Annotated in this window: 52 protein-coding genes (2 of these 52 only partly in view); 18 read left to right on the top strand and 34 right to left on the bottom strand. The window is 66.4% G+C overall.

Going from position 1 to position 56788, the window contains the following annotated elements:
• Both UCD39_RS07740 and UCD39_RS07735 read left to right on the top strand, forming a co-directional pair.
• Nucleotides 1-1267, top strand: the 3' portion of a protein-coding gene (locus tag UCD39_RS07740) for a tryptophan halogenase family protein (protein WP_330495448.1). Its footprint begins 275 nt before the window's first position; the window shows 1267 of its 1542 coding nt (coding positions 276-1542); the start codon falls outside the window, past its left edge; its stop codon occupies nt 1265-1267.
• A 63-nt stretch (nt 1268-1330) separates the two neighbouring features.
• Nucleotides 1331-2563 (top strand): DUF418 domain-containing protein, encoded by a 1233-nt coding sequence (locus UCD39_RS07735; protein WP_330495447.1) that lies wholly within the window; start codon nt 1331-1333, stop codon nt 2561-2563.
• 62 nt (nt 2564-2625) lie between these two features.
• On the opposite strand, the gene UCD39_RS07730 is transcribed toward UCD39_RS07735, so the two are convergent.
• The 9 genes from UCD39_RS07730 to UCD39_RS07690 all read right to left on the bottom strand — a co-directional run bounded on the left by UCD39_RS07730 (nt 2626) and on the right by UCD39_RS07690 (nt 14785).
• Nucleotides 2626-3378 (bottom strand): SGNH/GDSL hydrolase family protein, encoded by a 753-nt coding sequence (locus UCD39_RS07730; protein WP_330495446.1) that lies wholly within the window; start codon nt 3376-3378, stop codon nt 2626-2628.
• 70 nt (nt 3379-3448) lie between these two features.
• Nucleotides 3449-6052: a glycoside hydrolase family 3 protein gene (locus UCD39_RS07725; protein WP_330495445.1), complete on the bottom strand. Its 2604-nt coding sequence runs from the start codon at nt 6050-6052 to the stop codon at nt 3449-3451.
• A 248-nt stretch (nt 6053-6300) separates the two neighbouring features.
• Nucleotides 6301-7968, bottom strand: a complete 1668-nt coding sequence (locus tag UCD39_RS07720) for a methyl-accepting chemotaxis protein (protein WP_330495444.1) — start codon at nt 7966-7968, stop codon at nt 6301-6303.
• A 58-nt stretch (nt 7969-8026) separates the two neighbouring features.
• On the bottom strand, nt 8027-8491 hold the full coding sequence (locus tag UCD39_RS07715) for a transporter (RefSeq protein ID WP_330495443.1): 465 nt from the start codon (nt 8489-8491) through the stop codon (nt 8027-8029).
• On the bottom strand, nt 8488-8820 hold the full coding sequence (locus UCD39_RS07710; protein ID WP_330495442.1) for a hypothetical protein: 333 nt from the start codon (nt 8818-8820) through the stop codon (nt 8488-8490). The genes UCD39_RS07715 and UCD39_RS07710 overlap by 4 nt, the downstream gene beginning before the upstream one ends.
• Before the next feature lie 143 nt (nt 8821-8963).
• Entirely contained in the window at nt 8964-10433 is a 1470-nt protein-coding gene (locus tag UCD39_RS07705) for an efflux transporter outer membrane subunit (protein WP_330495441.1), read from the bottom strand.
• Entirely contained in the window at nt 10430-12004 is a 1575-nt protein-coding gene (locus UCD39_RS07700; protein WP_330495440.1) for an efflux RND transporter permease subunit, read from the bottom strand. Before UCD39_RS07700 ends, UCD39_RS07705 begins: the two co-directional genes overlap by 4 nt.
• Nucleotides 11956-13602 (bottom strand): efflux RND transporter permease subunit, encoded by a 1647-nt coding sequence (locus tag UCD39_RS07695; RefSeq protein ID WP_330495439.1) that lies wholly within the window; start codon nt 13600-13602, stop codon nt 11956-11958. The genes UCD39_RS07700 and UCD39_RS07695 overlap by 49 nt, the downstream gene beginning before the upstream one ends.
• 4 nt (nt 13603-13606) lie before the next feature.
• Nucleotides 13607-14785 carry an efflux RND transporter periplasmic adaptor subunit gene (locus UCD39_RS07690; RefSeq protein WP_330495438.1) on the bottom strand — a complete coding sequence of 393 codons (1179 nt, stop codon included), beginning with the start codon at nt 14783-14785 and terminating at the stop codon, nt 13607-13609.
• Nucleotides 14786-15479: 694 nt separating this feature from the next.
• On the opposite strand from UCD39_RS07690, the gene UCD39_RS07685 reads away from it, so the two are divergent.
• The 4 genes from UCD39_RS07685 (at nt 15480) to UCD39_RS07670 (ending at nt 19133) form a co-directional block, all read left to right on the top strand.
• Nucleotides 15480-15734, top strand: coding sequence for a hypothetical protein (locus UCD39_RS07685; RefSeq protein WP_330495437.1), 255 nt, complete (start codon nt 15480-15482; stop codon nt 15732-15734).
• Complete coding sequence (locus tag UCD39_RS07680) at nt 15731-15913, top strand: hypothetical protein (protein WP_330495436.1); 183 nt, start codon at nt 15731-15733, stop codon at nt 15911-15913. Before UCD39_RS07685 ends, UCD39_RS07680 begins: the two co-directional genes overlap by 4 nt.
• Nucleotides 15914-16064: 151 nt before the next feature.
• Complete coding sequence (locus tag UCD39_RS07675; RefSeq protein WP_330495435.1) at nt 16065-16844, top strand: ribonuclease T2 family protein; 780 nt, start codon at nt 16065-16067, stop codon at nt 16842-16844.
• Nucleotides 16845-17273: 429 nt separating this feature from the next.
• Nucleotides 17274-19133 carry a DUF3857 domain-containing transglutaminase family protein gene (locus UCD39_RS07670; RefSeq protein WP_330495434.1) on the top strand — a complete coding sequence of 620 codons (1860 nt, stop codon included), beginning with the start codon at nt 17274-17276 and terminating at the stop codon, nt 19131-19133.
• 79 nt (nt 19134-19212) lie between these two features.
• On the opposite strand, the gene gatA is transcribed toward UCD39_RS07670, so the two are convergent.
• On the bottom strand, nt 19213-20697 hold the full coding sequence (gatA, locus tag UCD39_RS07665) for an Asp-tRNA(Asn)/Glu-tRNA(Gln) amidotransferase subunit GatA (RefSeq protein WP_330495433.1): 1485 nt from the start codon (nt 20695-20697) through the stop codon (nt 19213-19215).
• The gene (gene gatC / locus UCD39_RS07660) at nt 20697-20984 is read right to left on the bottom strand and encodes an Asp-tRNA(Asn)/Glu-tRNA(Gln) amidotransferase subunit GatC (RefSeq protein WP_040845375.1); all 288 of its coding nucleotides are present in this window, start codon (nt 20982-20984) and stop codon (nt 20697-20699) included. The genes gatA and gatC overlap by 1 nt, the downstream gene beginning before the upstream one ends.
• A gap of 101 nt (nt 20985-21085) precedes the next feature.
• Between gatC and ruvX the strand changes: the two genes are divergently transcribed.
• Together ruvX and UCD39_RS07650 are read left to right on the top strand one after the other, a co-directional pair.
• Nucleotides 21086-21649, top strand: coding sequence for a Holliday junction resolvase RuvX (ruvX, locus tag UCD39_RS07655; RefSeq protein WP_330495432.1), 564 nt, complete (start codon nt 21086-21088; stop codon nt 21647-21649).
• Between the two features lie 6 nt (nt 21650-21655).
• On the top strand, nt 21656-22582 hold the full coding sequence (locus UCD39_RS07650; RefSeq protein ID WP_330495431.1) for an AEC family transporter: 927 nt from the start codon (nt 21656-21658) through the stop codon (nt 22580-22582).
• A gap of 64 nt (nt 22583-22646) precedes the next feature.
• Here the strand turns inward: UCD39_RS07650 and UCD39_RS07645 are convergent, their stop codons facing one another.
• The 8 genes from UCD39_RS07645 to UCD39_RS07610 form a co-directional block, all read right to left on the bottom strand.
• Complete coding sequence (locus UCD39_RS07645) at nt 22647-23969, bottom strand: sugar MFS transporter (protein WP_330495430.1); 1323 nt, start codon at nt 23967-23969, stop codon at nt 22647-22649.
• Between the two features lie 135 nt (nt 23970-24104).
• A complete protein-coding gene (locus tag UCD39_RS07640) occupies nt 24105-25694 on the bottom strand; it encodes a carboxylesterase/lipase family protein (protein WP_330495429.1) in 1590 nt (529 codons plus the stop codon).
• Between the two features lie 92 nt (nt 25695-25786).
• The gene (locus UCD39_RS07635; RefSeq protein ID WP_330495428.1) at nt 25787-28006 is read right to left on the bottom strand and encodes a beta-glucosidase; all 2220 of its coding nucleotides are present in this window, start codon (nt 28004-28006) and stop codon (nt 25787-25789) included.
• 47 nt (nt 28007-28053) lie between these two features.
• Nucleotides 28054-29448 carry a DUF1593 domain-containing protein gene (locus UCD39_RS07630; protein WP_330495427.1) on the bottom strand — a complete coding sequence of 465 codons (1395 nt, stop codon included), beginning with the start codon at nt 29446-29448 and terminating at the stop codon, nt 28054-28056.
• Entirely contained in the window at nt 29445-30374 is a 930-nt protein-coding gene (locus UCD39_RS07625; RefSeq protein ID WP_330495426.1) for a glycoside hydrolase family 30 protein, read from the bottom strand. Before UCD39_RS07625 ends, UCD39_RS07630 begins: the two co-directional genes overlap by 4 nt.
• Nucleotides 30371-30931, bottom strand: coding sequence for a glycoside hydrolase (locus UCD39_RS07620; protein WP_330495506.1), 561 nt, complete (start codon nt 30929-30931; stop codon nt 30371-30373). Before UCD39_RS07620 ends, UCD39_RS07625 begins: the two co-directional genes overlap by 4 nt.
• Nucleotides 30931-32931, bottom strand: a complete 2001-nt coding sequence (locus UCD39_RS07615; RefSeq protein WP_330495425.1) for a glycoside hydrolase family 3 protein — start codon at nt 32929-32931, stop codon at nt 30931-30933. The genes UCD39_RS07620 and UCD39_RS07615 overlap by 1 nt, the downstream gene beginning before the upstream one ends.
• A 119-nt stretch (nt 32932-33050) precedes the next feature.
• Nucleotides 33051-35249, bottom strand: coding sequence for a TonB-dependent receptor (locus tag UCD39_RS07610; RefSeq protein ID WP_330495424.1), 2199 nt, complete (start codon nt 35247-35249; stop codon nt 33051-33053).
• A 664-nt stretch (nt 35250-35913) separates the two neighbouring features.
• On the opposite strand from UCD39_RS07610, the gene UCD39_RS07605 reads away from it, so the two are divergent.
• Both UCD39_RS07605 and UCD39_RS07600 read left to right on the top strand, forming a co-directional pair.
• Nucleotides 35914-36948 (top strand): LacI family DNA-binding transcriptional regulator, encoded by a 1035-nt coding sequence (locus UCD39_RS07605; RefSeq protein WP_330495423.1) that lies wholly within the window; start codon nt 35914-35916, stop codon nt 36946-36948.
• A gap of 95 nt (nt 36949-37043) precedes the next feature.
• Complete coding sequence (locus UCD39_RS07600) at nt 37044-38333, top strand: Hsp70 family protein (RefSeq protein WP_330495422.1); 1290 nt, start codon at nt 37044-37046, stop codon at nt 38331-38333.
• 70 nt (nt 38334-38403) lie between these two features.
• On the opposite strand, the gene UCD39_RS07595 is transcribed toward UCD39_RS07600, so the two are convergent.
• From UCD39_RS07595 to UCD39_RS07570, 6 genes are all read right to left on the bottom strand, one after another.
• Nucleotides 38404-38553 carry an entericidin A/B family lipoprotein gene (locus UCD39_RS07595; RefSeq protein WP_211101951.1) on the bottom strand — a complete coding sequence of 50 codons (150 nt, stop codon included), beginning with the start codon at nt 38551-38553 and terminating at the stop codon, nt 38404-38406.
• A 37-nt stretch (nt 38554-38590) separates the two neighbouring features.
• Nucleotides 38591-39052 carry a hypothetical protein gene (locus tag UCD39_RS07590; RefSeq protein WP_330495421.1) on the bottom strand — a complete coding sequence of 154 codons (462 nt, stop codon included), beginning with the start codon at nt 39050-39052 and terminating at the stop codon, nt 38591-38593.
• A gap of 51 nt (nt 39053-39103) precedes the next feature.
• On the bottom strand, nt 39104-39352 hold the full coding sequence (locus tag UCD39_RS07585) for a hypothetical protein (protein ID WP_330495420.1): 249 nt from the start codon (nt 39350-39352) through the stop codon (nt 39104-39106).
• Between the two features lie 68 nt (nt 39353-39420).
• Nucleotides 39421-39903, bottom strand: a complete 483-nt coding sequence (locus UCD39_RS07580) for a ferritin-like domain-containing protein (RefSeq protein ID WP_330495419.1) — start codon at nt 39901-39903, stop codon at nt 39421-39423.
• 277 nt (nt 39904-40180) lie between these two features.
• Complete coding sequence (locus UCD39_RS07575) at nt 40181-40921, bottom strand: lipid-binding SYLF domain-containing protein (protein ID WP_330495418.1); 741 nt, start codon at nt 40919-40921, stop codon at nt 40181-40183.
• Nucleotides 40922-41159: 238 nt separating this feature from the next.
• Complete coding sequence (locus UCD39_RS07570) at nt 41160-41363, bottom strand: CsbD family protein (protein ID WP_145731008.1); 204 nt, start codon at nt 41361-41363, stop codon at nt 41160-41162.
• Nucleotides 41364-41733: 370 nt separating this feature from the next.
• Between UCD39_RS07570 and UCD39_RS07565 the strand changes: the two genes are divergently transcribed.
• Nucleotides 41734-42015, top strand: a complete 282-nt coding sequence (locus UCD39_RS07565) for a DUF3309 family protein (RefSeq protein WP_330495417.1) — start codon at nt 41734-41736, stop codon at nt 42013-42015.
• A gap of 310 nt (nt 42016-42325) precedes the next feature.
• Complete coding sequence (locus UCD39_RS07560; RefSeq protein ID WP_330495416.1) at nt 42326-42988, top strand: TetR/AcrR family transcriptional regulator; 663 nt, start codon at nt 42326-42328, stop codon at nt 42986-42988.
• Between the two features lie 29 nt (nt 42989-43017).
• Here the strand turns inward: UCD39_RS07560 and UCD39_RS07555 are convergent, their stop codons facing one another.
• The 3 genes from UCD39_RS07555 to UCD39_RS07545 all read right to left on the bottom strand — a co-directional run bounded on the left by UCD39_RS07555 (nt 43018) and on the right by UCD39_RS07545 (nt 45189).
• Nucleotides 43018-44106: a GGDEF domain-containing protein gene (locus UCD39_RS07555; RefSeq protein ID WP_330495415.1), complete on the bottom strand. Its 1089-nt coding sequence runs from the start codon at nt 44104-44106 to the stop codon at nt 43018-43020.
• A gap of 249 nt (nt 44107-44355) precedes the next feature.
• On the bottom strand, nt 44356-44688 hold the full coding sequence (locus tag UCD39_RS07550) for a hypothetical protein (RefSeq protein WP_330495414.1): 333 nt from the start codon (nt 44686-44688) through the stop codon (nt 44356-44358).
• Nucleotides 44689-44790: 102 nt separating this feature from the next.
• Nucleotides 44791-45189 carry an acyl-CoA thioesterase gene (locus UCD39_RS07545; protein ID WP_145731019.1) on the bottom strand — a complete coding sequence of 133 codons (399 nt, stop codon included), beginning with the start codon at nt 45187-45189 and terminating at the stop codon, nt 44791-44793.
• A 210-nt stretch (nt 45190-45399) separates the two neighbouring features.
• Between UCD39_RS07545 and UCD39_RS07540 the strand changes: the two genes are divergently transcribed.
• Nucleotides 45400-46662, top strand: a complete 1263-nt coding sequence (locus UCD39_RS07540; RefSeq protein ID WP_330495413.1) for a CaiB/BaiF CoA transferase family protein — start codon at nt 45400-45402, stop codon at nt 46660-46662.
• Nucleotides 46663-46735: 73 nt separating this feature from the next.
• Nucleotides 46736-47611 carry a dienelactone hydrolase family protein gene (locus UCD39_RS07535; protein WP_330495412.1) on the top strand — a complete coding sequence of 292 codons (876 nt, stop codon included), beginning with the start codon at nt 46736-46738 and terminating at the stop codon, nt 47609-47611.
• 387 nt (nt 47612-47998) lie between these two features.
• Here UCD39_RS07535 and UCD39_RS07530 read toward each other — a convergent pair whose 3' ends face one another.
• Together UCD39_RS07530 and UCD39_RS07525 are read right to left on the bottom strand one after the other, a co-directional pair.
• Nucleotides 47999-48733: an SDR family NAD(P)-dependent oxidoreductase gene (locus UCD39_RS07530; RefSeq protein ID WP_330495411.1), complete on the bottom strand. Its 735-nt coding sequence runs from the start codon at nt 48731-48733 to the stop codon at nt 47999-48001.
• Between the two features lie 110 nt (nt 48734-48843).
• Complete coding sequence (locus UCD39_RS07525) at nt 48844-49350, bottom strand: Lrp/AsnC family transcriptional regulator (protein ID WP_330495410.1); 507 nt, start codon at nt 49348-49350, stop codon at nt 48844-48846.
• Between the two features lie 160 nt (nt 49351-49510).
• Here UCD39_RS07525 and ald point away from each other — a divergent pair, with 160 nt between their 5' ends.
• From ald to UCD39_RS07505, 4 genes are all read left to right on the top strand, one after another.
• The gene (gene ald / locus UCD39_RS07520) at nt 49511-50626 is read left to right on the top strand and encodes an alanine dehydrogenase (RefSeq protein WP_330495409.1); all 1116 of its coding nucleotides are present in this window, start codon (nt 49511-49513) and stop codon (nt 50624-50626) included.
• 175 nt (nt 50627-50801) lie between these two features.
• A complete protein-coding gene (locus tag UCD39_RS07515; RefSeq protein WP_330495408.1) occupies nt 50802-51005 on the top strand; it encodes a hypothetical protein in 204 nt (67 codons plus the stop codon).
• Nucleotides 51006-51024: 19 nt separating this feature from the next.
• Nucleotides 51025-51366: a cupin domain-containing protein gene (locus UCD39_RS07510; protein ID WP_330495407.1), complete on the top strand. Its 342-nt coding sequence runs from the start codon at nt 51025-51027 to the stop codon at nt 51364-51366.
• Nucleotides 51367-51666: 300 nt separating this feature from the next.
• Nucleotides 51667-52398, top strand: a complete 732-nt coding sequence (locus UCD39_RS07505; protein ID WP_330495406.1) for a hypothetical protein — start codon at nt 51667-51669, stop codon at nt 52396-52398.
• Between the two features lie 48 nt (nt 52399-52446).
• Here the strand turns inward: UCD39_RS07505 and UCD39_RS07500 are convergent, their stop codons facing one another.
• From UCD39_RS07500 to UCD39_RS07485, 4 genes are all read right to left on the bottom strand, one after another.
• Nucleotides 52447-54591 carry a putative bifunctional diguanylate cyclase/phosphodiesterase gene (locus tag UCD39_RS07500; RefSeq protein ID WP_330495405.1) on the bottom strand — a complete coding sequence of 715 codons (2145 nt, stop codon included), beginning with the start codon at nt 54589-54591 and terminating at the stop codon, nt 52447-52449.
• 280 nt (nt 54592-54871) lie between these two features.
• Complete coding sequence (locus UCD39_RS07495) at nt 54872-55270, bottom strand: response regulator (protein ID WP_322485206.1); 399 nt, start codon at nt 55268-55270, stop codon at nt 54872-54874.
• Between the two features lie 139 nt (nt 55271-55409).
• The gene (locus UCD39_RS07490) at nt 55410-55742 is read right to left on the bottom strand and encodes an Hpt domain-containing protein (protein ID WP_330495404.1); all 333 of its coding nucleotides are present in this window, start codon (nt 55740-55742) and stop codon (nt 55410-55412) included.
• A protein-coding gene (locus UCD39_RS07485) for a response regulator (RefSeq protein ID WP_330495403.1) crosses the window boundary here: on the bottom strand, nt 55721-56788 show its 3' portion. It continues 1014 nt past the right edge of the window; the window shows 1068 of its 2082 coding nt (coding positions 1015-2082); its start codon lies beyond the right edge, outside the window; it ends in the stop codon at nt 55721-55723. The genes UCD39_RS07490 and UCD39_RS07485 overlap by 22 nt, the downstream gene beginning before the upstream one ends.

Below are 56788 nucleotides of genomic sequence, written 5' to 3'. Positions count from 1 at the left end.
CGTGAACTGGACTCGGCTGAACCACCGCTATTTCCACCCCTTCGGCCCCCACGGCCACACCATCGACGCCGTGTCCTTCCATCATTATTGGCTGCGCCAGCGGGCCCAGGGCGACACCAGCGACATCGGCGACTATTCCCCTTCCACCGTCGCCGCGCGCCTGGGCAAATTCCAGCCCCCGGCGCCGGACGCGCGGCCCGGTGGGCCGATCATCGCCTACGCCTATCATTTCGACGCCGGTCTCTATGCCCAGTACCTGCGCGGCATCGCCGAGCGCAACGGCGTGAAGCGGACCGAGGGCCGCATCGTCCAGGTGGCGCAGCGCGAGCCCGATGGCTTCATCGACAGCCTGCTGCTGGACAATGGCACGCGGGTGATGGGCGACCTGTTCATCGACTGTTCCGGCTTCCGCGGCCTGCTGATCGGGGAGACGCTGAAGGCCCCCTACGAGGACTGGTCGCAGTGGCTACCGTGCGACCGGGCCGTGGCCGTGCCCTGCGAAGGGGGGACGGAGATCACGCCCTACACCCGTTCCACCGCGCGCGCGGCCGGCTGGCAATGGCGCATCCCGCTGCAGCACCGCATCGGCAACGGCCATGTCTACAGCAGCCGCTTCATCAGCGACGATGAGGCGACGGCCACCCTGCTGGCCAACCTGGATGGCAAGCCCCTGGCCGATCCCCGCCCGCTGCGCTTCACCACCGGCCGGCGCAAAAATTCCTGGACCAAGAACTGCATCTCGCTGGGCCTGGCCTCCGGCTTCATGGAGCCCCTGGAGTCCACCAGCATCCACCTGGTGCAGAGCGGCCTGTTCCGCATGGTCTCGCTGCTGCCCCGGGACGGGTTCGAGCAAGCGACGGTGGATGAGTACAACCGCCTGACCAATATTGAATACGAGCAGATCCGCGACTTCCTGATCCTGCATTACCATGCGGTGGAGCGGGACGATTCCCCACTGTGGAACTACTGCCGCACCATGGAAATCCCCGACAGCCTGCGCCACAAGATCGACCTGTTCCGCGCCCGGGGCCGCATCGCACGCTTTGATGAGCAACTGTTCGTGGAGCCCAGCTGGGTCGCGGTGTTCCTGGGCCAAGGGATCTGGCCCCAGTCCTACGACCCCGTGGCCGACGTCATGCCGGAGGCGGAGGTGGCCGCGCGCCTGGCCCGCATCCGCGAGGCCATCCGGCGCATGGCCGACGCCCTTCCCACCCACCGCGACTTCATCAACCGGCATTGCCGAGCCGACCGACCGGTGGCAGCATGACAACGCTGGCATTTCCCGGGAGGTGGCCGGCCAGGGGATAAAAGAACACCAGGATGGCCGGATATGAGCGCACCGGGATCGGCTGCAACCAGGTCGAACGACCGCATCACCGTCATCGACGCCTTGCGGGGAACGGCCCTGGTGGGCTTGTTCCTGCTGCACACCATCGAGCATTTCGACTTCCTCAGCGACGCGGCCATACCACCGGCCTGGCTGAAGCCGTTCGACACGGCGGCCCACGACGCGGCCTTTTTCCTGTTCGCCGGCAAGGCCTACGGCATCTTCGCCCTGATGTTCGGCATCAGTTTCTCCCTGATCCTGGGCAGCTGGTCGCGGCGGGAGGGCAGCGCGTCGGTCCGCTTCCTGTGGCGGCTGGCCGTGCTGTTCGCCATCGGCTATCTGCACGGCCTGATCTACTGCGGCGACATCCTGACGATCCTGGCGGTGATGGGCGCGCCGCTGGTGCTGCTGCACCGCCTGGGCGACCGGGTCCTGCTGGCCCTGGCGGCCGTGCTGCTGATCCAGCCGCCCACCCTGTGGCAGGTGGCTGGCCTGCTGGGCGGCACCGCCCACTCGCCGGCCGTCCCCTTCCACTGGACGGTGTATGAGGGCCTGATGCCCATCTATGCCAACGGCAGCTTCTGGGACGTGGTGAAGGCCAACCTGTGGCAGGGCGTGCTGGCCCGCACCTTCTGGACCATCGAGACCGGCCGTTACCTGCAGATGATGGGCCTGTTCCTGGTGGGCCTGGTGGTGGGGCGCAACCATATTCTGGAGCGGGCCGCCCAGCACCGCCGCCTGCTGCAGGGCATCCTGGCCAGCGGCGCGCTGGCCTTCGCCGTGCTCTATCCCCTGAAGCGCCTGGCCGAGGGGGCCGGCCTGCCAACCATGACCGCCTATGAGGTGACGAACCTGGCCAACGCCTATTGCGGCTTGGCGCAGATGGCCATTTGGGCCAGCGGCTTCGTCCTGCTGTATCCCCGCATCCAGGCCCTGGCGCCAGTGCGGGCGCTCGCCTCCTTCGGGCGCATGAGCCTGACCTGCTACGTCACCCAGGCCCTGGTCTTCGTGCCGCTGTTCTACGGCTACGGCCTGGGCCTCTATCGCTTCATGGGCCCGTTCTTCAGTGTGGCCAGCGGCATCGCCTTCGTCATCCTGCAATGCGCCCTCGCCCATTGGTGGCTGCGCCACTACCGCTACGGCCCCCTGGAATGGGTCTGGCGCGCCGCCACCTTCCGCACCCTGTCCCTGCCCCTGCGCCACGCCCCCAAGGTGGCGCTGGCGGATGCGGCGTGAGACGCAAACGCCCGGGACCAGCCAGTCCCGGGCGCTTATCTTTCCAGCAAAGTTCGGCAGGCTTACTTGGCCTTGGCCAGCGCCTCCTTCACCACCTTGTCGGCCAGGGGCGCCATGGCGACGTAGCCGGCCTCGGTCGGATGCACGCCGTCGGACGCCAGGCCGGGCTTGAAGTCGCCCTTGCCGTCGCCCACCACGTCCTTGTAATCGACAAACAAGGCGCCCACCTGGGCTGCGTAGTCCTTCAGCCAGGCATTGTGCGCGGCGATCTTGGGCGCCGGGTCCAGGCCATGGCGCCACTTGAAGTCCAGCGCCGGGGGAATACCGGCCAGGATCACGGTGATGCCGTGCTTCTGCGCCAGCTCCACCATGCTCATGATGTTGTTCTTCAGCTGTTGTGGCGACACCGGCCCCCAATTCTGGGCCAGGTCATTGGTGCCGGCCATGATGTGCACGACCTTGGGGTGCAGGTCGATGACGTCCTGGCGGAAGCGCAGCAGCATCTGGGCCGTGGTCTGACCGCTGATGCCGCGGCCCACGCGGCCCGGAGTGAAAAAGCCGGGCGTCTTGTCCACCCACAGCTGGGTGATGCTGTCGCCCATGAACACCACCTGGACCGAACCTGGCTTCAGCTTCTCATTATCCGCGGCATAGCGGTTCAGGTAGGCGAAGTCATTGTGCAGCCTATCCTCTTCCTCCTGATGCCACTTAGCCAACTGCTCGGCACTCGGGGGCTTGTTGTCCTCGGCCAGGGCCGGCAGGGCGGCGGCCAAACCCGTCAGCATCACGGCGGCGGCCAGGGTCAGTTTCTTCATTGCAAGGTTCCTCCCACATGAGCCCCAAGGCTGGGCTCGATTTCATAAATCATCTTAATTTATTCAGGAATCAATGGCCGGGACAGATGGCACCCGCCGGATCGGCGGACAGCCGCACAGTGGCCAGCGACAGGCGCAAGGTGCCGCCAGTGCTAAGCGCGAAGGGCGTGGTGACCTTGGACAGGTCGGCCCCCGCCAGCTTGAAGCAGGACAGCTTGACCTTCAGGGTCTGCCACTGCCCCACCGGCGCCGACTTCAGGACCGATGTCAGATCAAGGGCTCCCGGGGTGCCCGGACCAGTGCCCGAGGCCAGCCACACGGTATCCGCCGGCGCCTCATCCACGCGGTAATCCACCTGCAGCGACAGGGCGCCATTGGCCTGACGCGTCAGATCCAGCGTGCTGCCGGTCACGGCGATGGCGGCCTCGCCCTTGCCGCTCCAGCTCACCTGCCGACCGGCGCCCTGGATGCCGCCCGCGTCCACCGGCTTCACCGCCAGGGCCCCCGCGACCTCCGTCGCCGTGCCATCCCCCAGCACGGGCACCGTGGAGGCGCCCTGGCGCAGGACGAAGCCCCAGGGCGCGGGGTTGCGGCCCTTCACGAAATAGATGTCGATGTTGGCCGCCGCCGCATCCACGCCGGACACCTCCGGCAACGACGGCACAAGGGTGGCCTTGGCATCGGCGTAGCGCAGGCCGTAGCCGAAGGGGAACAACGGGTCGTAGGGCTGGCGCAGATGGTTCAGCGTCGCCTGGGCCGCCGTCTTGGGCCAGGAATAGGAGAGCTTGCCCGTGAAGTCGTACCGCGGCCGGCCTTGGGCATCACCCACCAGCACGTCGGCCACGCCGCCCCCCTCCGAGCCGGGGAACCAGGCGGCGACGAAGGCGTCCGACGCGTTGATCTCGGGATTGACCCACAACGGTCGGCCGGACAGAAAGACGGCGACGACAGGGATGCCCTGGGCCTTCAGTTTTTTCAGCAGCGCCAGATCCTGCTTGTCACCCGGCTGGAATTCCAGGCTGGGAATGTCGCCCTGGAACTCGGCATAGGGCAATTCGCCGAACACCACCACGGCCACGTCCGGCTTGGTGGTGAAACTGCCGTCGGCGCTGAGGTCCGCTGTGCCGCCACCGGCGGCCACCGCTTGGCGGATGCCCTCATAGAGCGAGGTGGCGCCGGGGAAGTCGCTGTTCTTGTTGCCGGTCCCCTGCCAGGACAGGGTCCAGCCGCCAGCCTGGCGGCCGATGTCGTTGGCGGCGTCGCCCACCACCAGCACGCGGGACTTCGCCTTGAGCGGCAACACATTGCCGTTGTTCTTCAGCAGCACCAGCGACTTGCGCACCGCCTCCCGCGCCAGGGCGCGATGCTCCGCATTGCCGATCACACCGTCCTTCAGCTCGAACGGGCGGGTGGCATCGAACAGGCCCAGCTTGGCCTTCACCCGCAGGATGCGACGCACGGCATCGTCGATGCGCGCCATGGGGATGGTGCCCGCCTTCACCTGGGCCACGGTGTTGGTGAACAGGGCCTTCCAATCGTTGGGGGCCATGATCATGTCGATACCGGCCTGGATGGCGGCCGGGCAGGAGTCCGCCGTGCAGCCTGGCACCTGGCCATGGCCGTTCCAATCGCCAACGACGAAGCCGTCAAAGCCCATGCGGCCCTTCAGCACATCGGTGAGCAGCGATTTGTTGCCGTGCATCTTGACGCCCTGCCAGCTGGAGAAGCTGGCCATGACCGTCATGACCCCGGCATTGATCGCCGCCGGATAGCCCGCCGCGTGGATGCGGATCAGGTCGGCCTCGGTGACCTCCGTATCGCCTTGATCGATGCCGTTGGTGGTGCCGCCATCGCCCAGGAAATGTTTGGCCGAGGCGGCGACATGGCCATGCTGCAGCGCTTGTCCGGCCCCCGCCTGCCCTTGCAGGCCCAGGACCACCTCGCTGGCGTACTGACGGACGATCTCCGGGTCCTCGGAATAGCCCTCGTAGGTGCGACCCCAACGGTGGTCCTGCGGCACGGCCAGGGTGGGGCCGAAGGCCCAGTCGATGCCCGCCGCCGCCGTCTCCTGCGCCGTGGCCACGCCGATACGCCGGATCAGGGCGGGCTCATGGGTGGCGCCCAGGCCGGAATTGTGCGGGAACAGCGTGGCGCCGACCACGTTGTTGTTGCCGTGGACAGCGTCGATCCCGAACAGGATGGGAATGGCCACATGCCCCGGCCGCTCGGCCAGCGACGCCGCGCGGAAGGCGCGCGCCGTCTCCGCCCAGCGCTCCGGTCCAGCCCGGTCGTCGCCACCAGCGGGCGCGCTATCGCCGCCCGCCAGGATGGAGCCCAGCGGATAGTCCTTGAGGTCCGCCGGCGTGACGGTGGAGATGTCCGCCTGGATCATCTGGCCGACCTTGTCCTCCAGGCTCATCTTCGCCATCAGGCCGGTCACGAAGGCTTCTATCTTGGCGTCCACCAGCCCCTTGCTCTTGGCGGCCGGCCACAGCTCGGGGTGGGCGACGCCGCGGGCGCTGTCTGTCACGGTGGAGGATGCCTTTTGCGGGGACGTCGGTGGGGGTGCGGCCTGCTGCGCGGACGCGGATATCGGGGCCGCCAACATCGGGGCCAGGGCGGCGAAAAGAATGGCCGGCGCCACGGACGCCAGAAGGGCCAGACGATGCTTCATGGATTCCCTTGTTCTTATCATTGAGTCTTCTTGGACACGGGCGCCTATCCCACCCGGGCCTCCCTAAAGCCGGACAGGAAACCCGCCGCCCGTTGCCTATCCTGTCGGGCAAATTATCCGGGCTGTGAATTAGTAGGATGATAACGCTATCATCAAGGCTGGGCAAGCAAGGCGCGGCTCGCTTGATGTTACCGCTCACATTCCACCACAAGGGCGGGCAGGTTCGCCCGTCCCGGCGGCTGCCCCCTCTACGCCGCCCGCAACCGGGCCAGAAAAGCATCCACCTGGGCGCGCAGCACCTCAGCCTCGGCTGACAGCTCGGCGGAGGAGTCCTCCACCTGCGCCGACGCGTTGGCGGTCTTCTGCGCCCGTTCGTTGACGCCAAAGATGTTCTCGGTGATCTCCTCCGTCGCCCGCGCCGTCTCGCCCACATTGGTGACGATGGCCTGGGTGGCGGCCCCTTGCTCCTGCACGGCGGCGGCGATGACGGACGCGATCTCGTCAATGCGGCGGATGGTGCCGCCGATGTCGCCGATGGCCGCGACCGCCTCGCCGCTGGCCCCCTGGATGGCGGCGACGTGGGCCGCGATCTCTTCCGTGGCCTTGGATGTCTGGCTGGCCAGGGCCTTGACCTCCGACGCCACGACGGCGAAGCCCTTGCCGGCCTCGCCCGCCCGTGCCGCCTCGATGGTGGCGTTCAGTGCCAACAGGTTGGTCTGGCCGGCGATATCGCTGATCAGTTGCACGACGGCACCGATACGCTTGGCCACCTCCGACAGGCCATCGACCGTGCCTCGGGTCGCATCCACCTGGGTTACGGCCTCGCGGGCGATGATGGCGGAATTCTCCACCTGGCGGCTGATCTCACCGATGGAGGACGACAGTTCCTCGCTGGCCGTCGCCACGCTGCGCACATTACCGGCGGACTGGCTGGCGGCGGCCGACACGGTGGTGGTCTGCCGCAGGCTTTCCTTCGCCGCTACGCCCAATTCGCGCGCGGTAACCTGAATGCCGCCGGCGGCGATGGCGACCTTGTCCACCACGCCCCGCACCGTCGCTTCGAAGGTGTCGGCGGCACTGGCCATGGCCGCCTTGCGGTGGGCCTCCGCCTGCGCCTTCAGCGTTTCCTGCTCGGCCGCCAAGGCATCACCCTGGATCAGGCTTTCCTTGAACACCTCGACCGCGCGCGCCATGGCGCCGATCTCATCGCCCCGGGTCGTGCCCGGCACCTCCAACCGCCGCGCCCCGCCGGCCATGCTTTCCATCACCCCCCGCAGCAGGTCCACCGGCCGGGTGATGGAACGGCCCATGGCCCAGGATAGGGCCAAGGCCAGAAACATGGCGATGCCGGCGAAAGCCAGACCCGTGGCGTGGCCCCGGGCGGAAACAGCGTCGAACGCCTTTTCCGCATCCTCCGACTGCTTGAGGTTCAGGGCCGCCATCTTCTCCAGGTTCTCGGTCATCTGCTCACGTGCGGCGTCCACCTTCCCGTCCAGTTCCCGCATGGCCGTCGTCAGCACGTCGCTTTTTTCCAGCGCCGGCAGCATCTCCCGTTCAAAGATGGCGATATAGTCCCGCAAGCCCGCCTCGGCGCCGTCCAACGCGGTCTTTTCCTCCGGTAGGTCGGCCTCGGCGCGCAGGTCCCTGAACATGTCCAGGATGGCCTGCTTCCTGGCTGCCCAATCGACGCGGGTTTCATCCAGGTTGTGGTTGATCTCCGCATCCGCGACGATAGCGTACAGGTCGTTGCCGGCGGAGACGGCACGCACCGACTTGGCGGCCACGGCGGCGGTGCCGGTCAGCGTCGCCTTGCTTTCGGCCAACCGGCCCAGCGTCAGCGTGAAGACCGCCGCGATCACCAGGATCAGCAGCACGCTCAAGGCGGACGCCAAGATCAGTTTGTGCGCGAGTTTCATGGGACAGGGCCTCCGCCGGCTTGGCAAGGGGTAACGAGGTCGAAAAGGGAAACGCGCGTCAGAAGCGGATCGTGAAGCCAACAAAGGGGTTCAAGTCGTCAGCGGCCTTGGTCAGGCCGATATTCACGCCGCAGTCCAGGGAAAAGGTTGCCGTCACCTGATAGGTGAGGCCGAAATCCAGCGTGGCGACCGTGGCGGCGTCGGGGCCCGTCTGCCGCTCACCGAACAGTTCGACATAGCCGTCCAAAGCCGCCCCCAGGGGATGGCTGAGGGTGGCGGAGAAGGCCAGGTCCGGATCATAGCCGTTGCCGATGGCGTTGCGGTTCAGGGCCAAGGTGGCCTGCGCCCCCATCTCCCATTCACCGCCCAGCTTCAGGGTAAGGGGCATGCCGACGCCCCCCTCCAGGGCGCCGTTGCCAAGGGCCTGGGCGGCGACCGGCAATTTGACGAAGGGGATGAGGCCAAACGCGGTGGCGCCCTCGCCATCGTTCCCCCAGAGATTGACCTTGGCGCGGACGGTCATGTCCGACCAGCCGTGGATCCGGGTGTGGCCGCCCCCCGCTCCGACAGCGCCATGACGGTGTAGGCCGGCGGGATGATGCTGAGTTCGGTATCGTCCCAAACGCCAATGCGGATGTTGGGCGCCATGTAGACGGTTTCGCGCCGGCGCGTGCCGTCGTCGTTATAGAAATCGCGGTTGTGGCTGACGATGTCCGCCTCGATCTGGATGTAACCGGGATCGATGGTATAGGGGACCTCGGTCTTGTCCGGCCGGTCGGCCGTCATTTCCCGCGCGCCGCCCTCACCAGCGCGCGCCGGCGCGCTGGCGGACACGGCAAGCACCGCCGTCATCAGCGGCGGCCCAATCATCTGGATGGAAGTACGCACAGCCAGCCCCGCCCTGTCGTCCGTGACAAATCGTCACTGCGTCAAGACGGTGCCGGAAATAGGTTTCCCGTTGGTTAATAGATTTTTGCAGGATGATCAACGAAAGGTTAGGTCCCGCCCGCGGCCCCCGCATGTCCCGCCTCACCCCCGGCTTCCGACGGCGGCACGTTCCACCAGCCGCCGCCCAGGGCCTGGAACAAGGCGGCCGTGTCCATCAGGCGCGCGGCCTCCGCCTGCGCCAGGGCCACGCGTGCCTGCGCCGCCGCCTGCTGGGCCGCCAGGACGACCGAGGGCGCCACCGCGCCCAGGTCCAGTTGGCGTCGGGCCAGAGCCAGGCTACGCTCGGCCGCGGCGTCGGCCCGCTGGGCGGCGGCCAGGGCGTCGCCATCGCTTTTCAGCGCCGACAGGGTGTCGGCCACGTTCTGGAAGGCGAGGACGACGGTGGAACGATACTGCGCCGCCGCCTGGTCCAGGGCCGCCCGCGCCACCCGTTCCTTATGCATCAGGCTGAAGCCGTCAAAGATCGGCTGCGTCAGGGTGGCGCCGAAATTCCAGAAACCGTTCCCGGGAGAAAACAGGCTGTCGAGGGCCGACGCGCTGGAGCCGGTCGCCCCGCTGAGGGTCAGGTTGGGCAGCCGGTCGGCGATGGCCACGCCGACAGTGGCGCTGGCGGCATGCAGGTTGGCGGCCGCCAGACGGATATCCGGCCGCTGCTCCACCAGCCGTACCGGCAGGCTGTACGGCAGCTCCGCCGGCAGGGTCAGGTCGGACAGCTGGAACGTCTCCGGCGTCGGGTCAGCCGGCATGCGGCCCAGCAGGGCGTTCAACTGGTGCCGCTGCTGTTCCAGTTGCTTTTCCAGGGCTGGAAGGCCCTGCTGGGCCTGCGCCAGGGCGGTTTCGCCGGCCGCGACGTCGGCGGCCGAGACTTGGCCCAATTCCCGCTGGCGGCGCAGGATGGTCAGCGCCTTGTCCGCGTCGGCGATGATGGATTGCGTGGCGGCCACCTGGCCGCGCAAGCTGGCCTCCGTCACCGCGGCCACCACCACGTTGGCCGTCAGCGTCAGATAGGTCGCCTCCACCTGGAAGCGTTGCCCTTCCGCCGTCGCGTCCAACGCCTCCTGCGCCCGCCGGGTGCCGCCCCAGAGATCGGGGCTGTAGGAGATGGACAGTTGCGGCGTGAACAGGTTCAGCTGCGGCGCATTGTTGGCGGCCGTGGGGGCCACGGTGCCGGTGGGGTCCTTCTGCCGCGTCGCCTGGAAGCTGCCGGTGACGGACGGGAAGAAAGACCCGACATTGGCCAGCGCGTTCTCCCGCGCCACCCGCAGCGCCGCCTGGGCGGCGGCCACGTCCGCATTGTGGGCCATGGCCTCGCGCACCAGGCCGTCCAGGGCCGGCGACTTGAACAGCGCCCACCAGTCGGCCGGGATGTCACGACCGGCCAGCAGGGCCTGTCCCGCCACCTTGGGCGGGGCGGCCAACGCCTGCGGCGGCGGGGCGGCGGGCGTCTGGTAGTCGGGGCCGACGGCGCAGGCGGCCAGGCACAAGGCGGGGATGAGGGTCAGGGTGCGGCGCATCATTCAGCCTCCACCACCGGGGCCGGCCCATCTTGCACAGGCAGCGCGGTGCGGCTGGAGAACAGGCTGATCAGCACGGGTAGCACCACCAGGATGAGGATAGGGGCCAGGAGGATGCCGCCGACCACCACCATGGCCAGGGGGCGCTGCACCTGGGACCCGATGCCGTGCGACAGGGCCGCCGGCAACAGGCCGACGCAGGCGGCGATACAGGTCATCATCACCGGGCGCAGCCGCGTCTCCGCCGCCTTCACCAGGGCCGCCGACCGTTCGATGCCGGCATGGACCAATTGGTTGAAGTAGGAGATGACAATGATCCCCTCCATCACCGAGATGCCGAACAGCCCGATGAAGCCGATGGCGGCGGAGATGGAGAAGGGTGTGCCGGTGACGGCCAGGATGAAGATACCGCCGATCAGCGCCATGGGCATGACGCTGGCCGCCAGCAGCGTGTCGGTCATGGAAGAGAAGTTGAGGTAGAGCAGCACGCAGATCAGAACCAGGCTGACCGGCACGGCCACCGCCAGGCGGCGCACCGCGTCCTGCAGATTGCCGAACTCGCCCACCCATTCCAGGCGGTAGCCGCCGGGCAGTTGCACCTGGTCCGCCACCTTCTGCTGCGCCTCCAGCACGGCGCCGCCCAGGTCGCGGCCGCGCACGCTGAACTTGATGGGGATGTAGCGCCCCTGCCCTTCGCGGTAGATGAAGGACGCGCCGGACACCATGCGGATGTCGGCCACGTCGGCCAGAGGGATGGGGGCCGTCCCCGTGCCCAGCGCCGTCGTCCCCACGGTGATGTGGCGGATGGCGTCCAGGCTGCCGCGATCCTCAGGTGACAGCCGCACCACGATGGGGAAGTTGCGGTCGCTGCCATCCTCATACAGGTTGCCGGCCGCCTGTCCGCCGATGGCGGCCTGGACGACGGCGTTGACATCACCGGTCGCCAGGCCATAGCGGGCGGCCTTGGCCCGGTCCACCGTGATCTTGATTGTGGGCTGGCCCAGCGACTTGAACACGCCCAGGTCGGTCACGCCCGGCACGGTGGACATCACCTGCTTGATGTGGTTAGCGGTCTTTTCCAGCGTTTCCAGGTCGTTGCCGAACAGCTTGACCGAGTTCTCGCCCTTAACGCCGCTGGCCGCCTCCTCGACATTGTCCTCGATGTACTGGGAGAAGTTGAACTCGATGCCGGGGAAGCGGTCGCTCAGCTTGGCCTCAATATCGCGGGTCAGGCGTTCCTTGTCCCAGCCTTTGGGCCAACTATCGAAGGGCTTCAGCGGCACGAAAAATTCGGCGTTGAAGAAGCCTGTGGCGTCGGTGCCGTCATCGGGCCGCCCGTGCTGGGAAATGACGGTCTCCACCTCCGGGTAGGACTTGATGACCCGACGGATGCCATCCACCGCCTCGGTCCCCGCCTCCAGCGAGATGGACAGGGGCAGGTTGGCGCGGATCCACAGATTGCCCTCCTCCAGGTGGGGCAGGAATTCCATGCCCATGAAGCGGGTGCAGACGATGGCCAGCAGCATCAGCGCACTGGCCACAGCCAGCACCAGGCGCCGGTTGGCGAGCGCCATGCGCAACAGGGGGGATAGAGGCGATGCAGCACCCGCACCACCACCGTGTCATGCTCCCGCACCTGTTCGGGCAACAGGATGGCGCTCAAGGCGGGGGAAATGGTGAAGGTGGCGATCAGGCCGCCGGCGATGGCGTAGGCGTAGGTCTTGGCCATGGGCCCGAAGATGTGGCCCTCCACCCCTGACAGGGTGAACAGCGGCACGAAGCCGGCGATGATGATGGCGGCGGAGAAGAAGATGGCCCGGTTGACCTCGACGGCCGAATTGGCGATGACGCCGAACCGGCCCTTCAGGATCACGTCCTGCCGCACGCTGTGCAGGATGGACGACTTGGCGAAGCGCTCCTTGGGCGACTGCGCCAGGTGGCGGAAGATGTTCTCCACCATGATGACGGTGGCATCCACGATCAGGCCGAAGTCGATGGCGCCTACCGACAGCAGGTTCGCGGACTCCCCACGCAGGGTCATGATCAGGATGGCGAAGAACAGGGCGAAGGGCACCGTGGCCGCCACGATGACGGCACTGCGCAAATCGCCCAGGAACAGCCACTGCACGAAGAAGATCAGGACGATGCCCATGACCATGTTGTGCATCACGGTATGGGTGGTCAGGTCGATCAGGTCCGACCGGTCATAGATGGTCTTCAGGTACACGCCCGGCGGCAGGATGCCGGAGTTGTTGATCTTCTCCATCTCCGCCTTGGCGGCCAGGATGGTCGGCTTGCTCTCCGCCCCGCGCCGCATCAGCACGATGCCCTGGACGATGTCGTCCTGGTCGTCACGTCCGGCGATGCCCAGGCGCGGCTGGTTGCCCACGGTGACGGTGGCGACGTCGCCCACCAGCACCGGCGAGCCGCCGTTGGCCGCCAGCATGGTGCCACGGATGTCGTCGGCGGAATGGATCAGTCCAACGCCCCGCACCACCATGGCCTGGTCGCCGATGTTCACCGTCTGCCCGCCGACATTGATGTTGGCGTTGTTCAAGGCCTGCAGCACGCCCGGGATGGTCAGGCCATAGGCGGTCAGCTTGCGCTGGTCCACCGTCACCTCGTAGGCCTTGGTCTTGCCGCCCCAGCCCGACACGTCGATGACGCCCGGCACCGCCTTGAACCGCCGCTGCAGCACCCAGTCCTGCAGGGTCTTGAGATCGGTGACGGAATAGCCCGGCGGGCCCACCACCTGATAGCGCAGGATTTCGCCGATGGGGCTTTCGGGCGAAATGGCCGGCTGCACGCCCGACGGCAAGTTGGACAGCTGCGACAGCTGGTTGGTCACCCGCTGCACCGCCTCGTCATAGGTGAAATCGTAGGTGAACTGGATCTTGATGTCCGACAGCCCGAACAGCGAGACGGAGCGGATGGCCGTGACATGGGGGATGCCGGCCATCTGCACCTCGATGGGCACGGTGATGTACCGCTCGATCTCCTCCGCCGACTGGCCGCTGTTCTGCGTCACGATCTCCACCATGGGCGGGACCGGGTCGGGATAAGCTTCGATGTTCAGGTGCAGGAAGGCGCCCACACCCACCACCAGCAGGGCGGCCAGCGCCGCCAGCATCAGGACGCGCTGGCGCAGCGCGAAAATGACGACCTTGTTCATGATGTCAGTCGCCCTGCGCCGCGCGATCGATGAACAGGGCGCCCTTGGTCACCACGCTGTCCCCCGCCTTCAGGCCGTTCAGCACCTCCACCAAACCGTCCTGCTGCCGCCCCAGCGTGACGGTGCGCAGGGCCAGGGTGTGGTGGGCGGCATCGGCCACCCAGACGCGGGCGTCGTCCCCCTCATGGATCACCGCCCGTTCGGGCACGGCCAGGACGGGCGCGGCCGGCGAGGACAGCAGACGGACCACGGCCATCATCTCCGGCTTCAGGGCGCCATCGGCATTGTCCAGGGTGACCCGCGCCGCCAGGCGCCGGGTCGCGGGATCCAGGGCCGGCGCCACCGCCGTCACATGCCCGCGAAACACCCGCGCTGGATAGGCGGGCACCCGCGCCTCGACCTCCTGCCCCACCACCACGGCCGGCGCGTCGGCCTCGCGCACATTGGCCAGCAACCAGACAGTGGACAGGTCGGCGATGGTGAAGGCCACGGCGCCACCACTGGCGGCGCCATTGACATACTGGCCCGGGGCCACCTGGCGCTGAAGCACGGTGCCGGCGATGGGTGCCCGCACGGGCGTGGGCGCGAGGGCGGCGCCGTCGTTCGCCAGCGCCGCGATCTCTTGCGGCGTACGGCCCAGCACCCGCAGGCGGTCCCGCACCGCGGCCAGGGCGGCATGCGCCGTGCGCGCCGCCGTTTCCGCCGTCACCAGATCTGCCTGCGACTGCTGCCAATCCTTCAGGGCGCCGCCATCGGCCTGGTAGAGGTCATGCTGGCGCTGCTCCGTCGCGCGGGCCTGGCGAAGCTGGGCATCGGCCGCCGCGACCGCCGAGGCGGCGCTGGCCAGATCGCTGCGGCCCTGGGCGATGTCGGCGGCCTCCACGGTCATCAGGACCGCGTCCTTGGCCACATGATCGCCCACCCGCGCCATGACGGTACCCACCTGGCCGGTGACCGGGGAATAGACCGGGGTGGTCGCCTCGTCATTGGCCGCCACCCGGCCATCGGTGTCGATATGGGTCTGGAAGGGGTGCGGGGTCACGGCCTCCGTCCCCAGCGTCGCCCACTGGCCCGGTGTCACCTGGAAGGTGCCGGGGGCGGGATCGGCCTGTGGGGGCGCCGCCGCCACGGCAGGCGTCACGTCACTCTCGCGGATCACGATCATGGCGACCACGGCGACCATAAGAAGGGTAGCCCCCAACCACTGCAGCCCATGGCCCGAACCGGAAAGAAAGCGGCGAAAACGCACCCTCTACACTCCACACGCCGTTTGGCGCCGCACGGGTCAAGGTTAAGAAACCGTGGCGCGATGACGCACCCGTGCATTGCACCGCAAAAACAAGGAAGCGCGAAATCGCACCTTTGGCGGAAAGTGGCAATGGGCTATTTCAGCGCAGGCGGGCGGCGAATTATTGGCTTGCTGAGGAATTTTCCCAGCAGGGCAACCATTGCCGGAAAAATTTGACTGTAATGTTACGGCTTTCGCGCCGCGATGATGCCGTTTTCCCTTGCGATAAGGTCCCCAGCGCCGACGGAACGCCGACCAGCGTTCAGTCGCAGACGCACCAAGGGTCGCGGGCCGCGCCATTTGCCGCATGGACCTATCACCAACGGCGGAGGGGGGCCCACCTCCGCTGTGCCCCCCCTCTTTGGTCATCCACCCTGCCGATACGCCGATTGCCCGGCGGAGGTGGATCGGATGTCGCGGATAGGCATTCCGGCGCCCTTCCTAGCGCTTTGGCCGGCCTTCCGGTTGACGGTGAAACCGACCCCGCTATTTCCCGATTTCGTTACCCGGGAACGGATTTTGAAACCGTCCGAACGGATCACGGGGTGGGCCGCCAAGGCCCGTCACAGAACGTCTGAGGTCGTCGGTGTTGAACGCCCTGCATAAGCTGCTGTCGGTCACCGTCGTTCTGCTGTTGCTGGTTCCCCTGACGGACCTGGCGATGCAGGTTCTGCCGCCGGTGGTCGGCGCCCTGCCACCACTGCTGGCGGGCTTGGTCTTCGTCGCGTTTCTCGGCCAAGCGGCCGCGGCCGTGATCCGACGCGCCGGCCCAACAGGTGGCCGAGCAGAAACCGGCCCTGGCTCAACCCGTCCTGGTTCACTGCCGAAAGAGATCGCGCCATGAACGCCCCCCTTCGTTCCATCCTTTACGCCATTCTCAGCCTGCTGCTGATCATCATGCTGGTGGACCTGGCCATGACCATCCTGCCCCCGATCCTGGCAGAGGCGTTGCGCATCATCGTCGGCATCGGCGTGTTCCTATTCCTGCTGCAGTTCCTGGCCAGCCTATTCAGACGGACCTAGCAAGCCCGGAGTGATCGCTGGGCTGGCCGTGGGGATCGCTGTGGCCAGGGCCCCTATCGCTTCCGTGTTCCCCATTTGGACCATTTCGCTCTTGACGGCGGCGGCTTTGTCCCACACTCCATGGGGGCGAACCGAATGGGGGATACACGCGATGCGCAAGGGTGTTCAGCAAACCGCCATGGCTGCCCTGGTGGCCACCCTTATGGCCACCCTCCTGACCGGCGGCCCCGCCCTGGCGGCGGACTCGCCTTCCATTCCGGCGGACAAGCAGACACCCGGCCATCACACCTACATGCTGGTGCTGAGTTGGGAGCCGGAGTTCTGCTACCTGCATGGCGATGGTCATCCGGAGTGCGCGGCGGGCGACCGCGCCACCAGCTTCGGCGCCACCCACCTGACCCTGCACGGCCTGTGGCCGCAATGGAGCAGCGCCTGCTCCCTCTCCGCGAAGGACAACGACCCGACGTGGAAGGACCGCGTGTTGCCGCCCCTGTCGCCCACGGTGCAGAGCACCTTGGCGGAGGTCATGCCGGGCATCGCCTCCGGCCTGACGCTGCATGAGTGGCAGAAGCACGGCTATTGCAGCGGCCTCAGCGCCGATCAGTATTACGCCCAGGCTGGCACGATGGTGAAGACCCTGGGCAGCAGCAAGGCCGGCACCCTGCTGGCCAATGCCACGGGCAAGAGCGTCACGCGCAAGGCCCTGTGCGACGCGCTGGCGGCCGACTTCGGCGAGGCCGCGCGCCAGTCCGCCGTGCTGGGCACGGGCAAGGCCGCCTTCCTGACCCAGATCACCTTCACCCTCAAGGCGGCCGACGACGGCACCACCGCCCTGGACGCCGCCCACCTGACCGACAGCCCCGCCGACCAGGCCGGCCGCTGCGACAAGGGCAACCCGGATGAGGCGCTGAAAGTGGCGGGATTCAAGTGAGCCGGCCGACGTTGGCATAGCTTGGATGGTCAGTATTCTCGGGCCTGACCATGGCCGCTCTATGCGCCGGCATCGACAGTTTTGAGAATGTCCACGGCAATGCCCTCGCTCGGCACGTTGTCGAGATCTTCATCGTCGCGTTCAGCGTTGACCTGGGCATGAGCCTACGGCGTCGTCCTTGACGCGCGCCGGGGGTCCGAAGGCCTTTTTTCTTTGCAGGAAATCATCGCCCAGCCATCTGGGCCCAGCAGTCCGGCGCGGTTCCCCTGGGCTGCGACATTCTGGCCGTTCAAATTTATAAAACCAATTTGCCTTCATGTCAGAAGGTATATTTAATTTCGTATTAGCGTAATAAATAGTCTGTTAATTTCACATCTACAATTCCAACCAGAAAGAACAGGCATGGGCACTTCTAGAAGGGTGATATGGGTGCTGCTGGCGGGCACCATGGGGACGCCGCTGTCGGCCCATGCGGCGGACAAACCCATCGAGTGGAAAGAATCCAGCGCCGAAATCGTGGTCGACCGTGACGGCACTTATACCAAGACCGGTCATCTGGAACTGTTGGCGAAGACCACCGCCGCCGCCCATAACATTGGGCAAATGAATGAAGTCTATAGTGAAAATCTTGAAGATCTGGATATCGTCGACGCCTACACCCTGAAGGCCGACGGCCGTAAGTTGCCCGTCGATTTGAGCGCCATCCTGACGCAGGCGCCCCAGGGCGCCGCCAATGTGCCGCTCTTCAGCGATATGAAAATGAAGACCATCATCTTCCCCGACGTCGCGGCCGGGGATACGGTCGCCTATACGGCGCGACACCATATCAAGGTGCCCTTCTTCAAGGGCCAGTTCATGGACAATGTAACCTTCCCGCGCACCTGGCTGGTGCGGGATGAGCGGGCCACGATCTCCCTGCCCCGGGACATGCCCCTGACCATAGAGGCGCATGGCATCTCCATCACCCAGGAGACGGCGGGCGACCGCATTCTCTATCGCTGGCAATACAGCAACCCCGATCCGCTGACGGAGGATGTGGCGGCGGTTTCCCAGAAGGATAGGGGGACACGCTTCTTCGTGTCCACGTTCAAGGACTATGACAGCCTGGCCAAGGCTTACGCGGCGGAAACGGCAGCGGCCGAAATCGTCACGCCGAAGATACAGGCCAAGGCCGATGAGATCACCGCCGGCGTTACCGATAAGCGGCAGCAAGCCGAGAAGCTGTACACCTGGGTCAGCACTCACATACGGTACGTGGGGTTGGAATTCGGCAGAAGCGGGATCATTCCCCACGCGGCGGAAACCGTCTTGACTAATGGCTATGGTGACTGCAAGGACCACGCCGCCCTGTTCGGCGCCCTGCTGAAGGCCAAGGGTGTCGCCAGTGAATTGGTGCTGATCAACAGCGGCAGTGGCTACAGCCTGCCAACAGCCCCCACCTTCGCCCAATTCGACCATGTGATCAGTTGGTTGCCGGACTTCCATCTCTACGTCGACACCACCGCCATGGTCGCCCCCTTCGGCGTCCTGCCGTTCCCCGAATACGGCAAACCGGTCCTGCATGTCGTCTCAAATGGCGGCGCGGTTCGTCAGGTACCGGTCTTGCCGGCGGGCTCTTCTCTGATAGCCGTCGCATCTGCGAAGATGGATGCCAGTGGCGCCATTACGGGGACAATGACCGCTGAGGGAAACGGCGCCTTCGGCCTAAACCTTCGCGGCACCGCCCAGGAGATACAGGCCGAAGGCCCAGACCGATTGGCGGCAACATACCTTCAAGCGTGGGGGTTCCCGGGAAGTGGAACATTCACCACCGATCAATCACCACTGGATTTGACGCCGAGCTATCGTATTAGCGGCACTTACACCGCTGACCCCAAGCCGGAAATGCTGACGGGCGCCGGCTTCACGCCACCCAACGGCTTGCAGGTCGTTCTGCCGGCTGGGGACTTTCTGATGGGCTACCTCAATGTCCCCCGAATGAAGGATACCGAACCCACCCCCTGCTACACCGGCCATATGGAGGAAACCCGGTCGCTGGAGTTGCCGGCCGGATACACGGTGACCAAGCTGCCCGGCAACGCCACCATCGCCGACGACCATCTGAAATATGTCAGCCAGTGGTCGCAGAAGGGGCAGGTGGTGACGGTCCGCCGCACCTTTGACACCCATGTCGATCAGGCCCTATGCACCGGTGACGTGCGCAAGTCCGCAGCCAAGGCCCTGCTGGCCATCGCCGCCGATCAGCGGGCGACGATTTCGCTCATGCCGGTCAACACCACCGGTCATTGAGTCGGGGCAGAGCATCCCATTGAAAAAGGCGGCGCCCGCGAGGACGCCGCCTTTTATCATTCCGGGACCGGAACAGCCTTTACGACACCAGCGGCGGGAGCGGCTGCGGGCCGGCGGCCTGTTCGATGACGTGGCCCACCTTCAGCACGGTGGCCTCATCGAACGGACGGCCCAGCACCTGCAGGCCCAGGGGCAGACCCTCGCCGCTCAGGCCCGCCGGCACGGAAAGGCCGGGCAGGCCCGCCAGGTTGGCCGGCACCGTGAAGACGTCGTTCAGGTACATGGCGATGGGGTCGTCCATCTTCTCGCCGATGCCGAAGGCGGCCGACGGGGCGGTGGGCGTCAGGATGACGTCGCACTGCTCATAGGCCTTGGTGAAGTCTTCGGCGATGCGGGCCCGCACCTTCTGCGCCTTCAGGTAATAGGCGTCGTAGTAGCCGGCCGACAGCACATAGGTGCCGATCATGATGCGGCGCTTCACCTCGGCGCCGAAGCCCTCGGCGCGGGTGTTCTCGTACATCTCCTTCAGGTCCTTACCCTCGACGCGCAGACCGAAGCGCACGCCGTCATACCGGGCCAGGTTGGAGGAGGCCTCGGCCGGGGCCACGATGTAGTAGGCCGGCAGGGCGTACTTGGTGTGCGGCAGGCTGATCTCCACCGGCGTGGCGCCGGCGGCCTTAAGCCATTCGATGCCCTGCTGCCACAGCTTCTCGATCTCGGCCGGCATGCCGTCGACGCGGTATTCCTTGGGAATGCCCACGCGCAGGCCGCGGATGTCACCGGTCAGCGCGGCGGCATAGTCCGGCACGGGCAGGTCAATGGAGGTGCTGTCCTTGGGGTCGTAGCCGGCCATGGAGCGCAGCATCAGGGCCGCGTCCTTCACCGTGCGGGTCATGGGGCCCGCCTGATCCAGGGACGAGGCGAAGGCGACGATGCCCCAGCGCGAGCAGCGGCCATAGGTCGGCTTGATACCGACGATGCCGACGAAGCTGGCGGGCTGGCGGATGGAACCGCCGGTATCGGTGCCGGTGGCGCCCAGCGCCAGGCGCGCCGCCACGGCGGCGGCCGAGCCGCCTGAGGAACCGCCGGGCACCAGCTTGCGGGTGAAGTTGCCGGCTTCGTCCTTGGGCGACCACGGGCTGATCACCGGGCCGTAGTGGCTGGTGATGTTGGCCGAGCCCATGGCGAATTCGTCCAGGTTCAGCTTGCCCAGCATGACGGCGCCGTCACGGAAAAGCTGGCTGGTGACCGTGCTTTCATACGGGGGGACGAAGCCGTCCAGGATGTGGCTGGCTGCCGTGGTCTGCACGCCCTCGGTGCAGAACAGGTCCTTGATGCCCAGGGGGAGGCCGTCCAGGGCGCGCTGTTCGCCCTTGGCGTAGCGGGCGTCGGCGTCCGCCGCCTGCTTCAGCGCCACGTCCGGCGTCTCGACGATGTAGGCGTTCAGCTCCTTGGTCGCCGCCATGGCGTCCAGGTGGGCCTGGGTCAGTTCGACGGCGGTGAACTCCTTGGCGGCCAGGCCGGCCAAGGCGTCGGCCATGGTCAGGTGGGTCAGCTTCGTCATCACTCGACAACCTTGGGCACGGAAAAGAAATTCTCGGTGGCGTCGGTGGCGTTGGCGACCACCTTTTCCGGATAACCGCCGTCGGTCACGGCGTCGGGGCGGCGGCGCAGGTTGGCCGCGACCACGCTGGTCATCGGTTCCACGTTTTGGGTGTCCACCTCGCCCAACATTTCCACCCAGTGCATGATGGTGTTGAGTTCGCCGGCCAGTTGCTCCAGATCGGAGTCCGGGACCTTGATGCGGGCGAGATGCGCGATCTTCGCCACGGTGGCCTTGTCGAGGGACATGGTGCTAAGTCTCTCCTTCGAAATAAGGAGCCTCGGGGGCGATGGCAGGCGGCGTGTCGTATGCCGCCGGCCCCCGGGCGGCGCGGAAGGTAACACCCGGTATGGCGATCCGCAACCTCAGGGAACTCAAGGCCCACTTGCCCCCCGGCGGGCGGCTGATGGGCCTGGATTTGGGCTCCAAAACCATCGGCATGGCGATCTCCGATCCCGGCCTGACGGTGGCTTCGCCCGTGGGCACGATCACGCGGCGCAAGTTCACGACGGACGTGCAAGACCTGGCCAAGGAACTGCGCGGCCGCAACGTCGCCGGCTTCGTCATCGGCCTGCCCCGCAACATGGACGGCAGCGACGGCCCGGCGGCCCAGTCCGCCCGCAGCTTCGCCCAGAACCTGATCGAGCAGCCCCACCTGCTGGGCGGCACGGTGCCGGACATCGCCTTCTGGGACGAGCGCCTGTCCACCTCGGCCGTCAGCCGCATGATGATCGAATGGGACATGACCCGCAAACGCCGGGACGAGGTGGTCGACCGCATGGCCGCGGCCTACATCCTTCAGGGTGCGCTGGACTATCTGGTGGCCCAGGCCGCGCGCGCCGCGCTGGCGGCGGAGGATGAGGCCGGAGGCGACCATGATGATGACCTTGAAGATATCGGCCGGGATGACTGACCAGGCATGCTGCAGGTTCTGACGGCACTGGCGCCCACCTTCCTGCTGATTGCGATCGGTTTCGCCCTCCGGCGGTTCAAGCTGATCGACGCCGCCTTCTGGGGCGCGGCGGAACGGCTGATCTATTACCTGCTGTTCCCGGCCCTGCTGATCGACAGCACAGCCAAGACCGACCTGTCGGGCATGGACATCTGGGCCATGGGAGGCGCCTTGGTCGGGGGCATCCTGCTGGTCAGCCTGGCCCTGCAGCTGACCTGCCGGCGGCTGTCGGGCAGCGACCCGGCTTACACCTCGGTGTTCCAGGGGGCCGTGCGGGTCAACACCTATGTGGCCATGGCCCTGGGCGCCGCCCTGCTGGGTCCCCACGGCACGGCCCTGATGGCCATCGGTGTGCTGTTCTGCATGCCGATGGTGAACGTGCTCAGCATCCTGGTGATGCAGCGCCACGGCGACGTGCCCGCCGGCATGAGGGGACGCCCCCTGCGCATCCTGTGGCAGATCCTGAGCAACCCGCTGGTCTGTTCCGTCATCGCCGGCGCCGCGCTGAACTTGGCGGGTATCCGCCAGGTCCCGGTGGTGTCACCCGTCATGGCCGTGCTGGGCCAGGCCAGCCTGCCCTTGGGCCTGCTGGCCGTGGGGGCTGGCCTGGGCTTTTCCGCCATCCGGGGCGCCAAGGTGGCGGTGGCGATCAGCAGCGTCGCGCGGCTGGCGATCCTGCCGCTGGTCACCGCCCTGCTGGCCAGGGCGTTGGGGGTGGAGGGCAGCGCCTTCACCGCCGTGGTGCTGTACAACGCGCTGCCCACCTCCGTCAGCGCCTACGTCCTGGCCCGCCAGATGGGCGGCGACGCGCCGCTGATGGCGGGCATCATCACCGTGCAGACCCTGGCGGCGGCCGTAACCCTGCCCGTCGTGCTGGCACTGGCGGCCGGTTGAAAAAACAACGGCGGCGCGAGATCACCCCCGCGCCGCCGAACTCTTTCACCGATGCTTTCGTGCCTTAGTGCATAGACACTGCGCGGGGCGCACTGCCCTTGGCGGCGGGCTTGCCCGACAGCAGGTGCAGGCCCGTCAGCAGGCCATAGCCGCCGATGATGAGGTAGCAGGCCACGGGCACGATGAAGGCCAGCACCAAGCTGGTCATGTCCGCGACCTTGCCGGTGATCATGGGCACCACGGCGCCGCCGAAGATGGCCAGGCACAGCATGCCCGCCCCCTGCGGCGTCTCCTCCTCCAGGCCGTCGATGGCGATGGTGAAGATGGTGGGGAACATGATGGAGTTGCACAGGCCCACCGACAGGATGGTGACCATCGCCATCGTCCCGCTGCTGGCCATGGACAGGCTGACCAGCAGGGCGGCGGCCAGCGAGCAGGCCATGAGCACGATGCCGGGACGGGCGAAACGCAGGACGACGGAACCGATGAAGCGGCCGACCATGGCACCGCCCCAATACAGGCTGACCAGCACGGCCGCCTTGGATTCCGGCGTGTTCAACACATCATGCAGGTGCATCAGGCCAGCGAACCAGGTGCCCAATTCGGATGCCGCGTCCCGCGTGCGATCCAGGATCAGGTAGTTGACCATGGCGCTGCCGATGGACACCTCGGCCCCGACATAGACGAAGATGGACACGACACCCAGGGCGAGTTGGCTGTGGCGCAGCACTTTCAGGCTGAGGCCGCTGCTGCCCGACTGCTGGTCGGTGGCGGCCCCTTCACGCCCGCGCAAGAACCAGAACAGCACGGCCAGGACGATCAGCAGGCCCGCGATCATCAGGAAAGGCACATGCACGCCGCGCGCGCTGGCGTCCCCATCCGCCGCCTTGGACAGGATGAAGACGGAACCGAGGATGGGGCCGATGGTGGTGCCGAAGGAGTTGAAGGCCTGGGCCAGGTTCAGGCGGCTGGACGCCGTCTCCGGCCGGCCCAGCAGGGACATCAGCGGGTTGGCGGCCACCTGCAGGACGGTGATGCCGCCCGCCATGACGAACAGCGCCAGCAGGAAGGCGCCGAACAGGCCCATGCTGGAAGCCGGCACGAACAGCAGGCAGCCCAGGGTCATGATGCTGAGGCCGGCCACGATGCCGCGCAGATAGCCCAGGCGCGCCAGCAGGGCGCCCGCCGGAACCGACACGACGAAGTACGCCAGGAAGAAGGCGAACTGCACCAGCATCGCCTCGGTGTAGTTCAGCGAGAACTGTTCCTTCAGCTTGGGGATCACGGCGTCCACGATGGACGTGGCGAAGCCCCAGGCGAAAAACAGCATGACGACGATCGGGGCCAGCGACGTCATGGATTTATTGTGGGCGGATGCGGTCGACATCGATCGTTCGTCCAGTCGGTATAGTAAGTCCGGGCCCGAGGGGTTTGACATCCACCGGGCCCGGGTTCAATGCCTATTACGACACATTCCTATTTTATTGCGTTGCGAAAAGAAATTTTTCGCAACGCACAATAATCATTTGCTCTTTTGTTCCGCGACTTTTTCCACCAAATCCAGCCGCGCCTTGAGCGGGTCCTCCTCCAGCACCGGGCCCTTGGCGCCGAACTCCATCAGGCGCTCGTCCTTGCCCGCCTTGAAGGGGGCCCAAGCGGGCAGGCCGGCCGGATCGGGCTTGCCGGTCTTGGCGAAGGCCACCCAATAGGCGTGCGCGGCCTTGGCGGCGGCGGCGTCCGCAACCGTCAGGGCGTCACCATAGCGCGCCTTGACGGTATCGAAGACAAAGGGGATTTCCGTCGCGTGCGGGGTGCCCCACCATTCCTTGCGCATGCTCTCCGCCACGTAGGAATAGCGGAAAAGATACACGGGCGACTTATGGGCCGACAGCAGGCGCGCGGTGTAGCGCGCGGGCTCGATGAACATGGCCGCACCGGCGGCCCGGTGCCCGATCAGCTTCACGTCGCGCGTGCCGTCAGGGTCCAGCAACGCCAGGGCCTGGTCGCGCTCGGCGCCGAAGGGGGCCAGGATGCTGTCCAGCGTGCCACCGAAGAAGAAGCCATCGGCCCCGGTGGCGCCCACCATCACCGGGACGTCGGCCCCCTTCCCCGCCGCATAGGCCAGGACCGGGGCGGCATACTGCACCACCGCGCCATCGACCATGGGGCCTGCATAGGTCGGGGTGTTCATGGTGGCCATGTTGAGGCCATCCACCACGGTGTCCGCCGGCAAGGCCCGCAGCGCCGCGAGGCCGGACGCCCCCGTGTCGCTGATGCCATGCTGGGCGGCGTAGGCCACCCCCGCCTTTTCACCGGAGGGCGCGTCGCCCTCAGCATGCACCGGCGGGGTCGGCAACAGGCGCTCGCGCCCCGCGCCCGACTGGATGATGCCCCGGTTGAACAAGCCCTTGGCCAAGGGAGAGGTCAGCAGCATGTGCACCGAGACGCCTCCGGCGGATTCGCCGAAGACGGTGACATTGTCCGGATCGCCGCCAAAGGCGGCGATGTTGCGCTTCACCCAGTTCAGGGCGGCCAGCTGATCCAGATAGCCGAAATTGCCGGTGGGGCCCTGGCCCGCCTCCGCCGTCAAGGCGGGGTGGGCGAAGAAGCCGAAGCGGCCGACGCGGTAGTTGAAGCTGACCAGCACCACGCCGTCCCGGGCGAAGTTGGACCCGTCATAGACGGCGGGTGAACTGCCACCGTTGACGAAGCCGCCGCCATAAATCCACACCATCACCGGGCGCTTGGCCGCCGGCTTGGTGGCCGTGTCCGCCGGCGCCCAGACGTTCAGGTACAGGCAATCCTCCGCCGGCGCCACGCCCAGCGGGGCGGCATCGCCCGGCAAGGGCTTCTGCATGCAATCGGCGCCATATTGCGCGCCGGAGCGCACGCCCGTCCAGGCGGCGGCGGGCTGAGGCGGCCGCCAGCGCAGGGTGCCCACTGGCGGGGCGGCGAAAGGTATGCCCTTGAACGCCGCGACCCCGTCCGTGACCACGCCGGACACCTTGCCCTGTTCCACCTGGGCCACCGGCGCCTCAGCCGCCAGGGCCGGCCCGGATAGCAGCAGCGCCACCGTGGCGCCGCCCATCAACCGCCTTATCATCTTCAACATCACATTCCCCTTGTCAGGATCATAGCCATCAGCCCAGGGCGCCAGCGTCAGGAATAACCGACGCCGGCGGCAACCCGAGGTTCCAGGAGGGCTTATGGCCGCCGTGTGGACGCGGTTACGGCGGCACCGCCCTTCAGCGTCAGATCCGTGGCCGATGCGCCGACGGCAACCTGGTACTCACCGGCCTTCACCTGCCAAGCATGGGCACCTTCATCGAAGCTGCCCAGCAGGCGGGTATCGGCGGTGACGGTCACGCGCTTTTTCTCGCCGGGCGCCAGCGACACCTTGGACCAGCCGATCAGCCGCTGCGTCTTGGTGCCGGCGGCATCGGTCAGGTAGACCTGGGGCACATCCTGCCCGGCGCGCTTGCCGGTGTTGGCCACCTCGAAGCTGACGGTCAGGGTGTCGCCGCCCGTGACCTTCACATCGCTGTAGGCGAAGTGGCTGTAGCTGAGACCGTAGCCGAAGGGGAACAGGGGCTTGGCCCCCGTCTTGGCATAGTGGCGGTAGCCGACGTCGGCGCCCTCGGTATAGGTGATCTCCGCCGGGCTGAACTCCGGCTTGTCGGCGCCGGGAATGTCCTTGCGCAGCAACTGGGCGTCGCTCGCCGGGAAGGTGATGGGCAGGCGACCGGAGGGATTGGCGTCACCGAACAGGATGTCGGCGATGGCCTCACCGCCCCGGCTGCCGGGATACCAGGCCTCCACCACGCCGGCCACCTTGTCCAGCCAGGGCATATGCACCGGCCCGCCCGTCTCCAGCACCACGATGGTGTTGGGGTTGGCGGCGGCCACGGCGGCGATCAGTGCGTCCTGGCCATTGGGCAGGCTGAGGTCCGGCGCGTCGGCCCCCTCGCTCATCCACTGCGTGGCGAAGACGATGGCCACGTCCGTGGTCTTCGCCAGGGCGGCCGCTTCCGCCGGGTAGGCGCCATCGGTGAAGCGCACCTGCTTCTCGCCCGCCTTGGCGCGGATGGCCTTGAGGGGCGAGGACGCGTGATAGACCACGGTGCGGAAGGCGCCCATCATGCCGTCGCCGCCCAGGGGGATGCTGGCGCCGGGGCCGGCATCGGACACCACCTGCGACGACCCGCCACCCGACAGAACGCCCACATTGGCGAAGCCGGCGATGACCGTGATGGTCTTGCCTTGCGCGGCCAGGGGCAGAAGGTCAGCCTTGTTCTTCAGCAGGACGATGCCCTCCGTCCCCGCCGCCTTGGTCACCTGGGCGTGGGCATCGAAGTCGATGGGCGCCTTGGCCGCCGGCTTGTCGAACAGCCCGGCCGCGAACATGGAGCGCAGGATGCGCCGGGTCATGTCGGACAGGCGCTCCGCCGGCACGGTCTTGTCCTGGATGGCGGCCTTCAGCGGCTCACTGAACCACACCTTGCCATTGGGGCTCAGCATGACGTCGATCTGTTCCCCCGATTCCTGGTCCAGGCCGTTCACCGCCGCCTCGATGCCATGGACCGCCCCCCAGTCGGACATAACCCAGCCGGGATAGGCCCAGTCGGTCTTCAGCACCTTGTTCAGCAGGAAGGGGTTGTCGCAGGCGTAGGCGCCGTTGACCTTGTTGTAGGCGCACATGACGGAGCCGGGCTTGCCCTTCTCGATGGCGATCTGGAAGGCCAGCAGGTCGCTTTCGCGCGCCGCCGCCTCGCCGATCTTGACGTCCAGGGTCATGCGCTGGGTTTCCTGGTCGTTCACCGCGAAATGCTTGATGGTGGAAACGACGTTCTGGTCCTGGATGCCCCGGATGGACTCCCCGCCCAGGGTGCCGGCCAGCAGCGGGTCCTCGCCCAGATATTCGAAGTTGCGGCCGTTGCGCGGGTCGCGCGCCAGATTGACGCCGCCGGCCAGCAGGACGTTCAGGCCCTTGGCGTGCGCCTCCTGGCCGATCATGGCGCCACCCTTGTAGGCGGTGTCGGGGTTCCAGGTCGACGCGAGCGACAGGCCGGACGGCAGGGCCGTGGACGGGTCGCCCGGCCGCACGTTCATGGGGTTGGCGACACCCAGGCTGGCGTCGCTTTCCTGCAAGGCGGGGATGCCCAGACGCGGCACGCCGGGAATGTAGCCGGCGGAACCGATGGCCCCCTCCGGCAGCTTGGCGCCCAGGAAGGGCATGGCCATGGGCCCATGCACCAGGCCGATACGCTCATCCAGCGTCAGTTCCTTGTTCAACAGGTCCGCGCGCTGATCCGGCGACAGCTTGGTGTCCATCCAGGGCCGGGCACCGTCGGCGGCCAGCGCGGCGGTGGCGAGGGAAAGCGACAGGGCCGTGCCCATCAGCAAGGAGCGGGTGCGTGCGGTCATGAGGTGCGTTTCCATCAGGTTGTTTTGCTTAAGAAAAAAAGAAAAGGTCATGCGGGCGGCACGTCGACGATGACGCGGCGATAGCGGGTCAGCGGCAGCGCGCCGCCGCCGGTCACTTCCAGGATCAGGTGCAGACGCTGCGGCCCTGGCAGCAGGGGCGGCGCCGTCGGCGCGGTGATGACGGCCTTGGGTCCGTCAGCCCCCTGGATGACCAGCTCCGGCACCACCACCAGGGCGTCCTGCCAGGTGCTGGGTTCCTTGTACTGCCACCAGCGGAAGGTCAGCGGACCGCCATCGGGATTAATGGAAGCGCCGGCGTCCAGGGCCAGACTGGCCCCCGGCCTCAACGTCACCGCAACGGGATCGTCGCCCCCCTGCCCGTTGACCACCACCCGTGGCGGATGGGACGCCTGGGCGCGATCCTGCGTCAGGGTCCAGCCGATGCGGGCGGCGAAATCGTTCTGGTAGGCTTGGCGCCAGCGCCAGATCGTGGCCTGGGCGCTGCGGTGGGCTTGGCCGTCGGCGCCAATGGCCGTGTCGACGACGTCGGTATGCAGGCCCAGCCCGTCGGCGGCCAGGCCGTACCGGCCGCCCCACCCGCCGTAATCGGGATGGTCCGGCGCGTTCAGGCCGTTGGCGACCAGATACAGGAAGGACGGGGTGTCGCCCTCCATGATGTATTTCCACTGCGGATAAAGGCTGCCCAGCGGGCCCTTGCGGATATGGGCGTCTATCCAGTCATGGGAGACGGAAGCGCTGTCCGGTCCTGGGAATTGATAGAACGCCTCTCCCGAGATGCCGGTCCAAGTGGCGGTGGAGTAATGGCTGAAGGCGTGGATACTGCCGATCCAGAAAAGCTGGGGATGGCGCGTCCTGATCCAGGGGCCGCTATCGTCCTGGTCGGAAATGGCATAGACCCGCAGCCGGGAGACGAAGGCCGCCACCTGATCGGGCGTGCGGGTGGCACCCACGTGATACAGGGCCTGGGCCAGCACGTTGGCGCCGCCCCAAACGGTGACCCACAGTGGCCGGGGATCGGGATCGTCCACGGCCGCGATCAGCGCAGCGGAGGCGGAACTGTCGTGCCCCTCCCCCACGCCCGCCAAGCCATAGAGCGCCGGGCCCGCCGTGACCCGGGCCATCAGCGCGCTTGCCTCGGGATAGGCCGGGTCGTGGGCGCGCAGGTTGGGCAACACCTCGCCATAGGCCGCGATGCGTTCCCGCAGCCGTTCGGGATGCACCTGGTCCTTCTGCCAGGTGGAGGTGGTGGCGGCCAGGCCGGCCACGTCGATCTGGTCAGTGTACAGCAGGAAGCGGACGAAGGATTCCTCGTCATCCGGCTCATTAGCGATGTCCGTCAGGACGAAGACGCGGGGCTTGGGCGCGGCAGTGGCCGTCCAAGGCACGAGGGCGATGAGCAGGACAAGCGACAGAAGCCTCACAACAACCTCCCCGGAATGACGAAGGTGTTGAAGCTGTCGGCCGGCAGGCGGGCCGTCAACAGACGCTCCCCCACCTTGACGCGGATGACTTGGGGGGCCGCCATCTCGTTCTGGACGACGATGATCACCCCGCCGTCCGGGTTGCGGAAGGCCAATTGGTTCTCGAACCCCGTGAAGCTTTCCGCCGGCAGCAGGCGCGCGCCAGGTCGCACAGGGTGGCTGAGGTGTCTCAGCACCTGGAAATCAGGGTTGAAGCGCACCGTGCCCGTCGGGCCGTCCACGGTCACCAGGGCGTTCTGCGGCCAGCCCCAGCCGCTCATCCCGCCCGTGGGCATGACCATGTTCCAGTACTGCCAGGCGCTGGCCCCGTTCAGCAGATAGCGCTTCATCAACTCCCAGCCATAACGGGCGTAGTGCCAGTCGTTGGTGCCGGTGCCGCATTCCTGTTCCGAGCCCCAGATGACCAGGTCGGGGTGACGGTCGCCGATCACCGGCAGCGCCCCCTTGCCCGCCCATTGCACGCCCACGCCCCGGATCAGCGGCCCGGCGGCCGGGTCGCGCATCACCCGGCTCAGCAGGTCGGCGTTGGCCCGTTCCAAAGTGCCGAAATAGAGGGTGACGCCCACCTTCTCCATCTCCCGCCCCAGATGGGGAAGGAAGCGGGCCAGGCCGGCGGGCGTCCAACAGCAGCTGGGGAAAGGCTGGGCGGAGTTGAACTCGTTCTGGGGCATCACCGTGCCGATGGGAATGCCGGCCTCGGCATAGGCCTCGACATAGCGGCGGAAGTAGCGGGCGTAGGCGTCGAAATAGCGGTCGTCCTGGATGAAATAGTCCTGCCCCTCCTTTCCGACCTGATCCGGTTTCAGGCCATTGGATGGCTGTCCCGGCCAGGCGGGTGTCATGGCGTAGTGACGGTTGGTCTTCATCCAGGTGGGGGGCTCCATGGCGATGCCCACAGCCGCAGGTCCGGCTGGCGGGCCCGCGCCTCGCGGATGAAGGGGATCAGCGTCTCATGGTCGTTGGCGATGCTGAAATGATCGAGCGCGAAGTCGCCATCGACCTCGTCATAGCTGTACCAGCCCCGGGCGATGTCGTTGGCGCCCATTGGTGTACGGCACAAGGTGAAGCACAGCCCCGCCCCCGGGCCCTCCCCGGGGCCCTCCGCCGGCGCGAACAGGGCGTCGAGGACGGCGGCCCGCTGGGCCTCGGGCAAGGTCCGTAGGGCTTCCCAGCCCTTTTCACTGAAGGCGCCGCCGAACCCCACCATGGTCTGAAGCGGGCGGTCCAGCCGTACCTCGACGTCCCGGCCGAAGGGATCGGAGCCGGCAGCGGTCCAGCCAGCGTCCGGCAAAGCCACCCAGGCGGCGGTCTGGGTGGTGCAGCGCCATTCGATGCCGTCCCGCCCGGCGGCGCGGGCCACGCGGCCGCCGGCCATGACGGCGGCCGCGCCGGCGACAGCCACCAACTCCCGCCGGTTCATCATCACCGCGGCCCCGCCTTGGCGCCGCCGGCTCCCAGAGGATACAGCGGATCCGCGCTGTCATGCGGCACGTCCGACGCCTGGGCGGCCACCGCCGCCATGCTGCGCGGCAGCTCGAACGGTAGGTGTCCCTGGGCCGCCGCCTTGCCCGTCACCACGTCCAGGAAGGACTGGTCGCTGACGCCGAAATCAACGTACAGGCGGGCAGCCTTGTCACGGATGTTGGTCAGGATGGCCGGCCGGTCCAGGTAGACGCTGACCACCGCCGGGACCTTGGCGGCGGCCACGGCCTTAAGCGCCTCATAGTCCGCGTTGCCGTCGTGGAAGCCCAGGTCACCCTCGTGCTGCAGGCTGCCGAAGGTGTAGTTGGGGTGCAAGGTCTGGAAGGGCGCGGACAGGCGCAGGAGGGCCACTTCCGCCTTCTTCGGGTCGTCCACCACCGTCAGGCCCGCCGCCTTGGCCGCCTCGGTCGACACGCCGCGCAGGAAGACCTTGCGGCCTATGAGCGGCACGGGGCCTTTGCCCGCTTCCAGCAAGACCATGGACCGGGACTGCGCGGCCAATCCCTCGGCCAGGTACTGCGGGGTGCCCACCACCTTGGCGGCGGCCTGGGCATCGACATAGGGATTCTCGAACAGTCCCTGGCGGAACTTGAGCGCCAGGATGCGGCGCACCGACTGGTCCAGCCGCGCCTCCGTCACCAAACCTTGCTTGACGGCGGCCAGCAGGGGGGTCGGATCGTCGACACCACCGAACTGGTCCAGGCCGGCCTCCAGCCCCTTGGCGAAACGGGCGGGGGTGGACAGATCCTCGACACCCCAGGCGGTGGAGAAATCCTTGAAGGTCGGCCGCTCCCCGGCCGGGAAGCCGTTGCGGCAAACATCGTTGCAGTCGTTGGCGATGGCCCAGTCGGACAGGATGACGCCCTGGAAGCCATAGGTGCCGCGCAACAGGTCGGTCAGGAGCCAGCGGTTGAAGCCCGCGCCCACCTGCTCCACCGGCTTGCCGTCCACCACCATCTCTTTCAGGATGGAATAGGTGGGCATGACGCCGGCGACGTGGGCGGCGAAGGCGCCTTTGAACGGCAGGACATGCAGGTCGAAATGGGCCGGCCGCACCAGGGAATAGCGGCCATAGCTGTTGTGGCTGTCGAAGCCCTCCGCCGCGGCACCGTAGCCGACCCAATGCTTCACCACCGCCGAGACGCCGGTGGCGCCGGGGCCGTCACCGCCCCCCTGGAAGCCCTCGATATAGGCCTGCACCAAACGGCCATCCAGGGCCGGGTCCTCGCCAAAGGTGCCGTTGATGCGGGACCAGCGCGGCTCCGTCGCCACGTCGGCCTGGGGCGACAGGGTCTGGTGGATGCCCACCGCCCGGTATTCCTGACGGGCGATGTCGGCGAAGCGGCGCACCAGGGCCGGATCGCCGATGGCGCCCAGGCCCAGCGGCTCCGGCCATTGGGAGAAGCCGGCCGACAGCTGGCTGGCGCCGGCCGTCACCTGGAAATGGTTGCGCGGGTCGGTGCTGAGCGTCAGCGGAATGCCCAGGCGCCCGCCCTCCGCCACCGCCTGCAGGCCATTATCCTGTTCCGCCAATTGCGCCGGCGGGGTGGCCTGGCGCGTGATCAGGGTGGTGATACCCAGATCGCGGATCATGTGGGTGGCCAGCGGAAAGTCGTAAGGCCCGCGCATGGTGGCGAAGGAAAAGCCGCCCTCAGGCGGCACGGTGCCGTGCAACAGGGTGCCGGCCTTTTCCTCGACGGTCATGCGGGCCAGGAGGTCGGCTACGCGAGCATCGACCGGCAGGCGCCAATCCTCGTAAGGGTCCAGGGCGCCATTGCCGTTCAGGTCGCGGAAGGACAGGCCGTCCACCGTCAACAACGGCTTCACCCGGCTGCCCAGCACCGGCTGCGACGGCCCGCCCCAGGCGGGCATGGCGGCGGGCGTGGCCAGCAGCACGCTCAGGGTCAGCACGGCAGTAAGGCGGCGGATCGGCTGGGGCATGGGTCTCATCATCCCGTCGGTTGAAAACGAACCGGAAAAAGAGGCGTGCCGCGGGGAAAGGAGGCTCCTGCGGCACGCCCAGGGGAGTGAGGCAATAGCCTCGGGGGTCGGAGGAAAGGTTAGAAGTTGGCCGAGACCCTCACACCGTAGGTGCGGGGCGGGGCGTAGGCGCCGCTGCCGGCCAGCCGGTTGCCGGACCCGTTGGTGTCAGGGTTGGCCACCACCAGGACGGCGTTGTTTTCCAGGTTGCGGACATAGGCCATGACGCGCCAGCGGCGGTCGGCATCGTCATAGGCCAGCGACAGGTTGGTCTTGGTGTAGGCCTTCTGCTCGGTGACGGCGAAGTTGCGGTAGTCCAGGTTCTGGTCGCCGACATAGACGCTGTCGACGCGGGCCGTGATCATGGCGCCGGATGCCAAGTCCCACATGTGCTGGTAGCCCAGGTTGATGGTCCATTCGGGCGACTTGGCCAGCCGGTTGCCGGTGTAGACGGCGGCGCTGTTGGGATGGAAGACATCGCCCGTGGCCAGGATGAAGTCGGTGTAGCGGGCGTGGATGTAGGACACGCTACCGTCAACCCGGTCGCTGCCGGTCAGCAGGGCGGCGCCCTCCACCTCCACGCCGTAGACCTCGGCCGTGCCGGCGTTGACCGTGACGGTGGACGCCTGCCCCGCCACCTGGCCGATGGCGCTGACCTGGAAATCCCGGTAGTCATAGTAGAAGCCCGTCAGGTTCAACTGCAGCCTCTTGTCCATGAACTGGTTCTTCAGCCCCACTTCGTAGGCGGTCAGCTTCTCCGGCTGGTAGGGGTTGTTGTTGGGGGGCTGGCCGTCACCATAGCCACCCGCCTTATAGCCCGTGCCGACAGAGGCGTAGAGCATGCTGTCCGGCGCCAGGTCGTATTCGGCACCAGCCTTCCAGTTGGTGGAGTTCCAGCTGAGATCCGCGTCGTTGAGATACAGCGCGGAGCCGCCGACATAAGTGTTGCCGACGATGTGGCCGAAGGCCTCGGTGGCGCCGGTGCGGGCCTTGGCGTCCTCGGTATAGCGCAGGCCGCCCGTCACCCGCAGGCTGTCGGTCAGGCTGTAGGTCGCCTGGGCGAATGCCGCCTTGGACTCCTCCGACACCTTGGGCTGGACGAAGGCCAGCGAGGTGATGCCGGCAACGGGGTCCAACGCGAACAGGACGTCGTTGTTTTCCTTGAAATAGTAGAGGCCCGCCACCCACTTCAGCGGTCCGTCGCTGTTGGCCAGCCTCAACTCGTGCGAGGTCTGGTTCTCGTCGGAGCGGAAGATGGTGGACGCGCAATAGGGACCGGACGGCGCCTGGCAGGTGCCACTTTGCGTGGAACCGCCGTGGGTCCGGTCGGTATCCTCGCGATAGCTGCCGACATAGGTCAGGGTAGCGAAGCCCAGGTCCCAATCGGTGGTCAGCCCCACACCTTTGTTGGTGTGGTTCAGGCTGCCGTCCGCCGACATGGGGAAGGTATAAGGTGAGCCGAACTTGGCGTACTGGCCGATGGGGCCGTTGGCATAGCCCACGCCGCCCTCGTGGAACACATCCAGCGACAGCAGCGCCTTGAACGTTTCGCTGGGCTTCAGCTGGATTTGCAGACGGCCGGCCTGGGTATCCTCATCATTGAAATTGCTGGACCGGCCGTTGTTGGTATAGCCGTCATGGCGGCTGGTTTGGAAGGCGGCGCGAACGGCCAGGGTATCGGTCAGCGGCACGTTGAGCATGCCGGACGTCTGCAGGCTGTTGTAATTGCCGTAATCCAGCGAGGCGTTGCCTTCAAATTTGTCGCTCGGCCGCTTGGTGATGACGTTGATGCTGCCGGCCGTGGCGTTGCGGCCATACAGCGTGCCCTGGGGGCCGCGCAGCACCTCGATGCGGTCGACGTCGTACAGCGCGCCGATGGCGGCGCGGGAGCGCGCCATGTAGACGCCATCGACGTTGAAGGCCACGGCGGGGTCGCCGACCTCGGTGTCGTTGGTGCTGCCGATACCGCGGATGGCGATCTGGACGGAACCGCCGTTATTGCCCACGGCCAGGCCGGGCACCATGTTGTTCAGGTCGGTGGAGCTGGACACGCCGCGCTGCTGCAGGGTGTCACCGGAAAAGGCGGTGATGGCGATGGGGGTCCGCTGCGTCGTTTCCTCACGCCGTTCGGCGGTGACGACGATGTCTTCCAACTGCTGCTGGGCCGACGCCCCCTGGGGCGCGTTCTGCGGAGCGGGCGCGGTGGCCGTCTGGGCCAAAGCGGGCGCGGTGATCAGGCTGGCCAACGCGGTGGCGGCCAACAGGGCGTATGTACGCATTTCTCCCATTTCTCCCAATTCTGCTTCTTTATTGTTCTCGTCGCGGGGGACAGCCCCCAGGTGGCGGACCCTTGAGGCCTCTGTCGTGCCTCTTCGGGGTTCGCTTGAGCATGAGCATCCCCACGCCGACCCCGGGTTCAGGGCCGGATGGCGCCACAAGCGGGCGCGCCGCGGCGGGCATCGCGACGATGGTCCCTGACGGGGATGGTTCGGGCTCCAGGCAAGACCCGTCCCTTCACCGTCGCCTTTGGGCCGGCGCGATGGCTCATATCCGATGATGGTCGTTTAAAAGGCGGCCGCCTTACCGGCTGGTCACGCGCCCTAACGCCCGTGCGTCACGCATGGTTGTCTCTCCCGTTTGTTTGGGCCCCCGCCTTGTCGTTTCGGTCTTTCAGGGCGGCGATGACAGCGCTGTCCCTGGTGCCTAAAAAATTTGGGGCCTTCGATGGCCCCTTTTTGTTATCATCGAGAACAACACCGCGCAAGAGGATTTCTTCAACCCGATTAATCCCGACATGCCGTTTCCATTCGCTCACACCAGCGGGCTTTCAGGCGCTATCTTTGCGTGACACCGGTGATATGATCCCGACGCCGTCCAGGGGCACGACGGCCGCGGCGGCGATCGGCGCGCAAGGGCATAAAGTCTGGTTGGAGTTGAGGGGCATTGAGCAAGGCCACCATTTACGATGTCGCCCGCGCGGCCAACGTCTCCATCAAGACGGTGTCCCGTGTCCTGAACGGTGAGCCGAAGGCCAGCCCCGAAACCCGCGCCCGGGTGATGGAGGCGGCGCGCACCCTGAATTACACGCCCAGCCTGTCGGCCCGCGCCCTGTCGGGGTCGCGCAGTTTCCTGATCGCCCTGGTTTCCCCCGGCGGCGTGTCGGACAACGCCATGCTGTACGTCACCGAACTGCAGTTGGGCGCCATCCAGGCCTGCCGCGCCGGCGGCTACCATTTATTGACGGAATACGTGGACCTGGGGGCATCCGACTTCGGCGCCCTGACGGAAACGCTGGTGTCCACCTTGCGGGTGGATGGCGTCATCCTGATACCGCCGCTGTGCGACAACCCGCAGCTGTTGTCCCTGCTGGCCGACCGTGGCGTCAATTGCGTTCGCATCTCCCCCACCCTGGATATCCAGGGGGATGAGAAATGGGGATGGGGTGTGGACATCGACAACTACCAGGCCGCCTTCCAGATGACGCGCTACCTCATGGACCAGGGGCACCGCGACATCGGCTTCATCCAGGGCCACCCCCTGCACGCCGCCGCCGCCCAGCGTGAGGCCGGGTACCGGGACGCCCTGTTCGATGGCGGCCCCATTCCCGAACGGCTGATCCAACCGGGGATGTTCACCTTCGACAGCGCCCTTCCCGCCGCCCGCGCCCTTCTCAGCCAGAAGCAACGCCCCACCGCCATCTTCGCCGCCAACGACAGCATGGCCATGGCCGTGCTGTCCGTCGCCTACAGGATGGGCATCCCCGTGCCCGGCGCCCTGTCGGTCGCCGGCATCGACGACCTGCCCGCCGCCAGTGTCGTCTGCCCCCCTTTGACCACCGTCCGCCAGCCGGTGGTGGAAATGGGGGCGGCGGCGGCCCGCTTCATCATCAACCGCACGGCCGGACAGGTGGGCAACTACCTGAAGCAGGTGTTCGATCATAGCCTGGTGGTCCGGGAATCGACGGCCCCGCCAGCCTGACCGCCCTTTTTCCTGGCGGCCCAAAATGATTTCCGTTACAAACCGCGCCCCCAATTAAAAATCCGATTGTTTCGGCCGTCGTTGGAGCGCGCATCATGGGCTATTGCGGCCTGGACTTTGGAACGTCGAACAGCACCCTGGGCATCGTCGACATCCGCGATGGGCAAGAGCCTCACGCCCGCCTGCTGCCGCTGGAGGGGGAGGAAACGACCCTACCCAGCGCGCTGTTCTTCGACTTCGCCGCCAAGCGCGAGGAATTCGGCCGCGCCGCCATCCAGATTTATGCGGAAGGTGCGGACGGCCGCCTGATGCGGTCGCTGAAGTCGGTGCTGGGCACAGACCTGATCGACATGGAAACGCAGTTGGACCGGCGGCGCATCAGCTTCCGCGATGTGCTCAAGACCCTGTTGCGGGAGATCAAGCGCCGGGCGGAAGACCAGGCTGGCCATCCCCTGACCCAGGTGGTCCACGGTCGCCCCGTGCATTTCGTGGATGGCGACGACGCGGCCGACCAGCGGGCGGAGACCGCGCTGGCGGAGATCGCGCGCGACATCGGCTATACCGACGTCTCGTTCCAGTTCGAACCCATCGCCGCGGCCCTGGATTATGAGCGCCAGGTGAACGCGGAGGAAATCGCGCTGATCGCCGACATCGGCGGCGGCACCTCCGACTTTTCCATCGTGCGCATCGGGCCGGAGCGGCGGCGGGCCGCGAACCGTGGCCAGGACATCCTGGCCAGCACCGGCGTGCGCATCGGCGGCACCGATTTCGACCGCCTGCTGTCGCTTCATGGCGTGATGCCGCACCTGGGTTACCAGTCGCCGATGAAGCGCGCCGGCCTGCTGGCCCCCAACAGCTATTTCAACGACTTGGCCACCTGGTCCAAGATCAACTTCCTCTATGCACCGAAGGTCATGGCGGAACTGCGGCAGGTGCTGCGGGAGTCCGCGCGCCCCGAGTTGATCGAACGGCTGATCCAGGTGGTGGAGGAGCATCTGGGCCACCGCGTCGCCATGACGGTGGAACGCACCAAGATCCGCCTCAGCGCCACGGCCGCACAGCCGGGTGGAGCGGACCTGGTGGTCGAGATTCCGTTCGACTTCATCGAGCGGGGACTGGTCATGCCCTTCACCGTCCCCGGCTTCGCGGCCGCGACCACCCCGCTCACCGACGGAATCGCCGGCATGATCCGCAAGGCGCTGGCCGACAGCGGCCTAACCCGCGACAGGATCGACGCGGTCTTCCTGACCGGCGGCTCCACGCTGTTGCCCAACGTGCGTGCCAGCATCCTGCGCGAGCTCCCCGACGCGCGGGTGGTGGAGGGCGACAAGTTCGGTTCCGTCGGGCTGGGCCTGACGCTGGAGGCCATGCGCCGGTATGGCTGATGCCAACAGGAAAACACCCGCCGGGGACCTCCTCGGCGGGTGTTTTCTTGAAAGGCCGGTCTCAGCAAGGTCACGGCGTGTCTTTGCGGGCCTCCTTGCTGATGGCGTCACCGGTCGCGGAGATGTCCTGGCCGGCGCCGGCGGTCGTATGGCAGGCGCTGACCAACGCCCCCATGCCCAGCATGGATAAAAGAACAAGCGCGCGCAGTTTGGTAGACATGGTGGCCCTCCTCATGGGCTAGGGGTTGCTATTTCTGTCACTTGCGGACGGGACGGGTGCCGGGATTGCCGACGACCAGTCCGGCCACCACCGCGGCCAGCAGGGCCGGCACCTTGTGCTTGACCACCAGGCGCTGGGCCTCCGCCAACAGCACCTCGGGGTCCAGGTCCAGCGCCGGAGTCACCGCCGGCGGCGGTGGCTCCCGCCGGTTCAGCGTCATGCGCATCACCAGCAGCAGGATCAGGCACAGGACCACCAGGGCCAGCCCCACCAAGGCCGGCGTCCAGACAGGTCCCATGGTCGGTTCCAGGCCGGCCCACAGGGCCGCGCACAGGAAACCGACCGCGCCGATGACCGCGAGCATCGCCAGCGCACCGGTAATGACCAGGGTCACCACCCCATCCACCAGCGGGGCCGGAGAGGACCGTTGCACCGGACCAAAGGGGATCACCCCCAGTTGCGACAAGGCCATGACGGCCAGCTTGGTCCAGCCTTCCATCAACGCTCCCCTTGTTCGACTTGCCGCTCTTCCGTCACCTGCCGTCCGACGTCAGCGGGACAGCAGGCGGCTGGCGATGAAGCCGGCGGAAAAGGCCAGCAGCAGGCTGGTGATGGGCTGCGCCTCCACCTGGGTGCCGACGGCCTTGGCTGCGGCCTCGCCCTTGGCCGCCAGCGTCCGGTACAGATCACTGGCCTCCGCCTTGATGGCATCGGTCAAATGGTCGGCATCCTCCCGCGCGGCGTTGCGCACGGACCGGGCGGCGGTGGCCGCGGCATCGATGGTTTCGCTCTTCATCATCCTCTCCTTTGCTTGTTCACGGGGCGCGCCTTAACGCCCCTGCGTCCGCGGCCCAGGAAATCAGCCGCTTAATTCCGCTCAAGCGCGTGCTTGAGGGTGCTCATCTGGTCATGGTCGGCCTTGATGCTGTCATAGCAGGTGGCCACGACCTCACGGGCCGGCATGGGCAGATCGCCCTGCAACGCCTTTTCGAAGCTGGACTTGATGTCATCCTCGCCAGCCTCGACAGCAGCAACGACGCTCTGGTCGCTACCCGTGACGGCGTTCTTGAGGTTGACGAACATGCGCCGGGCGGCCCCCAGCACGGTACCATCGGTTTCCGGCTGGCCGCCCAGGCTGATCACTTCCGCCTGTAGGGCGGTGGTCAACTGGCGACGCTGGCGGGCCCGTGTGGAGAACAGCGTCTTGAAGCTGTCGTTGGTCGCCTCCTCCGCAGCGTCCTTGTAGCCAAGGGCGCTGTCGAGGGTCTTTTCGATCAGGTCGTTCAGCACCTTGATCGATTGTTCGGTGACGGCGGAGGGGGTGGTCGGCGGAACGGTGGGCGGAATCATCGTCTGCTCCTCTCCTGGAGTGATTGCTCCTGTCGCGATTGCCACGCCGTAAATTTCTGATCAGCATGACCCACAATAAACAAACAAATACGCAGAATAGTTTCCATAAATCGCTTATTATAACTTACTGGACATCAATCTCGATTGACGCGATCACCTCTATATCTTTGGCATGAATAAATGGCCTCCATGCCTTTGAATTAACGCCAATACCCCGGTTGATTAAAGACGGTTGGGGAAGGGCGGCCGCCCTTCCCCAACCGCTGGCGCAAACGGTTTAGCGGATGGACGCCAGGTTCTTGCGCAACCCATCGGCATCGGCATTCTTGGCGCTGCGCGCGGTCACGATGGCCGAGACCGTTTCCGGCTTGCCGTAGTAGGCCTCATTCCAGCTGTCGCGCGGCTTCAGGATGGAACCGTTGAGCGTCAAGCCGGCATACGCGCCGCTGGCGGACGCCCAGACGATGATGTCGCCATTCAGCGAGGTTGGGGTGGCCGCCTCGGCGGTGGACCCCAGGGTCACCACGGCGAGACCCGCCTGGGCGCCGATCTTGAACTCATCCTGCAGAACCGAGGACAGGGCCTTGTCGCTCATGATGAACATGACCAGTTCAGCCTGCTCGACACCAATCTGCAGGCCGAACGACGCGGAACCCAGGGTATAGAAGGCGGGATAGCTGAAGTCGCCATTAGGCCCACGGGTCAACAGCACGGCATCGCCGCCCTCACCGCCCACGAAGAATCCGCCTTTGATCAGCTGCGGAACGATCAGCACACCCTTGGCCCGGCGCATCAGGTCACGGGCGTTGCCGAATTCCTTGTCCTTGCGCAAATCGTCGATGGTGACGCGGGCCCGTTCAACCAGATTGCTCTGGTCGGTGCCGTGCGTAGCCGCGGCCAGCGCATGCGGCGCCGACACCGTCATGGCGCCGAAAACCATGAGCGCCGACAGGGCGGCGGGGATGATCCGGGAGTGCAGGGACGGCTTGGCCGCCGTCGACGTGTACGACACAGGCATTATCGTCGCTCCATTATTGGGCCGGCCGTCAAGTCCGGCCAAGCCATCGCCGTCGGGCAGCCCAACGGCGGAGGGGGTTGATGGGAAGGGCGCATCCGGCCGCCCCTTCCGATAGCCGGGGGCACCCGCCGCCCCGACCGCGGAGTCCCCCAAGAAGGAATCCTCCTGGGGGCTGGCGGTGACGGCGCGGACGCCGTCACCGGTGCGGCGGCGGGCGCAGCGGCAAACCACGGCCGCCTTACTCGCCCAGGGCCTTCTTGGCCGTGTCCTTTAGCGCTTTTCCGGCCTCCTGGATTTTGCCGGCGGCGTTCTGGGCGTGGCCCTCGACCTTCTTGGCCTTGCCTTCAGCGGCCATCTGATCGTCACCCAAGACCTTGCCGGCCGTTTCCTTGACGGCGCCGCCGGCGATCTTGGCGTTACCTTCGATGCGGTTCTTGTTCATGGTCGTCCTCCTCAGCTGGGTTGCGATGGGGGCGCGGGGATCACTTTCGGTTCCGAACCGGAAAGTTTCCATTCGCCCCATGGGGTCTGCCCCGGAGCGGGCAAAAACGTCCCAAGAGTTGACGTGTCACTGACCAAACAATGTTCAGCACGCCATGTGGCGGGAATGTGGCGTGTCTGGGCGGATACTGCGGCAATCGCCATTAAAAGATGAAGTAGGCGATTGGAAGAAAATGACCTTATTTATTTAGTCAGGCCTCGGTTCGGTGCGCGGCAATATCGATACGACCTATTATCTATGACCTAACCCTTGCTTACGCATCACCCCGAAATATGGAATATATCAAGACCGCGCAGCATGTCAGCGGAAAGTGCCTGATATCCCTTATTCGGCAGATAAGCCGTTTTACGTGTCAGCAAATCTACAAAAACATGTTTTGGTCATAATGATTTTTCATGATCGCAATGCCTTCCGATTTCGAAGAGAGGCCGCCATGAATCTTGGAACCATCATCCTGATCATTTTAATCCTGTTCCTGATCGGCGCCCTGCCGACCTGGCCCCACAGCGTTCACTGGGGATATTATCCAGCCGGTGGCTTGGGCACGGTGATCGTCATCGTGCTCATCCTGATCCTGATTGGCCGGCTTTAATTTCCATTTCAGTCCCGCCACTTCAGTCCCGGCCACCTCCGCCTCGAACAGCCCCGGCAAGTCACTTGCCGGGGCTGTCGCTTTTCCGGTATCCGATAAACCCTCGGCCCACCGTCCAGTTCCCCTCTTTTCGTTAATTTTCTGACCCGATGTTGCCGTCGCGCGTCTTGTTTGTTGCTGGCCGATGGGATAAGGGATGATGCAGCCAGGTCAGGGGGGCTGCGGTCGACCTGCTGGACAGCCATGCCGGGCCATCTCCGTCCAGGCCATCCACGAAATTCCAATGTCCTTTGAGCGTGATGACAGGCCCATGACTGACACTGCCCTTGCCCAGGTCCCCCAGCAGCGTTCCGTTCGTGGCCGCCCGCGCTGTGACAAATCCCGTCACGCGATCTTGAGCAGCGCCTACGATTTGTTGGTCCAGGAGGGCTTGTCCGGCTTCACCATCGAGGCGGTCGCGGCCCGGTCCGGATGCGCCAAGACAACCATCTATCGATGGTGGCCGACCAAGGGCGCGCTGGCCGTCGCCTCATTACTGGAGGTGGTTGAGGTTGCCGCCCCCATCCGGGCCACGGGGTCCGCGCGACGCGACCTTGAAAGCATGGTGGAGGTCATGGCCGGTACCATGGCGGGCCCGATGGGCCGGGTGATCGCGGGCATCATCGTCGAGGGACAGAACAATCCCGACGTCCTGGAGACCTATTGCACGCAGGTGCTGAACCCCCGCCGGGAACGTATCCGCGAAATCCTGCACCATGGGGTGCGGTCCGGGGAGTTGGCGCCGGACCTGGACGAGACGGTCGTGGTGGAACTGCTCTACAACACGCTGTACAGCCGCCTGCTGATCCGTCACCAGCCGGTGGATGAGCCCGGATGGACGCAGCGCCTGGTGGCCGCCGTCCTGGGCCCCGCCCGCGCCCAGCCAGCACCCAGGCCCCTGCGTGTGCACAGCGACGCGCTGTATCCCGCCTAATCGCCTACCGCACGCAACGGTGGGCGCCTTCAGGCCGCCACGGACACGCGGTTACGGCCGGCGTTCTTGGCCGCATAGAGGGCTTCGTCCGCCCGGGCCAGCAAGCCGTCGACCGTTTCGTCGTCATCCACCAACTCGGTGACCCCAAGGCTGCAGGTCAGGGTGACGCTGACATCGGGTGTGAGGGCGACAGGCGTCGCCGCGACGGCGGCGCGCAACCGTTCGGCCACCCGCTCCGCCTCCGCCCGGCCTGTTTGCGGCAGCACGATCACGAATTCCTCCCCACCGAAGCGGCCGATGACATCGGTCTCACGGATGGTGGCGCGGCATAGCTCGACAACGGCCAGGATGGCGTGGTCCCCGGCCTGGTGGCCCCACGTGTCGTTGATGCGTTTGAAGTGGTCGATGTCCAGCATCAACACCGACAGGGGGCCGCCATAGCGCCGCGCGCGCACCATCTCACGGGCCGCCGTTTCGGTGATGTGGCGGCGCGTCCCCGCCCCCGTCAGGCTGTCGGTGATGGCGACCAGACGCAGCAGGCGCTGGTTCTCATAATTGGTGTAGTTGATCTGCTCGAACGCGAAGAGCACGCAGATGAACATGGCGCCCACCGGCCCCAGCAGCAGCGGGTACTTCACATATTCAAAGTCACGCGCGAAGCCAACGGCGCCGGCCACTGGCGGCAAGGCGATGATCAACACCATGAAAAGGGTGCCCGTGGTGAAGGGCACGTATTGCATCACCAGCAGCGGCAGGAAGGTGAAGAACAGGAATCCGGAAAACTGGGCCTGCATACCGTGGTCCAGACGGTTCAGCACCTCGATGAACAGCATCTGACATGTGAACGCGCCAAGGAACGCATAGGCCGTGGTCAAACGGCGCGGCACACGGAAATGAAGCAACAAGGCGTGCAGCAGGATGATGCCCGACATCAGCAGGCGAAGGCCGATGGTCCGTTGCGCCCCCGCGGGGTCAATGACGTAGTCCCAGCCCCAGAGGCCGCTGACGGTGATGGACGTGGCCACCGTCATGATGATGCTGAACAACCGATGATGGTCGAACTTATCGTCGACATAGGCCCGATCCGGCCAAACGACCTGTTTGATATGGTGGCCCACCGGGTCCGTTCCCTGTTTTACCGTCAGAAGCCCCAATGAGGGTGAAGGACACGGGGGCCCTATTCCTCCCCGCATGTCGCGCGATGACGGTATTCCTGGCTATGGTGCCATGGCGAGGAAGGATTACGCCAGTGCTCATGGCGCGAGTAACCGACCCCTCACCCAATGCCCCGATTCCGGGTGATGGTTTTCACTGATCCCGTCGTCGAAATAATTTTCTATCTTTTTATAGAAACCTTGTTGCTCGCCTCAAGACTTGCGGGCGGGCTTTGAGGACACGGCCTGACCATAGGCCTTGGCGGCAGCCTCGGGCTTCTTCATTTCTTCCATCAACTTCATGGCGAACCGACCACCGTCGTGGCGTGACTGTAGAAACGTCATCACCACGTCACGGGCCGCCTGGCGATCAAACGGAATATCGCTGGGTGCCTCGGCCCCACTCCCGCCCCCACTGGCGGCGGGCGCCGCCCGCGCCATCTGCATGCGCTCCGCCGCGGCCGCGGCTTTTTCAAGCACCTGGGGGTCGATCCGCCGGCGGATGGCGCGGATCTGGCGCAGCAGTTCGTCACGGGGGTCGGCCATGGCGCGGGTCCACCTGGAATGGGATGCCCAGATAACGGGGGTGCCTGGATACAGTGCGCATCCCCACCCCCGGATGTCGAGGGAACTTTGGCTGAGCCTTTCTCAGCCCTCCAGAGGAGGCAATGGACGCGGCCGCCGATTCTCGTCAATGGCGACGAAGGTGAAGACGGCCTCTGTCACCTTGTTGCTGTCGTCGGCGTCGCGGCTGCGGCGCCAGGCCTCCACCTCAATGCGCATCGAGGTGCGCCCACGCGACACCAGCCGGCCAAACAGGCTGACCTCATCCCCCACGAATACGGGCCCCAGGAAGGCGATGGCGTCCACCGCGACGGTGGCGGCGCGGCCCCGGGCCAGACGGGCCGCCACATTGCCCGCCGCCAGGTCCATCTGCGACATCAGCCAGCCGCCGAAAATATCGCCGGCGGGATTGGTGTCGGCGGGCATGGCGATGGTGCGGATGACGGGAATCTCGTCGGGCATCTTGGCGTTCTTATCGAGCATCGGGAACCTCGGGTTCGGCAGGGCAATAGTTGGGACATCAGAGCGTGAAACGCGGTCCAGGGGAAGCGCGGGCTTCGCCGTGGCGCCCATGCGTATCCTCCCCTGGAGCAGCCAGGAACCACAGCCAATGCACCCTAGCCGCCGTCGCTGCGGCCTGTGTAAGATCGCGCGATACGAACCGAGGGACCCCGCCCAGGGTAGCGCCGCGCCATGACCCAACCCATTCCCGCCACCGGCCCGCTGGCCGGCCTTAAGGTTCTGGACATGAGCCGGGTGCTGGCGGGGCCCAGCGCCACGCAGATCCTGGGGGATTTGGGCGCCGACGTGGTGAAGGTGGAGCGGCCCGGCCAGGGCGACGACACCCGCACCTGGGGTCCGCCCTTCCTGAAGGACGACGCCGGGCAGGACACCGGGGAGAGCGCCTATTACCTATCGGCCAACCGCAACAAGCGCTCACTGACCCTGGATTTCACGACACCGGCCGGCAAGGCCCTGGCCCTGCAGCTGGTCAGCCACGCCGACGTGCTGGTGGAGAACTACAAGACCGGGACCCTGGCGCGCTATGGGCTGGCGTATGAGGATTTGCGGGACGCCTACCCCCGCCTGATCTATTGTTCCATCACCGGATTCGGCCACACCGGGCCGTATGCCGCGCGGGCCGGCTATGACTATCTGGTTCAGGGCATGGGCGGCTTCATGTCCCTGACCGGGGAGCCGGAGGGCCAACCGCTGAAGGCGGGCGTGGCCGTGGCCGACCTGATGACCGGCACCTACGCCGCCATCGCCATCCTGGCGGCCCTGCGCCACCGCGACCTCACCGGCCGGGGGCAGTCCATCGACCTGTCGCTGTTCGACACCCAGGTGGCCTGGCTTTCCCATCCAGGCCAGTATTACCTGACCAGCGGCCAGTTGGCGCCGCGCGTGGGCAACGCCCATCCCACCATCGTGCCATACCAGACCTTCGCCACCAGCGATGGATGGATCATCCTGGCCATCGGCAACGATGAGCAGTTCGCCCGGTTCTGTCACCTGACGGGCAACGCGGCCTGGGCCAGCGATCCCCGTTTCGCCACCAACCAGGCGCGGGTGCGCCACCGCGACGTCCTGGTGCCCCTGGTCGCCACCGTCATGCAGGCGCAGACCAGTCAATTCTGGATCGACGCCTTGGAAACCCTGGGCGTCCCCTGTGGCCCCATCAACACCATCGACAAGGTGTTCGGCGACCCCCAGGTGGCGGCGCGGGACATGCGCGTCACCCTGCCCCACCCCCAGGCCGGCGGCACAGGCCCGGCGGGCAGCGGGCTGCCGGGCACGGTGGAACTGATCGGCAGCCCCATGAAGTTCAGCGACACTCCGGTCAATTACCGTCAGGCGCCGCCCACCCTGGGCCAGCACACCGACGCGGTGCTGCGCGACTGGCTACGATTGGATGAGGAAGAAATCGGACGCCTGCGGCATGCCGGCGCGCTGTGACCGCGACACGGATCGGGCAGATTGCCAATATCTCCAACATAGAATAACAGCGGCAACCGAAGGGAACGTTTCCATGGACGACACTGGGATCAACCGCCGGGGCTTCGCCACGGCCAGCCTGGCCACGGGTTTCGCGCTGGCCGTGCTGCCGGTATCGGCCCAAACCATCATCACCGATGCCGACGACCTGGATGCGGGCATGGTGCAAGTGCCCGTGGCCGGTGGCGCCACCATGGCGGCGTACCGCGCCGTGCCCAAACGGACGGGCAAGGGCGGACACCATCCGGTGGTGTTGGTCGTACAGGAAATCTTCGGCCTGCATGAGCATATCCGCGACCTGTGCCGGCGCCTGGCCAAGTCGGGCTATTATGCCATCGCCCCCGACCTGTACTTCCGCCAGGGCGACGCCACCAAGGTGCCCGATATCCCCACGCTGATCCGCGACATCGTGTCCAAGGTGTCGGACGCCCAGGTCATGGCCGACCTGGACGCCACGGTGGCCCATCTGAAGACCGACAACCGGGCCGACACCCGGCGCATGGCCATCACCGGCTTCTGCTGGGGTGGGCGCATCGTCTGGCTCTACTCCGCCCACAACCCGGACCTGAAGGCGGGGGCCGCCTGGTACGGCCGGCTGGTGGGCAACACCGACGCCGACCATCCCAAGAACCCCATTGATCTGGTGGATCAGCTGAACGCCCCCGTGCTCGGCCTTTATGGCGCCAAGGATGAGGGCATCCCCGTCGCCAGCGTCGACCAGATGCGGACCGCCCTGGCCAAAGGCGACAAAGCCGCAGACGCGAGCAAGTTGATGGTGTTCCCGGAGTCAGGCCACGGCTTCAACGCCGATTACCGACCCAGCTACAACCCCGTCGATGCCAAGATCGCGTGGAAACAGATGCTGGAGTGGTTCAAGAAACACGGGGTTCCCTACCTGCCGCACACTTGAGTCAATTCGCAAATTTTTGGATAGAACGCGACCGCGTCCGCCGGCGTGAACACCGAAAGGAGGAGCGAGGAAGCCAGGGCCACGGATGTGGCCGCCCGGCGCCCGAGGGAACCATAAAAAAAGAAAAAGGCCCGCCTGCGGGGGAGCGGCGGGCCTTCATAGATGCCGGGCTGGGCGCGGGGAGCAACCCACCCGGACGGGGAAGCAGAAACGGGACCTTGGTCGCCGTTCCGGTACCGGAGAGGTTGGGGCCTTCCCCGGTACAAGAAGAAGCCTATGCCTGCCGGACCGGCCCTGCTGTGACCAATATCACTACGGTGCGGAGCGTAAGCCGACGCAGCCATGCGTTAACCAGCCTTGAATGCGACGCCCCCGCTTCCCGTGCGCTCAGTACAGGGCGATGCATTCGCCATGGCGGGTGTTGTCGGGTGCCACCAAGTCCAGGATGGTGGGCACGACGCGGGTGACCGGGGGCTGGGTATCCGGCTTTTCCCCAGGGAACGCCTGGGCGCGCAGCTTGGTGGGCATGGGGCCGGGATCGACCAGGTTCACCTTCAGGGGGCTTTGCAGCACCTCCCGCGCGTAGGTCAGCGCCATCATCTCCAACCCCGCCTTGGCCACGGCGTAGGCGTTCCAATAGGCCACCGGCTCATGGCCGTAGCGGTCGGTGATGAAGACGGCGCGGCCCGCGTCAGAACCGCGCAGCAGCGGATCCAGGGTACGGATCAGGCGCATGTTGGCGGTCAGCGTCAGGGCCAGGACCTTGTCCCACTGCTTCACGTCGGCATGGGCCATGGGACCGATGGCCCCCAGCATGCCGGCATTGGCCACCAGGATGTCCACCCGCTTGAACCGATCCAGCAACGCCGGCCCCAGCACGTCCAGTTGCGCCGGGTCGGCCGCCATGTCCTGGGGGATCAGGGTGGCGGTGCCGCCAGCGGCGCGGATGGCGTCGTCCACCTCCTCCAGCCCGCCCACGGTGCGGGCGATCAGCACGACGTGCGCGCCTTCCGCCGCCAGCCCCTTGGCGACGGCGGCACCCAACCCGCGTGAAGCGCCGGTGACAACGGCGACACGGCCCTTGAGCCGACCGGGAAGGGTGGGGGAGGCAGGCTCGGTCATGCGGGACACTTTCCTTGAAAAAAGGTTCTTTCAGCAACACGGTGGGCGCGAGATGCCCGCGCCTTACCGCAACGGCTGGCTTTGCGGTTTACGGCCTGGCATCGCGCCCGTCAATCGCCGCCCACGGTGACGACATCGGCCAGCGGCAAGGCGGTGCGTTTCATGACCGTGCGCAGGGTGAAGCTGGAATGGACGCGGGCCACCCCCGGCAGGCGGGTCAGGATGCGGTTGTGCAGGGCCTCGTAATCGGCGGCACCGGCCACCACCACGCGCAGCAGGTAATCGCTGTCGCCGGACATCAGGTAACACTCCATCACCTGCGGGCAGGTGGCCAACGCCTCCTCGAACGCGCGCAGGTAGGGCTCCGTCTGCTTTTCCAGCGTCACCTGGACGAACACGCTCTCCGGCCGCCCGCAGGACGCCGGGTCCAGGATGGCGGTGTAGCCGCTGATGATCCCCGCCTCCTCCATCGCCTTGACGCGGCGCAGGCAGGCGCTTTCCGACAGGTGGACGTGGGCGGCGAGTTCCGAATTGGGAATGCGGCCATGCTCCTGAAGCCGGGTCAGGATGGCACGATCAATCCTATCCAGCACCGTTGTTCGCAGACCCTGGCGCATAGTGGACTTTCGTTGGTGGTTTCTTGCGCATTGTGCGCCCCGCCTATCCCTGAACGCAAGGACATGTACCGGCCTTCGGCCTTATCTTGGCTTCCGAAATCGAGGCAACGGTTGCGCGACCGGACAGGCGGCGCCAACCCAGATGATCCGGGAGAAAACCATGCTTATCGGCGTTCCTAAGGAAATCAAAAACCACGAGTATCGCGTCGGTCTGATCCCCGGCAACGTGCGCCAGCTGGTGGCCCACGGCCACTCGGTCATCGTGCAGAAGAACGCCGGCACCGCCATCGGCCTGACGGATGAGCAGTACGCCGCCGCCGGCGCCACCCTGGTGGAGACGCCCGAGGAGATCTTCGCCAAGGCCGACATGATCGTGAAGGTGAAGGAGCCGCAGCCGCATGAGTGCCGTATGCTGCGCCCCGGCCAGGTCCTGTTCACCTACCTGCACCTGGCCCCCGATCCCGAGCAGACCGAGCTGCTGCTGGCCTCCGGCGCCATCTGCATCGCCTATGAGACCGTGACCGACGTTCGCGGCGGCCTGCCCCTGCTGGCCCCCATGAGCGAGGTCGCCGGCCGCATGTCCATCCAGGCCGGCGCCAAGTGCCTGGAGAAGAGCTACGGCGGCAACGGCATCCTGCTGGGCGGCGTGCCCGGCACCCCGGCCGCCAAGGTCGTGGTCATCGGCGGCGGCGTGGTCGGCCTGAACGCGGCCCGCATGGCCGTGGGCCTGGAAGCGGAAGTGACCGTGCTGGACAAGTCGCTGGACCGGCTGCGCCAGATCGACCAGCAGTACGGCCGCCGCGTCAACACGCTCTATGCCAACATCGACACCATCGAGCAGGCGGTGCTGGACGCCGACCTGGTCATCGGCGCCGTGCTGGTCCCGGGCGCCAACGCCCCGCGCGTCGTCACCAAGGAGATGGTGGCCAAGATGCGCCCCGGCAGCGTGCTGGTGGACGTGTCCATCGACCAGGGCGGTTGCTTCGAGACCTCGCACGCCACCACGCACGCCGAGCCCACCTACGTGGTCGACGGCGTCATCCACTACTGCGTGGCCAACATGCCGGGCGCCGTGGCCCGCACCTCCACCTTCGCCTTGAACAACGCCACCGCCCCCTTCGTCCTGGCCCTGGCCGACAAGGGCTGGCAGCAGGCGCTGACCGACGACGTGCACCTGCGCAACGGCCTGAACGTGTTCCGCGGCAAGCTGACCCACCCCGCCCTGGTGGAAGAGGGCGACGCGCGCTACCTGGCCGCCGACAAGGCCATCGCCTGATCCCCTCCGGGTTAGCGATTGAGTGACTGCGAAGGCCCGGTGGCGACGCCGGGCCTTTTCGCTGCCCGCTCCCCTGCCCCCGTCGATCTGCGACGCCATAACTCAAGCATTTTCCCTGGCCAGCCCGGCGACACACCGTCTAAGTTGTATTTGTGTTTGTCTTGTGGGGGTGCCAATGACACTTACCGATGGGCTTTTGCTACTTCTCTTGTTCGGTGGCGGTTTCGGCCTTTGGAACCTGTCTGACCTCCTCGAGGCCAAGGAAGAGGAAATCCGCGAACGGGCGCGGAAACTGAAGCTGGAAAACGACCGCGAGGAACGGCGGATGAAGCAGGAACACGACACCGCCGTGCCCCAACCGCTACCTGAGCATCCCTGACCGACGGGAAAGGCCCGCGATGCAGACCACGCCTTGGCTTCTTTCCGCCGCCCCCGCCCTGGCGACCCTGCCCAATGTCCCGACAGGGGAACGGTTCCAGTACCTGCTGGAACACGGCACCATGAAGGTAGGCGTCTACGCCCCGCGCGGGCACGACCCGCAAGGCCCCTATGTCCGTGATGAAATCTACGTGATCATCAGCGGCACTGGCACCTTCGTGAAGAACGGTGAACGCCACCCCTTCCAGCCCCACGACCTGCTGTTCGTGGAAGCGGGCGCCGAGCATCGCTTCGAAGACTTCAGCGACGACTTCGCCACCTGGGTGCTGTTCTGGGGGCCAAAGGGCGGGGAGGCCCCTTAAGCCCCCCTCGCCCATCCTTAATTATTCCCCGTGAGTAGGTGTTATTGATCATGTGGCAGAAATGGGCGACGTAAGCGGCGCCTCCACTGTATCGCGGCGAAGATTGATCAAGTTTGGAATAACCAGAAAAAGTTGAGTACCATCCCTTAATTAACAGAGGCTCGACACGTCAGCCATTACTTCTTTCCGAGCTTCCATTATTTTAACACAAGCAACGAAGCGGATCCTCATCCAATGTCTACAAAAATAAATAGAAGATCGCAGGCGTTCATTTTCAGCGCCCTTATGCTGGCGGGGACCATGGCCCTGCCAGGGTGCGCTTCAAACAAGAATCAGGGCAATGCCACCCTCATTGAGCAAGTCGAAACCCGATATCCCCTTTTTTCTCCGCATAAGGAAAAAGGGGTACAGACCTTCGTGGCCGCCGTCCGCTCCCTGAAACGCCCCCACCAAGCTGATCAAGGGTGTGAGGAGTTCATTTCGGATTTCCTCGCCAACACTCGTATAGCCGTCCAATCCCCAGCAGCCTCCGCCACATCGGCCAAAGATATCGCCACCCTGACGCAATTGAACCAGTGCCCGCCGACATTATTCCAAGATCCGCCGCCCTTGCCGTTCAAAGTCCCGATGGAGCAACCCTCGGGGCCCGTCTTTGAGCGGTACGACATCTACAGCGAGCAGTTGGTCAATGCCACGCGGTACCTACTGATGTATCGAAAAATGGGTTGGACGACGACAGGTGGCAACGGGGGGAACCTCCACAGCATCTCTACCTATACGCGGGAAATCGACCCTGCCACCTGCCACGGCACCACCGTGATCTCCGATACCTCGGCTCCCAAGGGCGTCGACGTGAACGATGATCAAGGGATGTATCTTCTGACGTGGAAGCAAATGCCGGTGGCTGTGACCTTGCTGCACCGGACGCAGCCCGTTGGCCCAGGCATCCCCAGCGACCTGTGGAGCCTTTCGGCGCAATCGCAATTTCCGGCGGTGTTGCCTCTGACCTGCATCGTCTCCTGGAAACCTTGATCGACCTGGGCCGGGGCCAGACCGCCGAAATCGTTATCACTCAATGTGTTAAGCGCTCCGCCCCTCGCGCCCGTCCTCGCGCGCCATCAGCAGCGGGTGCAGGAAACGCGCTTCCAGCTGGCGGGCGGGCATGGGTTCGGCGATGAAGAAGCCCTGGACGACGGGGCAGCCCTCGGCCACCAGCCAGGCCAGCTGCTCCTCCCGCTCCACCCCTTCGGCCACCACCTCCAAGCCCAAGCGCGCGCCCAGGGTCAGGATCATGGCGGCGATGGCGCTGTCGCGCGGCAGGTCCTGCACGAAGGCCCGGTCGATCTTCAGGGTGTCGATGGGCATCTGGCGCAGGTAGGACAGCGAGGAGAAGCCGGTGCCGAAATCGTCCACGGCGATTCGCACGCCCAGCCGCTTCAGGCGCCACAGCACCTCCAGCGAGCGGGCGCTGTCCACCATGACGCTTTCCGTCACCTCGATCTCGATGCGGTCGGCGGGCACCCCGCTGCGCGCCAGGCAGTCGCGCACCCGCTCGACGAAGCCGGGCGCGATGATCTGGCGGGCGGAGACGTTCACGGCGATGTGGAAGTCGGGCAGCAGCTTGGTCCAGTGCGTGGCCTCGCGCACCGCCTGCTCCAGCACCCAGCTGCCCAGTTCCATGATCAGGCCCGAATCCTCGGCCACGGTCATGAAGGCGCCAGGCTGCACCAACTGGCCGTCATGCTTCCAACGGACCAGCGCCTCCGCCCCCACCAGGGACTGGTCGGCGGCCCGCACCTTGGGCTGGAAGTAAAGTTCGAAGGAACCGATGCTGAGCGCCTGACGCAAGTTGGCCTCGGTGGTCAGGCGGTTTTCCGCCCGCTCGCTCATGTCGCGGGAGAAGAAGCGATACTGCCCGCGCCCCGCCGCCTTGGCGGCGTAAAGCGCCGTATCGGCCTGGCGCAGGAGCGTGCTGGCGGTTTCCATCTCACCCGCCGCCGCGCCCTCCCCCACCATCGCCACGCCGATGGAGGCGCCGGCATGCAGCAGATGGCCCCCCTCGACCGCCAGCGGCGGCTCCAGCGCTTTCAGCAGCCGCTCCGCCAGGACGGCGGCGTCGACCGCCTCATGCACATTCTCCGTCACCACAAGGAATTCATCGCCGCCCAGCCGGCCCAGCATGTCGCCCTGGCCCAGGCAGTCGCGCAACCGAGCGGCGACCGCCTGAAGCAAACGGTCGCCGACATCGTGGCCCAGGCTGTCGTTGACATGCTTGAACCGGTCCAGGTCCAGGAAGAATAGGGCGATGCCGCCGCGCCCCCGCGCAGGATGCCCCACCGTCCCCACCAGATCCGATCGCTCCGGGTGGTACAGCCGCCGCTCCCGTCGCCGCAGCGCCTCATCCAGGCGTCGCTGAAGCAGCAGGCGGTTGGGCAGGCTGGTCAGGACATCGTGGGTGGCCAGTTGCTCCATGTCCGACCGGTTGCGGTCCAGCAGGCGCAACACTTCATTGAAGCGGCGGACGAGATAGCCCAGCTCATTCTCGGCCTGGCGCGGAAAATCGGGCAGGCGGGCGGCGCCGGGACGGGAGGGGTCGATGCTGGCGACGGCCAGGCCAACGGCGCGCAACGGCCGGGTCAGGAAGGTGTGCAGCAGCAGGGCCAGCACCACGCCCAGCGCCAGATCGCGCACCAGCCCGCCCAGTACCGTGGTGCGGATGAAGGCGGCATAGTCGGCCGCCGCCCGGCTGGTATCCAGCTCCAGCTCCACCCGCCCGATGATGGGGCCGCCGCGTGAACTGCCGGCCGGACGGTAGAGGAGGCGCTGGGTCTCCGCCAAATCCTTGAAGATGGGGGCGAAATGGGCGCCGGACAGCCAGCCCCGCCACGACAGGGCGCCCCCGTCCACGGGCGGCAGGTCGCGCGCGCCTTCGGCCAGCACCCGGTTGGGCATTTCCACGAGGCGCACCGCCCGCACGCCATCGATGGCCAGCACGGACCGGACCAGCCCCGACGCCAGGTCCGGATCCAGGTTCCAGACCGCGGCGCTGGCCGTGTTTTCCACTAGGTCCAGCACGACGCGGCCGGCATTGGCGAATTTGGCCCGCTCCCGCTCCGCCTGGCCGATGCCCTGGATCAGGGACAGCACCGCCCCGATCACAACGGCGGACAGCAGGGCCAAAGCCGATTGCCGGACCGCCAGGGAGTGCCAAAAGGCGACGGTCATCTGATGACGCCGCATCACCGCCTGGCGCCGGGCGCGTCGCAACAACCACGCGCACAGCCAACGGGGCACGGGGACACCCAGCAAACGGTGGATCGGGGTCGTGGACGGGGAATAGGTCACGGCGGGCCCGCCACCGGCCCCACGGCCGGCATACGCCCAATCGCCCGTTTCCCGCGCGCAACCCTCGCCATGCTCAGTCCCCGTTGCCTCCAAATGCCAACCTAGATGCCGGTTCGACCGGCGGCGCCGTACCCTTGGGCACGCGCCGCCGCCATCCGACCTAACGTCGTGGCGCCATCACCACTTGAAGCTTTTCCCGCAGGCTGACCAGGGTAACGGGCTTGGCGATGAAGGCGTCCACGCCCAAGTCCCGGGCCTTCAATACCGTTTCCTTGTCCGCTCGATTGGTCAGGAAAACCACCGGAATATGGTGCCCTTGCGTTTCGCGCGACCGAAGATGCTGCAGGAAGGTCAACCCATCCACCGGCGCCATGTCGATGTCGGCGATGATGACGTCCGGCCGACGCTCAAGGGCGACGCTCAACCCTGACGAGCCATCCTCCGCCTCCATCACCGCGCCGAAATCCAGCTGCCGCAGAATCCGGACGATGACGCCACGGATAAAGCTTTGGTCCTCGATCACCAGGGCGCTACGGAAATTGAAGGAAATCACACCCATTGCCATCCCCAAACGGCCGCCGGCTTCAAATCCAAACAATCTTGTTTTAACGTGGAGTGAATAGCCGCTCCGACATCCACCGGAACGACAGGCGCGGAATACTAAGTTAGTATAGACAGAAATTTTGGAAGTCGTCTTGTTATAAAGAGGCGATGGTTGACGCAACCTGCTCCAGCGCAATCGGCAGAGCCTTTGCCGCCTGCCGGGCGCCCTCTGGATTCCCTTGTAGCAGGGACTCTTCCACTCGATCAGCCGCCTGGGCCAAAATATCAGCCCCGGCGGTCTTGGCCACACCGGCCAAGGCATGGGTCTGGTGCCGGGCATGGCCGAGATCATCCCGGGCGAATGCCGCGGCGACACCCAGAACCAAGGGGCGGGCGGCGTCCAGGAAGTCGTTCAGGAAAGTGCGTGCCTCGTCATCCAGCGCGCTGAACAATTCCAGCGTGCGCGTCAGATTGAGAACCGGCACCACCCCGGCACCGACCTCCCCCAATGACCCTGACTGGGACGGCCCTGACTGGGACGGTGCCGCGCCCCTGTCCGACAGGGGGGCAGCCACTGCGCCAGGCAGCGATCCAGCCGATCCAGTTCCAGGGGCTTCGCCAGGAAGCCGTCCATGCCCGCCGCCAGGCAACGCTGCGATTCACCGGCCATGGCGTTCGCGGTCAATGCGATGATGGGGGTCCGCAGGCCGGTGCCCGTCTCCGCCTCACGGATCGCGGCGGTGAGTTCGAACCCGTCCATTTCCGGCATGTTGCAATCGGTCAGGACCAGGCCGAAACGGCCCGAGCGCCACGCCGCCAGGGCCTGGCGGCCGTCTTCGGTTATCTCCGCCGCGATGCCCAACAGGCTCAGCTGCCGGCGTATGACCATCTGGTTGACGGGCTGGTCCTCCGCCACCAGGACCAGCCGGCCTTGAGCGATGGCCACCTCGACCGGGGGCGGTTCGCCCCGCCCCTGGCGCAGGGAGGAGGTGGCGGAACGCGCCGCCATCTCCTGCCCCGCGGCGGAGGCGATGGCGCGAATGAGGGGGACACGCCGTACCGGCCGCCCGATCTGCACCGTGCCGGACGGCAGGCCCGCCGGCCGGACCGAGTCCGCGGCAGCCACCAGCACCGCCGGCCGGCCATCCGGCAAGTCCGGCCAGACATCGCCGGGGCGGGGAATGACCACCGCCACCGTCCACGCCTGCCCCGGCTCCGTCACGCGGCCCCCGGCGGCCTCGATATAGCAGGCGACGGTGTCGCGCAGCGCCGGGGTTTCGGCCACGACCAGCACGTCGATCCCCGACAGCGAGGGCAGGGCGGGCTGCGGCGCCGTGGCGGGTTGCTCCTGGGCAATGGCCAGGTCGATTTCAAACCAGAAGGTGGAGCCCTGCCCCGGCGCGCTTTCCAAACCGATGCGTCCCTGCATCAGGTCGATGAGACGCCGGCTGATGGACAGGCCGAGGCCGGTGCCGCCGAAGCGACGGCTGGTGGAGCTTTCGGCCTGGGTGAAGGGCTGGAACAACTGCTTCTG

Source organism: Nitrospirillum karajorum, from assembly GCF_036348415.1.
In the GTDB taxonomy this organism is placed as follows: Bacteria; Pseudomonadota; Alphaproteobacteria; order Azospirillales; family Azospirillaceae; genus Nitrospirillum; species Nitrospirillum amazonense_B.
This window is presented reverse-complemented; position numbering and strand designations above follow the sequence as displayed.

Bases quoted from the DNA above. Each gene is read 5' to 3' on its own strand.
- UCD39_RS07730 (WP_330495446.1), bottom strand. From the start codon at position 3,378: ATGAAGAAACTGACCCTGGCCGCCGCCGTGATGCTGACGGGTTTGGCC.
- UCD39_RS07525 (WP_330495410.1), bottom strand. From the start codon at position 49,350: ATGCGCCAGGGTCTGCGAACAACGGTGCTGGATAGGATTGATCGTGCC.
- UCD39_RS07650 (WP_330495431.1), top strand. From the start codon at position 21,656: ATGCTGCAGGTTCTGACGGCACTGGCGCCCACCTTCCTGCTGATTGCG.
- UCD39_RS07590 (WP_330495421.1), bottom strand. From the start codon at position 39,052: ATGGAAGGCTGGACCAAGCTGGCCGTCATGGCCTTGTCGCAACTGGGG.
- UCD39_RS07570 (WP_145731008.1), bottom strand. From the start codon at position 41,363: ATGAACAAGAACCGCATCGAAGGTAACGCCAAGATCGCCGGCGGCGCC.
- UCD39_RS07735 (WP_330495447.1), top strand. From the start codon at position 1,331: ATGAGCGCACCGGGATCGGCTGCAACCAGGTCGAACGACCGCATCACC.
- UCD39_RS07615 (WP_330495425.1), bottom strand. From the start codon at position 32,931: ATGCCCCAGCCGATCCGCCGCCTTACTGCCGTGCTGACCCTGAGCGTG.
- UCD39_RS07495 (WP_322485206.1), bottom strand. From the start codon at position 55,270: ATGGGTGTGATTTCCTTCAATTTCCGTAGCGCCCTGGTGATCGAGGAC.
- UCD39_RS07635 (WP_330495428.1), bottom strand. From the start codon at position 28,006: ATGACCGCACGCACCCGCTCCTTGCTGATGGGCACGGCCCTGTCGCTT.
- ald (WP_330495409.1), top strand. From the start codon at position 49,511: ATGCTTATCGGCGTTCCTAAGGAAATCAAAAACCACGAGTATCGCGTC.
- UCD39_RS07515 (WP_330495408.1), top strand. From the start codon at position 50,802: ATGACACTTACCGATGGGCTTTTGCTACTTCTCTTGTTCGGTGGCGGT.
- UCD39_RS07540 (WP_330495413.1), top strand. From the start codon at position 45,400: ATGACCCAACCCATTCCCGCCACCGGCCCGCTGGCCGGCCTTAAGGTT.
- UCD39_RS07535 (WP_330495412.1), top strand. From the start codon at position 46,736: ATGGACGACACTGGGATCAACCGCCGGGGCTTCGCCACGGCCAGCCTG.
- UCD39_RS07710 (WP_330495442.1), bottom strand. From the start codon at position 8,820: ATGACGGCGGTGCTTGCCGTGTCCGCCAGCGCGCCGGCGCGCGCTGGT.
- UCD39_RS07725 (WP_330495445.1), bottom strand. From the start codon at position 6,052: ATGAAGCATCGTCTGGCCCTTCTGGCGTCCGTGGCGCCGGCCATTCTT.
- UCD39_RS07600 (WP_330495422.1), top strand. From the start codon at position 37,044: ATGGGCTATTGCGGCCTGGACTTTGGAACGTCGAACAGCACCCTGGGC.
- UCD39_RS07620 (WP_330495506.1), bottom strand. From the start codon at position 30,931: ATGATGAACCGGCGGGAGTTGGTGGCTGTCGCCGGCGCGGCCGCCGTC.
- UCD39_RS07720 (WP_330495444.1), bottom strand. From the start codon at position 7,968: ATGAAACTCGCGCACAAACTGATCTTGGCGTCCGCCTTGAGCGTGCTG.
- UCD39_RS07575 (WP_330495418.1), bottom strand. From the start codon at position 40,921: ATGCCTGTGTCGTACACGTCGACGGCGGCCAAGCCGTCCCTGCACTCC.
- UCD39_RS07550 (WP_330495414.1), bottom strand. From the start codon at position 44,688: ATGGCCGACCCCCGTGACGAACTGCTGCGCCAGATCCGCGCCATCCGC.
- UCD39_RS07500 (WP_330495405.1), bottom strand. From the start codon at position 54,591: ATGACCGTCGCCTTTTGGCACTCCCTGGCGGTCCGGCAATCGGCTTTG.
- UCD39_RS07680 (WP_330495436.1), top strand. From the start codon at position 15,731: ATGAACGCCCCCCTTCGTTCCATCCTTTACGCCATTCTCAGCCTGCTG.
- UCD39_RS07690 (WP_330495438.1), bottom strand. From the start codon at position 14,785: ATGGTCGCCGTGGTCGCCATGATCGTGATCCGCGAGAGTGACGTGACG.
- UCD39_RS07675 (WP_330495435.1), top strand. From the start codon at position 16,065: ATGCGCAAGGGTGTTCAGCAAACCGCCATGGCTGCCCTGGTGGCCACC.
- gatA (WP_330495433.1), bottom strand. From the start codon at position 20,697: ATGACGAAGCTGACCCACCTGACCATGGCCGACGCCTTGGCCGGCCTG.
- gatC (WP_040845375.1), bottom strand. From the start codon at position 20,984: ATGTCCCTCGACAAGGCCACCGTGGCGAAGATCGCGCATCTCGCCCGC.
- UCD39_RS07560 (WP_330495416.1), top strand. From the start codon at position 42,326: ATGACTGACACTGCCCTTGCCCAGGTCCCCCAGCAGCGTTCCGTTCGT.
- UCD39_RS07610 (WP_330495424.1), bottom strand. From the start codon at position 35,249: ATGCGTACATACGCCCTGTTGGCCGCCACCGCGTTGGCCAGCCTGATC.
- UCD39_RS07625 (WP_330495426.1), bottom strand. From the start codon at position 30,374: ATGAAGACCAACCGTCACTACGCCATGACACCCGCCTGGCCGGGACAG.
- UCD39_RS07530 (WP_330495411.1), bottom strand. From the start codon at position 48,733: ATGACCGAGCCTGCCTCCCCCACCCTTCCCGGTCGGCTCAAGGGCCGT.
- UCD39_RS07510 (WP_330495407.1), top strand. From the start codon at position 51,025: ATGCAGACCACGCCTTGGCTTCTTTCCGCCGCCCCCGCCCTGGCGACC.
- UCD39_RS07695 (WP_330495439.1), bottom strand. From the start codon at position 13,602: ATGAACAAGGTCGTCATTTTCGCGCTGCGCCAGCGCGTCCTGATGCTG.
- UCD39_RS07595 (WP_211101951.1), bottom strand. From the start codon at position 38,553: ATGTCTACCAAACTGCGCGCGCTTGTTCTTTTATCCATGCTGGGCATG.
- UCD39_RS07585 (WP_330495420.1), bottom strand. From the start codon at position 39,352: ATGATGAAGAGCGAAACCATCGATGCCGCGGCCACCGCCGCCCGGTCC.
- UCD39_RS07545 (WP_145731019.1), bottom strand. From the start codon at position 45,189: ATGCTCGATAAGAACGCCAAGATGCCCGACGAGATTCCCGTCATCCGC.
- UCD39_RS07715 (WP_330495443.1), bottom strand. From the start codon at position 8,491: ATGACCGTCCGCGCCAAGGTCAATCTCTGGGGGAACGATGGCGAGGGC.
- UCD39_RS07700 (WP_330495440.1), bottom strand. From the start codon at position 12,004: ATGGCGCTCGCCAACCGGCGCCTGGTGCTGGCTGTGGCCAGTGCGCTG.
- UCD39_RS07505 (WP_330495406.1), top strand. From the start codon at position 51,667: ATGGCCCTGCCAGGGTGCGCTTCAAACAAGAATCAGGGCAATGCCACC.
- UCD39_RS07580 (WP_330495419.1), bottom strand. From the start codon at position 39,903: ATGATTCCGCCCACCGTTCCGCCGACCACCCCCTCCGCCGTCACCGAA.
- UCD39_RS07705 (WP_330495441.1), bottom strand. From the start codon at position 10,433: ATGATGCGCCGCACCCTGACCCTCATCCCCGCCTTGTGCCTGGCCGCC.
- UCD39_RS07640 (WP_330495429.1), bottom strand. From the start codon at position 25,694: ATGTTGAAGATGATAAGGCGGTTGATGGGCGGCGCCACGGTGGCGCTG.
- ruvX (WP_330495432.1), top strand. From the start codon at position 21,086: ATGGCGATCCGCAACCTCAGGGAACTCAAGGCCCACTTGCCCCCCGGC.
- UCD39_RS07645 (WP_330495430.1), bottom strand. From the start codon at position 23,969: ATGTCGACCGCATCCGCCCACAATAAATCCATGACGTCGCTGGCCCCG.